Annotated in this window: 38 protein-coding genes; 20 read left to right on the top strand and 18 right to left on the bottom strand. The window is 64.4% G+C overall.

Going from position 1 to position 44,073, the window contains the following annotated elements; all coding sequences use genetic code 11:
- A partial coding sequence (locus tag QLQ85_RS02810) for an electron transfer flavoprotein subunit beta/FixA family protein (protein WP_282737599.1) occupies nucleotides 1-713 on the bottom strand: 713 nt, incomplete at its 3' end.
- Nucleotides 714-777: 64 nt separating this feature from the next.
- Complete coding sequence (locus QLQ85_RS02805) at nucleotides 778-1,572, bottom strand: pyrroline-5-carboxylate reductase family protein (RefSeq protein WP_282737598.1); 795 nt, start codon at nucleotides 1,570-1,572, stop codon at nucleotides 778-780.
- 164 nt (nucleotides 1,573-1,736) lie between these two features.
- On the opposite strand from QLQ85_RS02805, the gene QLQ85_RS02800 reads away from it, so the two are divergent.
- Nucleotides 1,737-3,788 carry an NADH:flavin oxidoreductase gene (locus tag QLQ85_RS02800; RefSeq protein ID WP_282737597.1) on the top strand — a complete coding sequence of 684 codons (2,052 nt, stop codon included), beginning with the start codon at nucleotides 1,737-1,739 and terminating at the stop codon, nucleotides 3,786-3,788.
- Nucleotides 3,788-4,861 (top strand): proline racemase family protein, encoded by a 1,074-nt coding sequence (locus QLQ85_RS02795; protein ID WP_282737596.1) that lies wholly within the window; start codon nucleotides 3,788-3,790, stop codon nucleotides 4,859-4,861. Before QLQ85_RS02800 ends, QLQ85_RS02795 begins: the two co-directional genes overlap by 1 nt.
- Nucleotides 4,862-4,902: 41 nt before the next feature.
- Here QLQ85_RS02795 and QLQ85_RS02790 read toward each other — a convergent pair whose 3' ends face one another.
- The 8 genes from QLQ85_RS02790 to QLQ85_RS02755 all read right to left on the bottom strand — a co-directional run bounded on the left by QLQ85_RS02790 (nucleotide 4,903) and on the right by QLQ85_RS02755 (nucleotide 14,167).
- Complete coding sequence (locus QLQ85_RS02790; protein WP_282737595.1) at nucleotides 4,903-5,898, bottom strand: Ldh family oxidoreductase; 996 nt, start codon at nucleotides 5,896-5,898, stop codon at nucleotides 4,903-4,905.
- 30 nt (nucleotides 5,899-5,928) lie between these two features.
- Complete coding sequence (locus tag QLQ85_RS02785) at nucleotides 5,929-7,227, bottom strand: TRAP transporter large permease (protein ID WP_282720670.1); 1,299 nt, start codon at nucleotides 7,225-7,227, stop codon at nucleotides 5,929-5,931.
- Between the two features lie 44 nt (nucleotides 7,228-7,271).
- Complete coding sequence (locus tag QLQ85_RS02780; RefSeq protein ID WP_282720671.1) at nucleotides 7,272-7,775, bottom strand: TRAP transporter small permease; 504 nt, start codon at nucleotides 7,773-7,775, stop codon at nucleotides 7,272-7,274.
- Between the two features lie 86 nt (nucleotides 7,776-7,861).
- Nucleotides 7,862-8,890, bottom strand: a complete 1,029-nt coding sequence (gene dctP, locus QLQ85_RS02775) for a TRAP transporter substrate-binding protein DctP (RefSeq protein WP_282737594.1) — start codon at nucleotides 8,888-8,890, stop codon at nucleotides 7,862-7,864.
- Between the two features lie 268 nt (nucleotides 8,891-9,158).
- Nucleotides 9,159-10,664: an aldehyde dehydrogenase gene (locus QLQ85_RS02770; RefSeq protein ID WP_282737593.1), complete on the bottom strand. Its 1,506-nt coding sequence runs from the start codon at nucleotides 10,662-10,664 to the stop codon at nucleotides 9,159-9,161.
- A gap of 25 nt (nucleotides 10,665-10,689) precedes the next feature.
- Nucleotides 10,690-12,018 (bottom strand): NAD(P)/FAD-dependent oxidoreductase, encoded by a 1,329-nt coding sequence (locus tag QLQ85_RS02765; protein WP_282737592.1) that lies wholly within the window; start codon nucleotides 12,016-12,018, stop codon nucleotides 10,690-10,692.
- A 24-nt stretch (nucleotides 12,019-12,042) separates the two neighbouring features.
- Nucleotides 12,043-12,933 carry a 4-hydroxy-tetrahydrodipicolinate synthase gene (dapA, locus tag QLQ85_RS02760; protein ID WP_282737591.1) on the bottom strand — a complete coding sequence of 297 codons (891 nt, stop codon included), beginning with the start codon at nucleotides 12,931-12,933 and terminating at the stop codon, nucleotides 12,043-12,045.
- 199 nt (nucleotides 12,934-13,132) lie between these two features.
- Nucleotides 13,133-14,167 carry a GlxA family transcriptional regulator gene (locus QLQ85_RS02755; protein WP_282737590.1) on the bottom strand — a complete coding sequence of 345 codons (1,035 nt, stop codon included), beginning with the start codon at nucleotides 14,165-14,167 and terminating at the stop codon, nucleotides 13,133-13,135.
- Nucleotides 14,168-14,403: 236 nt separating this feature from the next.
- Between QLQ85_RS02755 and QLQ85_RS02750 the strand changes: the two genes are divergently transcribed.
- Nucleotides 14,404-15,339: a LysR substrate-binding domain-containing protein gene (locus QLQ85_RS02750; RefSeq protein WP_282737589.1), complete on the top strand. Its 936-nt coding sequence runs from the start codon at nucleotides 14,404-14,406 to the stop codon at nucleotides 15,337-15,339.
- A 109-nt stretch (nucleotides 15,340-15,448) separates the two neighbouring features.
- Here the strand turns inward: QLQ85_RS02750 and QLQ85_RS02745 are convergent, their stop codons facing one another.
- From QLQ85_RS02745 to QLQ85_RS02735, 3 genes are all read right to left on the bottom strand, one after another.
- On the bottom strand, nucleotides 15,449-16,378 hold the full coding sequence (locus tag QLQ85_RS02745) for a lysophospholipid acyltransferase family protein (RefSeq protein WP_282737588.1): 930 nt from the start codon (nucleotides 16,376-16,378) through the stop codon (nucleotides 15,449-15,451).
- Nucleotides 16,379-16,380: 2 nt separating this feature from the next.
- Nucleotides 16,381-16,764 (bottom strand): DUF4870 family protein, encoded by a 384-nt coding sequence (locus QLQ85_RS02740; protein ID WP_282720679.1) that lies wholly within the window; start codon nucleotides 16,762-16,764, stop codon nucleotides 16,381-16,383.
- Between the two features lie 87 nt (nucleotides 16,765-16,851).
- Nucleotides 16,852-17,244 carry a VOC family protein gene (locus QLQ85_RS02735; protein WP_102629903.1) on the bottom strand — a complete coding sequence of 131 codons (393 nt, stop codon included), beginning with the start codon at nucleotides 17,242-17,244 and terminating at the stop codon, nucleotides 16,852-16,854.
- Nucleotides 17,245-17,284: 40 nt separating this feature from the next.
- Here QLQ85_RS02735 and QLQ85_RS02730 point away from each other — a divergent pair, with 40 nt between their 5' ends.
- From QLQ85_RS02730 to QLQ85_RS02705, 6 genes are all read left to right on the top strand, one after another.
- Nucleotides 17,285-17,923 (top strand): class I SAM-dependent methyltransferase, encoded by a 639-nt coding sequence (locus QLQ85_RS02730; protein WP_282737587.1) that lies wholly within the window; start codon nucleotides 17,285-17,287, stop codon nucleotides 17,921-17,923.
- A gap of 217 nt (nucleotides 17,924-18,140) precedes the next feature.
- On the top strand, nucleotides 18,141-19,568 hold the full coding sequence (locus QLQ85_RS02725; RefSeq protein ID WP_282737586.1) for an MFS transporter: 1,428 nt from the start codon (nucleotides 18,141-18,143) through the stop codon (nucleotides 19,566-19,568).
- Nucleotides 19,569-19,706: 138 nt separating this feature from the next.
- Nucleotides 19,707-21,494, top strand: a complete 1,788-nt coding sequence (locus QLQ85_RS02720; protein ID WP_282737585.1) for an acyl-CoA dehydrogenase — start codon at nucleotides 19,707-19,709, stop codon at nucleotides 21,492-21,494.
- Nucleotides 21,495-21,582: 88 nt separating this feature from the next.
- Nucleotides 21,583-23,214 (top strand): acyl-CoA synthetase, encoded by a 1,632-nt coding sequence (locus tag QLQ85_RS02715; protein ID WP_282737584.1) that lies wholly within the window; start codon nucleotides 21,583-21,585, stop codon nucleotides 23,212-23,214.
- A gap of 161 nt (nucleotides 23,215-23,375) precedes the next feature.
- Entirely contained in the window at nucleotides 23,376-24,224 is an 849-nt protein-coding gene (locus QLQ85_RS02710) for a 3-hydroxyacyl-CoA dehydrogenase NAD-binding domain-containing protein (protein WP_282737583.1), read from the top strand.
- A gap of 103 nt (nucleotides 24,225-24,327) precedes the next feature.
- Complete coding sequence (locus tag QLQ85_RS02705) at nucleotides 24,328-25,101, top strand: enoyl-CoA hydratase-related protein (protein ID WP_282737582.1); 774 nt, start codon at nucleotides 24,328-24,330, stop codon at nucleotides 25,099-25,101.
- A gap of 48 nt (nucleotides 25,102-25,149) precedes the next feature.
- On the opposite strand, the gene QLQ85_RS02700 is transcribed toward QLQ85_RS02705, so the two are convergent.
- The 5 genes from QLQ85_RS02700 to QLQ85_RS02680 form a co-directional block, all read right to left on the bottom strand.
- Nucleotides 25,150-25,752: an NTP transferase domain-containing protein gene (locus QLQ85_RS02700; RefSeq protein ID WP_282737581.1), complete on the bottom strand. Its 603-nt coding sequence runs from the start codon at nucleotides 25,750-25,752 to the stop codon at nucleotides 25,150-25,152.
- A 22-nt stretch (nucleotides 25,753-25,774) separates the two neighbouring features.
- Nucleotides 25,775-26,767 carry an XdhC family protein gene (locus QLQ85_RS02695; RefSeq protein ID WP_282737580.1) on the bottom strand — a complete coding sequence of 331 codons (993 nt, stop codon included), beginning with the start codon at nucleotides 26,765-26,767 and terminating at the stop codon, nucleotides 25,775-25,777.
- Between the two features lie 2 nt (nucleotides 26,768-26,769).
- On the bottom strand, nucleotides 26,770-29,094 hold the full coding sequence (locus tag QLQ85_RS02690) for a xanthine dehydrogenase family protein molybdopterin-binding subunit (RefSeq protein WP_282737579.1): 2,325 nt from the start codon (nucleotides 29,092-29,094) through the stop codon (nucleotides 26,770-26,772).
- Entirely contained in the window at nucleotides 29,091-29,558 is a 468-nt protein-coding gene (locus QLQ85_RS02685) for a (2Fe-2S)-binding protein (protein ID WP_282737578.1), read from the bottom strand. The genes QLQ85_RS02690 and QLQ85_RS02685 overlap by 4 nt, the downstream gene beginning before the upstream one ends.
- Before the next feature lie 224 nt (nucleotides 29,559-29,782).
- A complete protein-coding gene (locus tag QLQ85_RS02680) occupies nucleotides 29,783-31,285 on the bottom strand; it encodes an autotransporter outer membrane beta-barrel domain-containing protein (protein WP_282737577.1) in 1,503 nt (500 codons plus the stop codon).
- A gap of 421 nt (nucleotides 31,286-31,706) precedes the next feature.
- Between QLQ85_RS02680 and QLQ85_RS02675 the strand changes: the two genes are divergently transcribed.
- From QLQ85_RS02675 to QLQ85_RS02625, 11 genes are all read left to right on the top strand, one after another.
- Nucleotides 31,707-33,869 carry a type VI secretion system Vgr family protein gene (locus QLQ85_RS02675; RefSeq protein ID WP_282737576.1) on the top strand — a complete coding sequence of 721 codons (2,163 nt, stop codon included), beginning with the start codon at nucleotides 31,707-31,709 and terminating at the stop codon, nucleotides 33,867-33,869.
- 28 nt (nucleotides 33,870-33,897) lie between these two features.
- Nucleotides 33,898-34,383 carry a DUF6484 domain-containing protein gene (locus QLQ85_RS02670; protein ID WP_282737575.1) on the top strand — a complete coding sequence of 162 codons (486 nt, stop codon included), beginning with the start codon at nucleotides 33,898-33,900 and terminating at the stop codon, nucleotides 34,381-34,383.
- Between the two features lie 13 nt (nucleotides 34,384-34,396).
- Entirely contained in the window at nucleotides 34,397-35,509 is a 1,113-nt protein-coding gene (locus tag QLQ85_RS02665) for a DUF2169 family type VI secretion system accessory protein (RefSeq protein WP_282737574.1), read from the top strand.
- A complete protein-coding gene (locus QLQ85_RS02660) occupies nucleotides 35,509-36,552 on the top strand; it encodes a hypothetical protein (RefSeq protein ID WP_282737573.1) in 1,044 nt (347 codons plus the stop codon). The genes QLQ85_RS02665 and QLQ85_RS02660 overlap by 1 nt, the downstream gene beginning before the upstream one ends.
- Nucleotides 36,552-37,673, top strand: coding sequence for a PAAR-like domain-containing protein (locus QLQ85_RS02655; RefSeq protein ID WP_282737572.1), 1,122 nt, complete (start codon nucleotides 36,552-36,554; stop codon nucleotides 37,671-37,673). Before QLQ85_RS02660 ends, QLQ85_RS02655 begins: the two co-directional genes overlap by 1 nt.
- 18 nt (nucleotides 37,674-37,691) lie before the next feature.
- Nucleotides 37,692-38,576: a hypothetical protein gene (locus QLQ85_RS02650; RefSeq protein ID WP_282737571.1), complete on the top strand. Its 885-nt coding sequence runs from the start codon at nucleotides 37,692-37,694 to the stop codon at nucleotides 38,574-38,576.
- 95 nt (nucleotides 38,577-38,671) lie between these two features.
- Nucleotides 38,672-39,949: a TIGR02270 family protein gene (locus QLQ85_RS02645; protein WP_282737570.1), complete on the top strand. Its 1,278-nt coding sequence runs from the start codon at nucleotides 38,672-38,674 to the stop codon at nucleotides 39,947-39,949.
- Between the two features lie 233 nt (nucleotides 39,950-40,182).
- A complete protein-coding gene (tssA, locus tag QLQ85_RS02640; protein WP_282737569.1) occupies nucleotides 40,183-41,214 on the top strand; it encodes a type VI secretion system protein TssA in 1,032 nt (343 codons plus the stop codon).
- 72 nt (nucleotides 41,215-41,286) lie between these two features.
- Nucleotides 41,287-41,805 (top strand): type VI secretion system contractile sheath small subunit, encoded by a 519-nt coding sequence (gene tssB / locus QLQ85_RS02635; protein WP_102629930.1) that lies wholly within the window; start codon nucleotides 41,287-41,289, stop codon nucleotides 41,803-41,805.
- Nucleotides 41,806-41,808: 3 nt separating this feature from the next.
- Nucleotides 41,809-43,308, top strand: coding sequence for a type VI secretion system contractile sheath large subunit (gene tssC, locus QLQ85_RS02630; RefSeq protein ID WP_282737568.1), 1,500 nt, complete (start codon nucleotides 41,809-41,811; stop codon nucleotides 43,306-43,308).
- Nucleotides 43,309-43,437: 129 nt separating this feature from the next.
- Nucleotides 43,438-43,911: an Hcp family type VI secretion system effector gene (locus QLQ85_RS02625; RefSeq protein WP_240618427.1), complete on the top strand. Its 474-nt coding sequence runs from the start codon at nucleotides 43,438-43,440 to the stop codon at nucleotides 43,909-43,911.
- Nucleotides 43,912-44,073: the final 162 nt, after the last annotated feature.

The raw sequence follows: 44,073 nt of genomic DNA, 5'->3' as shown, positions 1-44,073 counted from the left end.
ATGCCGCCCTGGCGCTCGGGAGGCGGCTCGACCTTGAGCAGCGTGACCTTCGAGGCGACCTCGACACCCAGCTCGGCCGGCGTCTTGACGTCGAGGGGCTTCTTCTTGGCCTTCATGATGTCGGGCAGCTTGGCGTAGCGCGGCTCGTTGAGGCGCAGGTCGGTGGTGACGATGGCCGGCAGGCTCAGTTCGACGGTCTGCAGGCCGCCGTCGATCTCGCGGGTCACCTGGAGCTTTCCATCCCCCCCGTCGCCGCTGATCACGACCTCGGACGCGAAGGTGCCCTGGGGCAGGCCGGTCAGCGCGGCGAGCATCTGGCCGGTCTGGTTGTTGTCGGTGTCGATGGCCTGCTTGCCGAGGATCGTGAGGCCCGGCTGCTCCTCCTCGACCACCTTGGCCAGCAACTTGGCCACCGCCAGCGACTCGATGCGCGCGTCGGTCTCGGCTGAGGTATCGACATGGATGGCGCGATCGGCGCCCAGTGCCAGGGCGGTGCGCAGCTGCTCCTGGGCGGCCCTGGGGCCGATGGTGACGGCGACGACCTCGGTCGCCACCCCGCGCTCCTTGAGGCGCACCGCCTCTTCCACGGCGATCTCGCAGAAGGGGTTCATGGCCATCTTGACGTTGGTGAGGTCGACATCGCTGTTGTCCGGCTTGACCCGGATCTTGACGTTGTAGTCGATGACGCGCTTGACCGCGGCGAGAATTTTCATTCCATGCTCTCCCGGACTTTTGGATGTTTGCTTTCAGTAGGTTTTAGAGCTTATGGCCGGTGTTTTATCGTGAGCCACTTGCCGCCCGGTGAGCCGCATCGAGGCCACGATGAATCGCCTGGCCGATGCCCTCATCCAACATCGTTCGCAGCCCCTTGGCGGTGGTGCCGTCATAGGCAATCAGCCGCTCCACCATGTCGCCGGGGTCGGTTCCCAGCCTTTCCAGCAGTAGGCTGCCGCCCACCAGGGTCTGCATGACGGCCTCGAGGGCGATATCGTCGGCGATGCCCATCTGCCTGGCGTGCTCCAGCATCGATTGGGCCAGCAGGGCGGGGTAGGCCGGCCCGGCCCCGCTCAGGGCCGTCAGGTAGTCGAGGTCGCGCTCCGTGGGAAGCTCCCGTGCCGTGCCACAGCTCGCCAGCAGCGCCTGGACGAGCCGCTTGTCGGCATCGGTGACCTGCTGAGAGGCAAACCATGGGAAGTAGGCCCGATGGATCTCCGCCGCGGCATTCGGCATGGCACGCACCACCCGGCAACTTCCCACCTGGCTGGAGATCTCCTGCGAGGAGGCCATCGCCAGCAGGGAAATGACCAGTTTGTCGTGTGCCGCGATATCGACGCTGGCGAGATCCTCCGGGCGCATGGACAGCACGATGACATCAGCCAGCTCGACCAGCTCACGGTTATCCGTGGCGCAACGAACGTCAGGCCAGTCGCGGTAAGCCTCGTGGCTCCCGGAACGCGAGGAGACAACCAATCGGCCGGCGGGCACGACGTTCCGCTCCAGCAAGGCAATGCCCAGCGAGCGCCCCATCCACCCATGGCCACCGATGATGCCGATCACTGCGTCTTGCGACATGCGTCCCACCTCTCTTGCCATCCTGCCGGTAACGGATCTCACCGCTTCATGGCGGCCTGGCACATCCGGTTTATTTCTTTATGTACACACATGTACATCTAGTTGACAAGTGTGTACATGTGCCGCTAGCTTTGTCAAGCACACAACAAGATGGAGGCATGACCATGGCTAACGACCCGCTGCTGCAGCCCTTCCAGCTCAAGCATCTGTCCTTGAAGAACAGGCTCATGATGACGGCCCACGAGCCCGCCTACCCCGAGGACGGCATGCCCAAGGCGCTCTACCGGGCCTACCACGTCGAGCGGGCCAGGGCCGGCATCGGCCTGACCATGACCGCCGGTTCGGCGGCGGTGGCCAAGGACAGCCCGCCGGTGTTCAACAACATCCTGGCCTACAGGGATGAGGTGGTGCCGTGGATGAAGGAGCTCACGGACGCCTGTCATGAGCACGGCACCGCGGTGATGATCCAGTTGACCCACCTGGGCCGGCGCACCCGCTGGGACAAGGGCGACTGGTTGCCGGCGGTGTCGCCCTCGCATCGTCGCGAAGCCTCCCACCGCGCCTTTCCCAAGCAGATCGAGGACTGGGATATCGAGCGCCTGATCCGTGACTACGCCGACGCCGCCGAACGCATGCACGCTGCCGGCCTCGACGGCATCGAGCTGATGGCCTATGGCCACCTGATGGATCAGTTCTGGTCTCCGTTGACCAACACCCTCGAGGCCCCTTACGGGGGCGATCTCGACAACCGGCTGCGTTTCACCTTCGACGTGCTGCGTGCCATTCGGCAGCGAGTCGGCGAGGAGTTCATCGTCGGCGTGCGCTATACCGGCGACGAGATGCTGCCGGGCGGGCTGACGGCGGGCGATGGAATGGAAATCTCACGGCGCCTGAAGGACAGCGGTCTGGTCGATTTCCTCAACGTGGTCCGCGGCCACATCGACACTGACCCGGGACTCACCGACGTCATCCCCATCCAGGGGATGCCCAGCGCCCCGCACCTGGACTTCGCCGGAGAGATCCGTCGCGAGGTCGACTTCCCCACCTTCCATGGTGCCAAGATCCAGGACGTCGCCACCGCCCGCTACGCCATCGCCTCGGGCAAGGTCGACATGGTCGGCATGACCCGCGCCCACATGGCCGACCCGCACATCGTGCGCAAGATCATCGAAGGCCGCGAGGAGGAGATCCGCCCCTGCGTCGGCGCCAACTACTGCCTCGATCGCATCTACCAGGGCGGTGCCGCCTACTGCATTCACAACGCCGCCACCGGGCGGGAAACCACCATGCCCCACACCATCCCCAAGGCAGCGCAGCAGCGCCGAGTGGTGGTCATCGGCGCCGGACCCGCGGGGCTGGAGGCCGCCCGGGTCGCCGGCGAACGGGGCCATGAGGTAGTGGTGCTGGAAGCCGCCAGCGATGCCGGCGGGCAAGTGCGCCTCACCGCGCAGAGCGAGCGCCGCCGCGAGATGATGGGCATCATCGACTGGCGCCTGGCGCGCTGCGAGGCCCTCGGCGTCGAGATCCGCTACAACGTCTGGGCCGAGGTCGAGGATGTGCTCGCCGAGAAGCCGGATGTGGTCATCGTGGCGACTGGCGGCTACCCCCTGGAAGACCAGCCCGCGGTTGGGCACGATCTGGTGGTCAACACCTGGGATATCCTGTCCGGGCACGTGGCCCCGGGCAATCGGGTGCTGCTATTCGACGATGCCGGCGATCATGCCGCCATGCAGGCATCGGAGATCATTGCCGCCACCGGGGCACAGCTCGAGATCATGACGCCGGACCGTACCTTCTCGCCGGAAATCATGGCCATGAATCTCGTACCGTACATGCGTTCCCTGCAGCGACCCAACGTCACCTTCACGCCCACCTATCGGCTGAAGTCCGTGCAGCGGGACGGCGATGAGCTGCTGGCCAGGATCACAAGCGACTATGTACTTCAAGGTCAGCTGGACCTGGATCATGAGCGGCGCATCGACCAGGTGGTGGTCAACTACGGCATCACGCCGATGGCCGACATCTATTTCGAGCTGAAGCCGCATTCCAGTAATGGTGGCGAGGTGAACTACGAGGACCTGATCATTGGCAAGCCCCAGGCCGTCATTCGCAATTCGGGTGATGGATTCCAGCTGTTCCGGATCGGTGATGCCGTCGCGTCGCGGAACACCCATGCAGCGATCTACGATGCCCTGCGGCTGGTCAAGGATTTGTGATGGATTCAAAGGGGGAAGAAATGTCATTCAAGAGAACCATACATGCCATAGATACGCATGCAGGCGAGCCGATGCGCGTTGTCACTGGCGGTGTTCCCAACATACCCGGCAAGACGGTGCATGAGAAAATGGTGTGGCTGAGGGAAAATGACGACCAGCTGCGTAAGTTAATGCTGCGTGAGCCTCGCGGTTACCCGCCTCTCTGCTGTAATGTTATTGTTCCGCCATGTCATCCCGATGCCGATGCCGGCTATGTCATCATGGAGCAGATCGAGTATCCGGTCATGTCTGGCGGCAATACCATTTCCGTGGCAACGGTGCTGCTTGAAATGGGAATGCTGCCGATGCAAGAGCCCGTTACGGAACTTGTTCTTGAGGCGCCGGCCGGACTCATTAACATCAGGGCCGAATGCAAGGATGGCAAGGTAAAGAGCGTCACCTTCAAGAATATACCTGCGTTTGCAGCCTACCTTGATAGAGAAATAGACGTTCCCCACCTTGGCAAGGTAAAAGTAGACGTTGGATGGGGTGGAATGTTCTATGTAATTGCGGATGTCCGACAGTTTCCCTGGATAGAACTCACACCCGAGCATGGCGCAGAGATAACGCGGATCTCGGCCATGATCAGGCAGGCTGCTATCGAGCAGTTGCCCGTTGAGCACCCCGATTATCCAGGGGTCGGGATCACGATATCACAGCTTTCCGGGCCGGCAAGTAGCCCAGATGCAGATTGGAAGAATGTCGTGACAGTGGCGTCTGGTGACTTTGATTGGGACAAGCCCAGCACCTGGACAGGTGCCATCGACCGGTGTCCATGCGGGACGGGAACATGCGCAAAGATGGCGGTCCTGCATGCCAAGGACGAGCTGCCGTTGAATCAAGATTTTCGCCACCAGGGGATCCTGGGCAATGTGTTTACGGGAAGACTGGTCGAGGAAACGACAATTGGCGAAAGAAAGGCGGTAATTCCTACCATTTCGGGAACGAGCTGGATCTATGGGATCAATACCTACGTGTTGGACAATGATGATCCATTCACGGAAGGATTCTGTGTGCAGGACATCTGGGCCTGAAGACCAGTGCGGCCCTAGCTAGTACGCACCCCATCCGCCGCTCACAAGGAGCGGCGGATTGTCTCAATCACTACCGTGTCGATGGTAATGCGTTCCTCTTCGGAACGATTGCTTCGTACCGGGCGGCGGTTGGGCACGTAGCTACCACCACGTTCGGCGATTCGGTCAAGATGCTGGGTCAGGCGGGTGGAAAAATGGTCGTCAATAACGGTGGGTTGAATCGCAATGATCGTCATCCCGGCGTCGATCACCTGATCTCCGCCCTGGAAATCCGGCATGTCGAGCGACCATGATGCACCGGACAATCCGGCCGCGAGGCACTCGACCATCAGCGCCACATTCGCGCCTTTCATACCGCCGAATGCCAAAAGTGCACCGCGCAGGCCGGCCGCTGCATCGGTGGTCGCGTTACCCTGCTCGTCGATGGCCCAACCTTCGGGAATCTTACGCCCTTCTTCCGCCGCCTTTACCAGGTTGACGAAGGCCGTCGCACTGGATGCCTGGTCAATGACCAGTGGCGCGTTGACATCGGCCAAGGGTGCGGCAAACGCCATCGGGTTGGTGCCGAAAACGATCTTGCCAGTGGGCGAGCCCGCCACCACGGCCGGACTGTTGGACACGGCAAAGGCGATCACGCCTTCCAGGGCAAGACGGCGAACATAGTAGCCCAATTCACCGGTGGTATAGCTGTTGCCTTGGGTGAAGATCGTAACGCCCAGTTTCTGTGTGTTTTCGACAAGCGTCGGCATTGCCAAGTCGAAGCCGAGTTGCGCAATGCCTCCATCCGCATCCGAGTAGATGATAGCGGGCAAGGGCGAAGTGATTTTCGGCTCTGCTTCTCTGTTGATGCGTCCCTCACGGAAACTGGAAAGATAATCCAGAAGATGCGGGAACCCGACACCGGGGTGTCCGAAAAGCGCCGCCGAAACCGTCGCCCTTGCCAGGGAGCGTGCGGTAGCATGGTTGGCGCCCGCGGCGAGACAGGCCTGTTCAGCCAATGTCTCTGCATCGTGGGCGAAAAGTGTCTGCTGACTCAAGGAAAGATACCTCTCATGTTCTGATGTTGATTAATTCACGTATCCGAGCAGCCTTGGCAGGAAGAGTGACAGCGCCGGCCAGTAGGTCGTGATCAGCATCACAGGCAGAGCGGCAAGCAGCATGAAGCTGAAGGCGGGCCGAATGACCTGTGACATCCCGACCCCGCCGATCCGACAGCTCATGAACAGGATGGGCGCCATGGGTGGGCTATTGCAACCGATGACGACGCTGGTGCCCACGATGGCGGCAAAATGCACCGGATGGATGCCGATGCTCTCCATGACCGGCAGCAGCAGCGGACTGAGGATGGCCACGACACTCACGTCATCCATGATCATTCCCATCAAGATCAAGAAGATATTGACCATGAGGAGAATCAGCAGCTTGTTCTGGAACAGCTCGAGCAACAGCTCGGTCAGCTGCTGTGGCACTCTCTCGAAGGTGAAGATACGACTGGCCACGAAGGAAAAGAGCAGAATGATCATGATGACGCCAGTGGTCGTGGCGGCTTGGATGAAACACCGTGCCAGGGCCTTCAGGTTGAGGTCGCGATAAACGAACAGGCCGACGGGAATGGCATAGACGACGGCAATGGCGGCCGCCTCGGTGGGGGTGAAGATGCCCCCGTAGATGCCGCCCAGGATGATGACCGGGAGCATCAAGGCGGGGAAGGCCTTCCAGCCGGTACTGCCGATATTCCGGAAGCGGTCACTCAGTGCGATCACTCCTGGGCTGTAGTCGGGATTCTTGCGCATCTTGATGGCGTTGATCACGCACAGGAAGATCATCAGCAGAATACCCGGCCCGATGGTCGCCAGGAATACGGCCGCGACGGATTGCCGGGTTACCACGGCGTACAGGATCATGGTGATGCTGGGCGGAATCAGCAGGCCGAGCAACGAAGAGATCCCGACCAGAGCAGTGGAATACGGGCGGCTGTAGCCGTGTTTTTCCATCGGGCCGATCATGATGGTGCCAATCGCGGCTACCGCGGCCGAGGCTGTCCCAGAAATGGCCCCGAAGACGCCACAGCCCATTACCATCGAGGTTCCCATCCCACTGCGGGACGAGCCGACGATGGCCTCGACAAAGCGTATGAGCCTGGCCGCAATCCCTCCTGACTGCATCAAGTATCCTGTCATGATAAATAATGGCAGGGCGAGCAGGATAATGGAGTTGATGGACCAAAAGCCCGTCGTCATCAGCGACGATATATCGACATCATAAGCGAACGAGAGTACGAGGGTCATGGCGGCGAAAGAGAACACGACCGGCACGCCTATGATCATCAATATTATGACTGCGCCTATCGCTAATAAGGCACCCATGTGTTTCTCCTATTATTGTCAGGAAGTCTCTTGAGGAGAGACGTTTATTGGGTTGCAGCTTTTCTGGATAGCTTTCTGACATCATGAATGAGGTCCCGGAGCGCGTAGAGCAACAGCAGGATGCTCGCAACGAGAAGGCTTCCCTGTGCAATGTATTGCGGAATACTGAACACCGGTGTGACTTGTCCCTTTTCGACTCCCCAGGAAAAAAGGCTGTAGCTCCAGGTGACGAAAAAAACCGCCATAACTACCGATAGTGTTGTGGCAATCAGCCTCATTATGTCGTGCAGGACCTCGTTGTCGGTAAAGGCCTGAAAGAAATCGGCACTGAGATGGGACCTCTCGCGCGAGGCCAGGGCCGCTCCGAGCATGTACAACCACATGGCGGCCATCAACACCAGTTCCTCAAGGCCAAATACCTGAACGCCAAGCAGTGCCCTGAAGATTATGCCACCCACCATGGCAAAAGAAATGAAAAGGCCTAGCACTGTAACGGCAGCCTTCAGAATAGATGCGACCACATTATCGATGCGGGCGAAATAATCCATAATGACTTCCCTAATGTTACCCTAAAAGGAATCGAACACGGAGTGGCCCTATCAACAGGCGCCACTCCATGTCATCCGGCAAGCCGTTACTGTGGTTCCGATGCATGCTCGCGGACGGCGCTCATGACATCCTCCCCCAGGGACTCCTCCGCCTCGACCCATACTGTCTCGCGGACTCGTTCGATCCAGGCAGCCATCTCTTCATCGGACGGCACGATATATTCCATACCTTCTTCCTGGGCCGTCTGGATCCACTTTTCATCCTCGGCCTTGGCATTCTCGAACTGCTCATTGGACACGACTTCCACGGCATCCGCGATGATCCCGCGATCTTCTTCGTCGAGAGCGTTCCAGGAATCCTGGTTCATCAGGAAAGTATAGAAGGAGAAGTTGTGCTTGGAGTGAACGAAATAGTCAAGCAGGTCGTTGAAATAGGTATAGTCCCAGTAGATCACATTACTCGAATCGCCATCGACGACCCCGGTCTGGATGGAGGTGTAGACCTCGGACCAGTCGATGGGAACGGCCTGGAACCCCATGGCCTGTATCGTTTGGGGCAGCGGGAAGATGGGTTGTGACCGGAGCTTGATCCCCTGTGCATCTTCATGGTTAGTAGCATATGTATCCGCTGTAGCTATGCCGCCAAAGCCTTCCGGAAAGGGCCCCAGGTATTCCAGGCCAATATCCGATAGGATGGGTCCGATGACCTCCGAGACCCAACCATCTTTGCCATAGGCATCTAGTGCTTCATCCCAACCCAGGGTCAGATAGGGCAGCTGTAGTACGCCAAGCCGCTCATCGTAGGAGGTTTGAGGCCAGCCCAGGAAGAGGTCGATATTACCTCTGACCAACTGGTCAAAAAGCTCCTGAGGCCCGCCGATCTCATCCTGATAGAAGACATTGATGGTAATTCTGCCATCGGATTGTTCTTCGACTATATCAGAGATTCTCTTTACTGCCAGACCGTGGGGCGATTCTCGGTCACCTGACTCCGTTGCGATCGTAAGCTTTAATTCCTCATCGCTTGCCCAGGCGGACGCTGAGAAACCAAGTGCGGTGATAACCGATACTGCGGCTATGCTTGAGCTAACTTTTATTGAGTTTTTTAATGTCATAACACCTTCTCCAGGTGGGCTATTGTCGTTGGGTTCACCTCTTGCCTGGCCGTGGCCAGGCATGTATTAAAGCTATTACTGTGGCGGAAGTAATGGAAACGACTTTTCTTCAGTACAAAGCAAAACCTGAGGTTATCGTTGCCTCGATCGATGGAAGTAGACATTTATCGATACATGCTGATATTCGCTGGTGGCAAGCAAGCCGCCATCCACGGGGCCGCGAATGGCGGGGAAAGAATGCAATCTGTGTTGTGAACGGGTCGCTGGATCAGGCCAGCTGGATCCAGGTGGTCTTCAACTCGCAATACTGATCATGGGCATACACCGACTTGTCCCGCCCACCGAAGCCGGACTGCTTGTAGCCGCCGAAGGGGGTGGTGATATCGCCTTCCGAGAAGCAGTTGACGGAGACGGTGCCGGCGCGGATGGCGGCAGCCATGCGGTGAACGGTATTGAGATCCTCGCTCCACAGCGAGGCCGCCAGGCCATAGCAGGTGTCGTTGGCGATGGCGATGGCTTCCTCCTCGGTGTCGAACGGGATCACCGCCAGCACCGGGCCGAAGATCTCCTCCCGTGCCACGGCGGCATCCTTGGGCACCTCGTCGAAGATGGTCGGGGCGACGAAATAGCCCCCCACCTCTTGCAGGATGCGCTTCCCGCCGGTCACCAGCGCCAGCCCATCGGCCTTGGCCCGCTCGATATGCGCCAGCACCTTGTCCATGTGGTCCTGCTCGATCAGGGCGCCGAGCTGAACATTGGGGTCCAGCGGATCGCCAGTGACCCACTCCTCCTCGAGCTGGCGCTGCATCTCGTCGACCAACGCATCCTTCACCGACCGATGCACGATCAGGCGAGAGCCCGCCGAGCAGTTCTCGCCCATGTTCCAGAAGGCCGCGGCCAGGACATTGCTCGCCACGGTCTTGAGGTCGCCGACGTCGGGCATCACCACCTGCGGATTCTTGCCGCCGCACTCCAGTACCACGCGTTTGAGGTTGCTCGCCGCCGAGTACTCGAGGAAGCGACGACCCACGTCGGTGGAACCGGTGAAGGCGGCCAGGTCGATGTCGGGATGCAGGCCGATGGCCTTGCCGGCCACATGACCGAGCCCCGGCACCACGTTCAACACGCCGGCCGGGATGCCGGCCTCATGGGCCAGCTCGGCGAGCCGCAGCGTGCTGAGCGAGGTCAGCTCGGCGGGCTTGAGCACCACGCTGTTGCCGGTGATCAGCGCCGGTCCCAGCTTCCAGCCGGCCATCATGGCGGGGAAGTTCCACGGCAGCACGGCGCCGACGACCCCGATCGGCTCACGGCTGATCGTCGCCACCACGTCCTTGGCGGTCGGCGACACGGCATCGTAGAGCTTGTCGGCGGCCTCGGCGTGCCAGCGGATGGTGTTGGCGGTGTCGGGGATATCGACATTGAAGCACTCACCGATCGGCTTGCCCGCCTCCAGGGCCTCCAGCACGGCCAGCTCGAGGCAGTGTTCCTCGATCAGGTCGGCGAAGCGCTGCATGATGGCCTTGCGCTCGGCGGGCGCGAGCCCCGACCAGACACCGGCCCCGAAGGCCCGGCGGGCGGCCTGGACGGCGAGGTCCACATCGGTGCCGTCACAGGCGGCTACCCGGGTCAGGAGCTCCCCGGTGGCCGGGTTCAGGGTATCGAACGTTTCGCCTGAACTCGCGGGCACGAAGCGACCGTCGATGAAGGCCAGGTTGCGATACTCGAGTTGCTCGATCTGACGCGCAATGGCGTCCGGAGTCAGATTATCGGACATTGTTGTTCTCCTCGTGTCGGATGGTTCAGAGTTCCTTGCCGGCCTGCCACTCTTTCCAGGCAAGCGTCGAGCGCACGCCCAGGCCGAGGAACGGTTCGGGTGGATTGGCGGCGGGTTTGGGTTGCTTCAGCATGATGTCGAGCAGTTCGCTCTCCACGCCGAGTGCATACTCGGCGATCAACTTCCCGGAGATCGTGCCGCGGGTCAGGCCCAGCCCGTTCTGGCAGACGGCGCTGAAGACCCCGGGGACAAGCTCACCGAAGGGCGTGCCCCCATTGCGCGATACGCACAGCGCGCCTCCCCAGGTGTATTCGAGCTCCACGTCCGGCAGCATGGGGAAACGCCGCTCGAAGGAGCACCGATGAGCGCCCCGCACACGCGCCAGCCGGCTTGCACTGGTGCTGACATGCGGGTTGTAGGTGAAGGAGTTACGGATGGCGATGCGCCCGTCTCCCATGCGCCGCACGGTCGTGCCCATCGGGTTCGCCGGGATCAGCCCCCAACTTTCCTCGCCGCCCAGTGCCGCGAGCTCCTTGGGGCTCAACTGACGGCTCAGACTGCCGTAGGTATAGACGGGCAGAATCCGGCCCTTGAGCCCCAACTGGCCGAACTGCGCGGCATAGGCGTTGTTGGCGAGCACCAGCCGCGGCGCCTCGAGACGCCCCTGGTCGGTCACCAGCGTATGGGGCTGGCCGACGTTGATCTCGCGGACGGGGCTGTCCTCGTAGAGGCGGACATTCTCCGGCAGAGTGGCCCCGAGGCCACGTACCAGCGAGGCCGGCTGGACCTGTACACACCCGGGAGTGTGCAGGCCGGCGTGATAGAAGTCGGAGCCGGTGATGGCCTTCATCTGCCGGGCGTCGAGTTCGCTGTAGGGCTCGCCAAGGGCCGACAGCCCCTTGGCGAAGGCCTCCAGGGCGCGCAGCCCATGCGCCTCCACCGCCCCGTGCAGCTTGCCCTGCTCCCGCCAGTCACAGTCGATACCATGGCGCTGCACGATCTCGCGCATGTAGTCGATCGCCCCACGATTGAGGCGGATCTGGTCAAGATCGCGGCTCCGGTCGCCGGTGTAATCGTGTGAGTTCAGGTCGTGTGGCAGGTCGATCATGAACCCGGAGTTACGCCCGGCGGCCCCGAAGCCGACACGCCGTGCATCCACCAGGGCGATGGCGGCGTTCGGCTGCAGTTCGGCCAGGCGCCGAGCGGCGGCCAGGCCGGCCAGTCCCGCTCCCAACACCGCCCAGTCGGCCTTCACTTCACCTTGAAGCGGTGCCGAAGCGGGCGGTGGGGGCAGTGTCTCGTACCAGCCACAGCGCCCGTCGTTCTGGGGCAAGAAATGGCATGTCAACTGCATGGGGCGAATCTCCAGCGCAGGATGTCAGCCGCGGTGTTGAAGCAGGGCGTCATAGGTACGCTGGAAGCTGGCTTTTTCCGTCTCGTTCAGCGGCAGCAGCGGACGATGCGCCGGTCCGACCGGCAGGCCGGCCAGTTCGCAGCCGTACTTGATGTACTGGCAGAACTTCCCGCCCTGCTCCAGCAGGTTGAGCATCGGCAGCAGGCGGGCGGCCAGTTCACGGCCGGCGACCAAGTCCTGCTCGACGACGCAGGCCTGGTACAGCGCCACGTGCTCCGGCGCCAGGAAGTTGGAAGCCCCCGCCACCCAACTGCGTGCTCCCCAGGCGAAGAACTCCAGGACCTGGTCGTCCATGCCGCAGCTCAGCTGAAGCTGGTCGGCGTGATCGTTGGCCAGGGCATGCATCCGCTCGATCGAGCCGGTGCTCTCCTTGATCGCCTGGACATTCGGGCGATCACGCAACGCCTCGATCAACTCGAGTGTCATCGGCACACCAGTGCGGTCGGGGAAGTTGTAGAGCATGATCGGCATGTCGAGGGCATCATCGACGCACCGGACATGGGTCAGCAGCTCGTCCTGGGCCGGCTGGCAGTAGTAGGGCGCCGCTACCAGGATGGCGTCGAAGCCGGCCTCCTTGGCATGCTGGCCAAGCTCCAGGCTGTCCTCGGTCGTGGTGGCATTGATACCCGCCATGATCGGGATACGGCCCTTGGCATGGCCGGCCACAGAGTCGAAGACCTGCTTGCGTTCTTCCTTGCTGAGGGCATAGTACTCGCCGGTCGTGCCGCCGATGATCAGGCCGTGCACCCCCTGGTCGATCAGCGTGTCGACCACCTTCCTCAGGGTGTCGAGCTGGATGGAGCCGTCCTGGGCGAAAGGGGTTACGACGGGTGTCCAGATACCATCGAAGTTCATATCGTCACCTTGTGATTGTTTGCTGGAGGATGGGTCGGTATAGCGATGGTAAGCGGGAAACTTCGCCCCGAAAAAGCAACATTTAATCCCGGCAAGTCATGACCAGATGTTATGGTCATACCTTCGTAGCAAAGCGGCGTGGGGTGCCGACAGGTCGGCCTGGAATGCTTGCTCCCTACGAAAAGTCAGGCTCAAGACGTCAGGGCTGACGCTGCCTGCGAAACTTCGCCGGGGCGACGTGAAAGAACTGGCGGAAGCAGTGGCGAAAGTGATCGATGCTGGTAAAGCCACTGGCCACCGCGATATCGGCAATCGACTTGTTGGTCTGTTGCAGCAATTGCCGGGCGTAAGTCACGCGGAGCTCCATATAGTAGCGGGACGGAGAGGCATCGACATAACGAATGAAGAGCCGTTCGAGTTGACGACGGGAGATGTTGACCCAACGGGCTATTTCGTCTACCGAAAGAGGTTCGTCGATATTGTTATGCATCAACTCCAGTGCCAGTTTCAGGGCTTGCGGCAGGGTAGGATCACGATCGAGGCTCAGGACGGAAACATCCATCACCTCTTGAGCCTTGTCACAGTTGAGTATTTCCTCGATCGCATCGACAAAGCTCTGGTCATGATCACGTCTCAGCCAGTCCAGCATCATGGAGAGCGCGCTATTGGCGCCGGCGCAGCTGATCCGTTTCCTGTCCAGCACATAGGAGTGCCTGGACAGGCATACCCCGGGAAATGACTCGAGCAGCATGGCCCGGGAATCGGGATGTATTGCACAGTCATGGCCATCCAGCACTCCCGCCTCGGCAAGAAAGAAGGCACCGTTCCACAGCCCTCCCAGTGTCGTGCCTGCGGCATCGAAGCAGCGTAGCGTGGAGCGGATCGATGGCGAGCTCTGCAAGTGCACACGGAAACCACCACACATGATAAGCAGGTCCAGCCGTTGCTCCTGCAGCGCCGTTAGCGGGCAATCCGTCGAGATGGCGGTGCCCAGATCGCTGACGACCAGATCGCTCGTTGCACCGACCACCAGTACCTCGACCAGCGGCTCCCGAGTCACCAGGTTGGCGGTTACCAAGGCATCCACCGCGCCGGCGAAGGCCATCAAGGAGAAGTTATCCAGGAGCACGAACGCCACTCGTCGCAGCGGAGGCTGCGACCTTGAATCCTCCCCCGCGTTGAGGTGTGCCATGTTCTTGCGTTTCAACAAGCTCTTGAAGGAGGCGTGCATCATGTCACTCCAGGGGGCCCGGCAACCTTGCATGCCAAGCATGCATCATGGCTTGAGGGAGAATTGCGGCTGTTGTCCGGCGTCGCTTTTGGATAACCTGAAGGATGCGGGGGCGGCGTCTTTTCCATGACCGTAGTCTAGGTTCCGGCCGATTATCGCCGACATCGACTTTTTTTTCAGGATGTTGATAACTTTTTGTTATGACAACACACACCGATCCCGATCAGAGGCTGCTCAAGATGCCATCGCTGCGTGCGGTGAGATCCTTCGTGGCGGCGGCCAAGTATCAGAACTTCACCCGAGCCGCCGAGGCACTGTGCGTCACCCAGGCGGCCATCAGCCGGCAGATCCGTGAACTCGAGAGCTACCTTGGCACGGCCCTGTTCAAGCGTGTCGGGCGTTCGGTCGAGCTGACCACCGCCGGCTCCATCTTCTTCGATGCGGCTCAGCTCTCCTTCATCAACATCGCCCAGGCGGCGGATCGCATCCGCAAGGACCACGGCACCAGCGCCAGGCGCCCCCTGACACTGTGCTGTTCCCCGGCCTTCTCGGCGCTGTGGATGGCGCAACGCCTGCCGAGCTTCTTCAGCGCCAACCCCGATATCGACCTCAATCTGGTCACGACCCAGAACTTCCTCACCATGGAACCGGGGGTCTATCCGGATATCTTCATCACCAAGATGTCGCGGGTGCGGGACGGCTACGTCAGCATGCCGCTGTTCCATGATGTGATCTATCCGGTGTGCACGCCGGGCTATCTCGAGGCACACCCCGAGATCCGGACCCTCGAGGGACTGCGAGACGGGGTACTGCTGAACCTGAGCCCCTACGGTCGCTCCCAGGTCGCCGAGCATGTGGATTGGGGGGTGTGGCTGGCCATCCATGATATCGACATCGAGAGCCGTTCCCGGGACAGCCTTCATTACTTCAATGCCAACGACTACAACATGTTGGTGCAGATGGTACTCAATGACCAGGGCGCGGCCCTCGGCTGGGATCACCTTATCGGACCGCTTGTCGACCAAGGCCGACTGGTCAGGCCGGTCGAGCAGGAGGTCGTACTGGAGGACACCCGCCATTACCTGGCCTACCGCGAGGACAAGGAGGACGACGAGGCACTGGGCCGCTTCCGAGACTGGTTCATGGACCAAAGCGGCGTGCCGACAGCCACCTGAGGTTTTAGCCACCGGCCGGCAGGTGACGCACCGGGCGCCGGACCCTCACGTCATCCTGGTTGCATGGCATGCCCTGATCGAACCACTCGATTGATCGCTGGCCAGGGGGTCAATAGAGCCGGAACGACTGATGCTCCGGGTGCCCCTGCTGCTGCTGGATCACCTTGCGGTAGCGCTTGTACTCCCACTGGTACTGGGCCGGGTCGAGGGCGATGGCGGCCTCCACGCAGGCGTTGACGCCGGTGGCGGAGGCGGTCTCGTCGGTGGCGTAGACGCGCTCGTCGGCGGCCAGGAAGTGCAGGGCGAAGCCGCGGCCGGGCAGGCGTTTTGCCACCCCGGTGACCACCCGCGCCTCGGTACGGGCGACCAGCTTGGGCAGCAGGGTGGCAGTATAGGCCGGGCGGTCGAAGAAGGGGGCGAAGACGCCGCTGCCCCAGGAGGGCTCCTGGTCGGGCAGGATGCCGATGGCCTCGCAGCGCTTGAGAGCCTTGAGCAGCGCCGCCACCCCGCGGGGGTTGGTCGGCACCAGGCGCGCCCCCATGCGCTCGCGGCCCTGGCGGATCAGCGGATCCAGGGCGTCGATCTTGGGCGGCTCGTACATGGCGGTGAAGGGGAAGTGGCCCGATAGCCAGAAGTTGAGCACCTCCCAGTTGCCGAAGTGCGGCGCCAGCACGATCACCCCGCGCCCCTCGGCCCGGGCGCCGTCGAGCAGCTCGCGGCCGTGGACCTCGAGGATCGAGGCCTCGACCCGCGCGGGGTCGGCCATCCAGGCGAAGCCCAGCTCGAGCATGGTGGCGGTGGAATGCACCAGGCTCTCCCGGGCGAGCTCGCGTCTGGCGGCCTCGCTGCGGTCGGGGTAGACCTGGGCGAGATTGATCTCGGTGACCTCGCGCTCGCGCCGGCTGAACCGGTGCACCAGCGGGCCGGCGAGGCGCGACAACCGCCACAGCGTCGACAGGCGACGGCCGGCCAGCGTGCGCCACAACAGGGCGATAGCGCGGGACCGGGCGTTGTTGGAAGGGGACTCCGGTACGGCCATGGTCAGACCAGCCAGGTGTCCACGTTGTCGGGGGCGCGCTGCTCCTGCAGCCCCTTGATGCCCTTGACGCAGCGGATGACGAGCCAGACCACGGCGGCGAGCCAGGTGACGAAGCCGATCAGCACCAGGGTCAGCACGGCGGACACGGCGAAGTACAGCACGGCCAGCCAGAAGGTGCGGATCTGGTAGCGGTAGTGCTCGTCGAGCCACGCCGGGCCCCTGCCGCGGTAGACATAGGCGATCACCACCCCGACCAGCGCGGTCACGCCACCGGTCACGATGCCGGCCAGGTGCAGGGCGTAGACCACGATCGCCATGGTGGTGTCGGGTGGGTCGCCCTGTTCGGCGACGACTCGATCATCGTCATACTGCACATTATCGCTCATGGGTCGTCCCTGGGATTCGAGTGACTGGTGCCAATGATACCGGCCGCCGGCGACATTGCCACCGGCAGCGTCCAACGGGAAGGGGGGTCAGTCGGCGCCTGGCCGGCGTGGGCGGCTGATCTCCAGCAGGTTGCCGTCGGGGTCGCGCAGGTAGAGCGATTCGATCTCGCCGGTGGCGCCCTGACGCGCCACCGGACCCAGCTCCACCTCGACGTCGAGCGCCTCCAGGTGCCGCTTGACCTCGTCCAGCGGCAGCAGGCTGCGCAGGCAGAGGTCGAGGCTGCCGGGGGTGGGGGTGGCCGCCTTGGGGCTCACATCGGTGTCGGTCCAGTGCAGGCGTAGCGCCAGGTCGCCGAGCATCAGGTCGACGCGCTCGCGGTCGCGGTAGCGCACGTCGAGCCCCAGCACCCGGGAGTAGAAATCCACGGCGCGGGAAATGTCGGTCACGGTGATGACCAGATGGTCCAGACCTGACAGCATTCACATCTCCTTGGAAGAGTGTACTGGCACAGAGGATACGATGATGCAGACCTGCCCGCTATGCGCATCTCGCGATACGCACCACTACCACCGCGATGCCCGGCGCGACTACCGCCAGTGCGCACGGTGCGAACTGGTCTTCGTGCCGCCGGCAAGCCGGCTCGATCCGGCGGCGGAGCGGGCGGTCTACGATCAGCACGAGAACTCTCCCGACGACCTCGGCTACCGCCGCTTCCTGTCGCGGCTGTTCGAGCCACTGCGCGGGCGGCTCGCCCCCGGGGCCCGGGGGCTCGATTTCGGTGCCGGCCCCGGGCCGACCCTGTCGGTGATGTTCGAGGAGGCCGGCCACCCCATGGCGATCTACGACCCCTTCTATGCCCCCGACAGGGCAGTGTTCGAGCGACGCTACGAGTTCATCACCGCCACCGAGGTGGTCGAGCACCTCTTCGAGCCTGGCCGCGAGCTCGCGCGGCTGGCCGCCATGCTCCCCCAGGGCGGCTGGCTGGGGCTGATGACCAAGCGGGTCGCCTCGCGGCAGGCGTTCGCCGGCTGGCACTACATCCTCGACCCCACCCATGTCTGCTTCTTCAGCGAGACGAGCTTCGCGTGGCTGGCCGGCCACTTGGGCATGAGCGTCGAGTTTCCCGCCGCCGACGTGGCCCTGCTGCAGAAGCGATAAATCATCCCGAATTCTCGGTCGTTCGCCGAGCAAAATTCCGGGGCTGGCGGGCGTCGTCCACAAAGCGATTGACTTGGCGCTTGGCAGGCGTATGCTTCGCGCGCTCCGACGCTGCGTCAGCATCCTCGGGAGCCGCCAAACCCTGTCCCCCGACAAGGCGCCGTCCGGCATTTTCTGCCACGCTTCTGTTTTTCATCTGCTACTGTGAGGCCCGTTCATGTCGCGGCAACTGCTGGCCATGGCCCTGGCGCCCCTGCTGGGGCTCTTCATCCTCGGGATCGGCAACGGTTTCCTGGCAACCCTGATCACCCTGCGCCTGGACGCCGCCGGCGAGTCGCCGGTGGTGATCGGCTGGGTATCGTCGGCCTACTTCATCGGCCTGGCACTGGGCGCCATGTTCAACGACCGGTTGCTGCTGCGCATCGGCCATATCCGCGCCTACGGCAGCTTCGCCTCGCTGGTGGCGGTCACGGTGCTGCTGCAGGGGCTGTGGCTCGAGCCCGTTTCCTGGTTCGTGCTGCGCCTGATCGGCGGCTGGGCCACCGTGGGGGTCTACCTGGTGATCGAGAGCTGGCTGCTCACCGCCGGCGATCAGAAGGTCCGCGGCCGCCTGCTGGCGCTCTACATGATCTCGCTCTATGCCGCCGGGGTGGTCGGTCAGCTGTTGCTGGGCGTGACCGATGCCATGGGGGTGACCGCGCCCTTCATGGTGATCGGCATGCTGGCCTCGCTGTCGGTGCTGCCGATGGCGATGATCCCGCGGGTCTCGCCGCTGATCGAACACGCCGAGCCGCTCTCGCCGATGCGGTTGATCACCCTGACGCCCACCGGGGTGATGGGCAGCTTCGGCTCGGGGCTCGCCGTGGCCGCGGTCTACTCCCTGCTGCCGCTCTATTTGCAGCGCGTCGGCCTGTCGGTGAACCAGATCGGCCAGATGATGGCGGTGGTGGTGCTCGGCGCCATGCTGCTGCAGTATCCCATCGGCCGCTGGTCCGATCGCCACGACCGCCAGATGGTGCTGATCCTGATCGGTGCCTTCTGTACCCTGATCTCCGCCGGCATGCTGTGGCTGCCGCTCAACACCTGGGTGCTCGCCGGCCTGCTGTTCCTGCTCGGCGGCGGCGTCTTCGCCCTCTACCCGGTGGCGGTGAGCCACGCCGCCGACCGTGCTCCGGCCGGTGCCCTGGTGCGCATGAGCCAGGGGCTGCTGTTGATCAACGCGGTGGGTTCCACCGTGAGCCCGCCGGTGATCTCGCCGGTGATGGCCGCGCTGGGCGATGCCGGCCTGTTCTGGGCCTTCGGTGCCCTGGGGCTCTTCCTGGTGGGGTTCTTCGCCTGGCGGCGCCGCGTGCGTCCGGCGCCGGTGCCGGTGGCGCCCTTCGCGCCCACCACACCGATGTCGTCGATGGGTGCCGAACTCGCCGTGACCGGGGAGCTGATGCAGGGCGCCATCGACCACGAGCACAGGGAGGATCTCTCCGACGCCGTGCCCGAGGTAGAGGTGGCCGAGCCGCTGGTAGGCCCGCCGCCCCCCGATGAGCCGCATATCGCCTACTACGACGATGACGACAACGGCAGGCATCCGCCGCTCGACGACGATACGGCGGAGCTGCAGGGCAACGAACCCGGCCCCGCCCGCGCCTGAGCCTTGCCGTCCATCCTGCCCATCACGCGCCCGATGCCTCGCATCGGGCGCATTCTTTTGGTCTCGACTTAGGGATAATGGTTAACGAAAAATAGTGAATCTACTATCCCTGATATCATTTCTCCCAGAGGTGCCTGCATGATCCCTTTCGCCGCCCCCGTCCGTGACCTCCGCTTCGTGCTGCAGGAGTTGCTCGAACACGGCTCGCTCGCCCTGCCCGGCTTCGAGGAGGCCAGCCCCGACCTGGTCGAGGCGGTGCTGGAAGAAGCCGCCAGGCTGGCGAACGAGGTGTGGGCGCCGCTCAATGCCAGCGGCGACGCCCAGGGCTGCCGGCTGGAAGAGGGGCGTGTCCAGGTGCCCGACGGCTTTATCGCGGCCTACCGTGGCTACGCCGAGGGGGGCTGGAACGGCATCGGCGTGTCCGAGGCGTTGGGCGGCCAGGGCCTGCCCGAGGTGGTGGCCAGCGCGGTACAGGAGATGCTCCACGGCGCCAACATGGCACTGGGCCTGTGTCCGATGCTCACCGCCGGCGCCATCGAGGCGCTGGCCCATCACGGCAGCGACGCTCTCAAGGAGACCTACCTGCCCAAGCTCATCGAGGGCAGCTGGACCGGCACCATGAACCTCACCGAGCCCCAGGCCGGCTCCGATCTCTCCCGCGTGCGCACCCGTGCCGTCCCATGCCCTGATGAAGAGGGCGGCCATTACCGCCTGTTCGGCCAGAAGATCTTTATCACCTGGGGCGAACACGACGCCGCCGAGAACATCCTCCACCTGGTGCTGGCGCGTACCCCGGACGCCCCCGAGGGTAACAAGGGCATCTCGCTGTTCCTGGTGCCGAAGTACCTGGTGGGCGCCGATGGCTCACTCGGTGAGCGCAACGACGTGGTCTGCGCCTCCATCGAGCACAAGCTCGGCATCCATGGCTCGCCCACCTGCACCCTGAGCTTCGGCGAGCACGACGGCGCCATCGGCTATCTGGTCGGCGAGGAGGGGCGCGGGCTCAACCACATGTTCACCATGATGAACGAGGCGCGCCACAAGGTCGGCGTGCAGGGCATCGGGGTGGCAGAGCGCGCCTGCCAGCACGCCTTCGCCTATGCCCTGGACCGCGTGCAGGGCAAGTCGCACGGCAGTGAGGCCACCATCAGCGAGCACCTGGACGTGCGCCGCATGCTGCTCTCGATGCGCGCCCGCACCGATGCCCTGCGGGCGCTGGCGCTCTACTGCGCCGCCCAGCTCGACGTGGCCCGCCACGCCGCTGCCGCCGAGCGCGCCGCCGCCCAGGCGCGGGTCGAGGTGCTGATCCCGGTGGTCAAGGCGTTCTCCACCGATCAGGCCGTGGAGATCGCCTCGCTGGGCGTGCAGGTACACGGCGGCATGGGCTATATCGAGGAGACCGGCGCCGCCCAGCTGCTGCGCGATGCCCGCATCGCGCCCATCTACGAGGGTACCAACGGCATCCAGGCCCTCGACCTGGCCGGGCGCAAGCTGCAGCGCGACGGCGGCGCGGCGCTCAAGAGCCTGATCGACGACGTCGAGGCCACCACCCAGGCGCTGGCGGCCAACCCCGCACTGGCAGCCCTCGGCGAGTGCCTGGCCGCCGGCGTCGCCGACCTGCGTGCCGCCCTGGTCCTGGTGCTGGAGCAGGGCACCGACCCCGAGAGCGGCCCCGATGCCGTCCAGGCCTATGCCACCCCCTTCCTGGCCCTCGTCGGCCATGTGCTCTGCGCCTGGCAGATGGGCCGGGCGGCACTCAAGGCCCGCGCCGCCGTCGAGGCCGGCAGTGACGATCCCTTCTATGCTGCCAAGCTGCAGAGCGCCGACTTCGCCATTCGTCAGTGGCTGCCAGTGGGCCGTGCCCAGCGGGCGGTGATCGAGGCGGGCATGGCGAGCCTCGCCGCCTTCGATGCCGCGGCACGCTGACTCGGGCCAGCGACCCCCACATCCGGGACCGCCCGCAGCAGACGGGCGGCCTGCACCTTCACCACCGACCCGCCAAGAGAGAGCCCGCATGACCACCTCGATCTTCGAACAGGGCCTGCCGCAGACGCCGGCCAACCACGTGCCACTATCGCCATTGACCTTCATCGAACGCAGCGCCTCGGTCTATCCCGACTACCCGGCGGTGGTGCATGGTGACATCCGCCGCACCTGGGCCGAGACCTGGGCGCGCTGCCGGCGGCTCGCCTCGGCGCTGGAGCGGCGCGGCATCGCACCCGGCCAGACCGTGGCCGCCATGCTGCCCAACGTGCCGGCCATGTTCGAGGCCCACTTCGGCGTGCCGCTGGCGGGCTGCGTGCTCAACACCCTGAACATCCGCCTGGACGCCGAGGCGATCGCCTACATGCTCGGGCACGGCGAAGCGAAGGCGATCCTGGTCGACCCGGAGTTCGCCGGCGTGATCGAGCAGGCCGTGTCCGGGCTCGAGCACAAGCCGCTGCTGATCGACGTGGCGGATGCGCTCTTCGAGGGCGAGGCCCGCCCCATCGGCGAGATCGAATACGAGGCGCTGCTCGCCGAGGGTGATCCGGCCTATCCTTACCGGCTGCCCGAGGACGAGTGGCATGCGATCTCGCTCAACTACACCTCCGGCACCACAGGCAAGCCCAAGGGCGTGGTCTACCATCACCGCGGCGCCTACCTCAACGCGGTGAGCAACATCCTCGAGTGGGCCATGCCGCACCACCCGGTCTATCTCTGGACCCTGCCGATGTTCCACTGCAACGGCTGGTGCTTCCCCTGGAGCATCGCCGCCCGCGCCGGCGTGAGCGTCTGTCTGCGCCGCGTCGACCCGAAGACGATCATGAACCTGATCGCCGACGAGCGGGTGACCCACTTCAGCGGCGCCCCCATCGTGCTCAACGGCCTGGTCAACCTGCCCGACGAGCACAAGCGCGACTTCGACCACCCGGTGAAGGCCACCACCGCCGGCGCCGCGCCGCCCGCCTCGGTGATCGCCGGGGTCGAGACCATGGGCATCGAGGTGACCCACGTCTACGGCCTCACCGAGGTCTACGGCCCGGTGACCGTGTGCGCCTGGCGCCAAGCCTGGGACGAACTGCCCCTGGAGCAGCGGGCCAGGATCAAGGCCCGCCAGGGCGTGCGCTACCACATGCTCGAGGCGCTCTGCGTGGCCGATCCCGATACCCTGGCGCCGGTGCCCAAGGATGGCGAGACCATCGGCGAAATCCTGATGCGCGGCAACAACGTGATGAAGGGCTATCTCAAGAACCCCGAGGCCACCGAGCAGGCCCTGCAGGGTGGCTGGTACCATACCGGCGACCTCGCCGTGTGGCATGCCGACGGCTACCTCGAGATCAAGGACCGCTCCAAGGACATCATCATCTCCGGCGGCGAGAATATCTCCACCATCGAGGTGGAGGACGCCATCTACTCGCACCCGGCGGTGGAGGAGGCCGCGGTGGTCGCCAAGCCCGACGAGAAGTGGGGCGAGACCCCCTGCGCCTTCGTCAAACTCAAGGCCGGCTACGGGGAGGTCACCGAGGCCGACATCATCGCGCACTGCCGACAGCACCTGGCCCGCTTCAAGGTGCCGAGGACGGTGGTCTTCAGCGAACTGCCCAAGACCTCCACCGGCAAGATCCAGAAGTTCGTGCTGCGCGAACAAGCACGCAAGCAGTAACTATCCGCCGCCCGGGAGGCCCTGTGGGGTCAGACCCCGGCGGCGGGCAACCCCGTTTGAGAAGCGCACGGTGATAGGCTTGGTGGCTTGGCTGGGGTCTGACCCCAAAGGGGCGGGCCACTGCGGCATCACCCCACAAGAAGAGATCGAGGAGAGTACAGATGAGCCAACAACCAATCGGCGTGGTCGGCGCCGGCACCATGGGACAGGGCATCGCCCAGGTGCTGGTGACCAGCGGCTTCGCGGTGCAGCTCTACGACGTGGCCGACGAGCAGCTCGCCCGTGCCCGCGGCGCCATCGACAAGGGGCTGGGCAAGCTGGTGGCCAAGGAAAAACTCAGCGAGGCCGACAGGGGCGAGGCCATGGTGCGCCTCTCGACGAGCACCGCGTTGGACGCGCTGCGCGACTGTGCGGTGATCATCGAGGCCGCTCCCGAACAGCCGGCGCTCAAGGAGAAGCTGTTCCGCGACCTCAGCCGCCTGACCTTCGATGCGATACTCGCCTCCAACACCTCGTCGCTGTCGCTGACCCGGCTCGCCGCGGTGTGCGAGCGCCCCGAGCGGGTGGTGGGCATGCACTTCTTCAACCCGGTGCCGGTGTTGAAGCTGGTCGAGGTGATCCGCGCCGAGCAGACCAGTGACGCCACCGTGGAGCGCATCGAGGCGCTCACCCAAGCGCTGGGCAAGACCGCCGTGGCCATCGCCGATTCCCCTGGCTTCGCCGTCAACCGCCTGTTGGTGCCGATGATCAACGAGGCCGCCTTCCTGCTGCAGGAGGGAGCCGCCACCGCCGAGGACATCGATCAGTCGATGAAGCTCGGCGCCGCCCATCCCATGGGGCCGCTGGTGCTCGCCGACCTGATCGGGCTCGACGTCTGCCTGGCGATCATGGAGGTGCTGCAGCAGGGCTTCGGCGACCCCAAGTATCGCCCCTGCCCGCTGCTCAAGCGCATGGTCGATGCCGGCTACCTGGGTCGGAAGAGCGGCCGTGGCTTCCACGTCTATGAATGACGGTCGAGCCCATCGACAAAAGAGGGGATTGCCGACCTACCAAGCGTTCGCTAGGGTGAGTCGGTATCCCTTTCGACAAGAACGCAGTTAGCCAGGAGCCACCATGAGCGACAAACTGATCGAGGTCGTCGACAACGCCGGCGTCGTGCGCCTGACCATCACTCGTCCCAAGGCGCTGAATGCCCTCAACAGCGCCGTGCTCGGCGAGCTGGAGCACGTGCTGGTCGAGCTGGAGGGCCGCGACGACCTGCGCGCCGTGCTGATCACCGGTGCCGGCGAGAAATCCTTCGTCGCCGGCGCCGACATCGCCGAGATGCGCGACAAGACCCCGGAGCAGGCCCGTGACTTCGCCCGTGCCGCGCTTGCCACCTTCAAGCGCCTGGAGACCCTGCCGGTGCCCACCGTGGCCCTGGTCAACGGCTTCTGCCTGGGCGGCGGCTGCGAGCTGGCGCTGGCCTGCGACTGGGCGGTGGCCAGCGACAACGCGGTCTTCGGCCAGCCCGAGGTGCTGCTCGGCGTCATCCCCGGCTTCGGCGGCACCCAGCGCCTGCCGCGCCGGGTCGGCCCGGCCATGGCGCTCGACCTGTGCACCACCGGCCGCAAGATCGATGCCGCCGAGGCGCTGCGCATCGGCCTGATCAATCGGGTGATGGCGCAGAGCGAGCTCGAGGCCTACGCCCAGGAGCTCAGCCAGCAGATCGGCGGTAACGGCCCGCAGTCGGTGCGCGCCGCCAAGCAGGCCATCCACGACGGCATGGACCAGGACCTCGACAGCGCCCTGGCGCTGGAGAACGCCCTGTTCGCCTTCTGCTTCGCCGGCGAGGAGCAGACCGAGGGCATGAGCGCCTTCGTCGAGAAGCGCAAGCCCAACTTCTGAACATCGATAGTAGCGCTGTGTTAGCTGGCCGGGGCCTTGGTGCCCCGGCTATTGCGTGTCAGGGGGCGGACTTGCCGCCGAGGGTGTGGAGCTGCGCCGGGGTATCGATATCCCGGCAGACGCCGGGATCCTCGACGGCGTGCTCCTGATAGCGGTTACGATGCCGGCGAATGACCTCCCTGGCCCCGTCGTCGCCGTCCAGGGTCTCGAGCTCGGGCCAGAAGTCACGGCCGAAGAGCACCGGATGGCCGGGGGGAGGATATAGCAGGGGCGGACGATGCCCGATCGCGTGGCTTGCCGCTGCAGGGCGTGCAGCGTCTCGAGCCGGATATCGGGCATGTCGCCGAGCAGGATGGCGGCGGCCCCGACGTTTGCCAGGGAGCCGTCGCGGCCGAGGGCGGCGATCGCCTCGCCGAGGCTTGCCCCCAGGCCGCGTCCGGCTCGGGTGGCACGGAGGATCGGCGTGCTCACGGGCAGCCCCAGGGCGACCGGGTCGTCTTCCTCGCGCAGCACCACGCGCAGCCGGGGAAAGGCCTCGGTGGCCCGGGCCACCGCGGCGGCCAGCAGTCGGCGGCCATCCGGCAGGCGGGCGATGCGCTTGTCGGCGGCGCCGAAACGCCGGGAATAGCCGGCGGCCAGTACGACCGCCACGATCGGAACAGAGGGAGGCGTTTCAGAGGGCATCGCGTGGTCTGCCGCGCTGCACGCGGACGATATCGGCCATCACCGCGAGCGCGATCTCGGCGGGAGTCTTGCTGCCCAGGTCCAGGCCGATCGGCATATGCAGGCGGGCGATATCGGCCTCGCTCAGGCCACCGGAGCGGCGCAACCGCTCGGCCCGCGCTCGGGAAGTGCGCCGCGAGCCCATCACCCCGATATAGAAGGCCGGCGTGCGCACCGCCTCGATCATCGCCAGGTCGTCGATGCGCGGGTCATGGGTCAGGGCCACCACGGCGGTGGCCCCATGACAGCCGCCCGCGGCGATAAAGACCGAAGGCAGTACTGGCTCGATCTCGACCCCCGGGACGTCGAAGCCGGCCAGTGCCTCCTCGCGGGGATCGCAGACGATCACCTCGAAGCCCAGGCCCAGGGCGAACCGGGCACAGGCCTCCGCGACCGGCGAGAGCCCGGCCAGGATCAGTCGTGCCGCCGGCGTCAGGCGGATCTGTACGGCGCCACGCTCGGTGTCCCGGATCACCCGCGGGCCGATGCCGTCGTCCTCGACGAAGTGTCGGGCGCCGCTGTCGAGCTCGACCCGGCGCGCCAGGGCGCGCCGGCCCTGCAGGGTGGCGAGCAGTACCTCCAGGTGCACCAGGGTCTCGGCGTCCGGCACCAGGCGCTCGACCAGCACGTCGAGGATGCCGCCACAGGGCAGGGCGATGCCGGTGCCGTCGACGCCATCACTCTCATTGCCACCCCCGCCGTAGCGCAAAGTGGTGATGGGGGTATCGAACTCACCCTCGGCCAGCCGGGCCAGGAAGTCCTCCTCGACGCAGCCCCCTGACAGCGAGCCGACATGGCGGCCGTCGCCGCGTACCGCCAGCAGCGAGCCCGGGGCGCGGGGCGAGGAGCCGTAGGTGGCCAACACCGTGCACAGCCACACCGTTTCGCCGTCGCGCGCCCAGGCCAGTGCCCGCTCGATGACCTGCAGGTCGAGGTGCTGCATGCTCAGCTCGCCAGCTGGTCGCCGATCGGCAGGCGCCGGATGCGCTTGCCGGTGGCGGCGAAGATCGCGTTGCACAGCGCCGGCGTCACCGGTGGTACGCCGGGCTCGCCGACGCCGCCCATGGGTGCCTCGGAGCTGTCGTTGATCAGATGCACGCGTGTCACGCGGGGCGCCTGGGGCATGCGCGGAATCAGGTACTGATGGAAGTTGTCCTGCTCGACGCGCCCCTCGCTGACCGTGATCTCGCTGTGCAGGGCATTGCCGATGCCCATGACGCAGGACCCTTCCATCTGGGCGCGGATACGCTCGGGATTCACCTGGGGGCCGCAGTCGAAGGCGATGTCGGCGCTGTGGATGGTGAGCTCGCCGTCATCGTCGACCTCCACGTCGAACACCACCGCGGTGTAGGAGACGAAGCTGTGATGCACGGCCAGCCCCAGGCCGCGGCCCTCGGGCAGCTCGCGTCCCCAGCCGGCTTCCTCGGTGGCCTTCTCGACCACGGCGCGCAGGCGGCCGATATCGACGGGGTAGCGCTCCGGATCCTCGCCGTAGTTCCAGGTGTCATCGAGATCCCGGGTATCGATCCGGCGCGCCGGGCCCAGCAGGTCGAGCAGGTAATCACGATGATCGCGTCCCGCCGCCTCGGCCATCTCGGCGGCGAAGCTCTGGATGGCGAAGGCGTGCGGCAGGTTGTAGACGGCGCGGAACCAGCCGATGCGCACGTGGGCCGGGGCCTCGGGGTTCTCCAGGCGCATGGCGGGGATATCGAAGGGCGTCGTGTTGAAGCCCATGCCGAGCTCGAAGGGCTGCTTCTGTTCGGGGTCGGGGGCGAACAGCGAGCCGATGCTCGGCGAGAGGGTGCGGTGGCGCCAGGCCAGCGCCTTGCCGTCCCCGTCCAGTCCCGCCTCCAGGCGATCCACCGACACCGCGTGGAAATAGTCATGCTGGATATCGTCTTCGCGCGTCCACTGGACCCGCACCGGACGCCCCTCGAACTCCTGGGCCAGGCTGGCGGCCTCCAGCACGAAATCCGGCTTGGACTTGCGCCCGAAGCCGCCGCCCAGCAGGGTCACGTTGACGGTGACGTCCTCGGGCTCGAGGCCCAGGCGCCCGGCCACGCCATCCCGGGCGGCCTGGGGCGACTGCACCGGCGCCCATATCTCCATCTTGCCGTTCGCCAGGCGGGCGAGGGCGGCGGGTGGCTCCATCGTCGCATGGGCGAGATGCGGCATGTAGTAGGTGGCCTCGATGTGCGTCTCGGCGTCGGCCAGGGCCGCCTCGATATCGCCCTGCTCGCGGATCACCCGGCCGGGCGACCGGGCGGTTTCCTCCAGTGCCTCGCGATAGGCCGTCGAGTCGTAGCCGGCGTTGTCGCCGGCGCTCTCGGTGTCCCACTCGATCTCCAGGGCATCGCGCCCCTGGATGGCCGCCCAGGTGTTCTCGGCGACCACCGCCACGCCGCCCAGCGGCGCGAAGCCGGCCGGCTGCACGGCGCCGTCGATCTCCACCACCCGGACCACCCCCGGGACCTCCAGGGCCGCGCTGTCGTCGACGCTGGCCAGGGTGGCGCCGTAGACCGGTGGCCTGGCGATCACCGCGTAGAGCATGTCGTCGAGCATCACGTCGGCGCCATAGACCGCGCGGCCCGTGACGATATCCTCCCCGTCGATGGCCAGGGGGCGGTCGGTTTTTACATTCTCGCGACCGATGTAGCGCCACTCGTCCCGCGACTTGAGGGTCAGGGTGTCACGCTCGGGCACCGGCAACTGACTGGCTGCCGCGGCCAGCGCGCCGAAGCCCAGTTCACGGCCGCTGGGTTCATGGATCACCACATGCACCCCGGCACGGCACTCCTCGACCGGGGCCTCCCACTGCTCGGCGGCGGCCTGCTCCAGCATGGTCCGTGCCGCCGCGGCGGCGCGCCGCATGGGATCGAACCAGTGGCGCATGCTGCGCGAGCCGTCGGTATCCTGGTTGCCGTAGCGTTCCTCGTGGCCGATAGCCTGCTCGACCCGGACGCGATCCCAGTCGGCGCCGAGCTCGTCGGCGGCCACCATCACCAGGCTGGTGCGAATGCCCTGACCCATTTCGGCACGGTGATTGACGACGGTGACCGTGCCGTCCTCGTCGATGCGGATGAAGACGTTGGGATCGTCGACCCAGCCGTGGGGCATGCCATCCGCCCCGTAGCTGGCTTCTTCCTCGTCCTCGGCCAGGGAAAGATCCCAGCGGGCAGCGATCACCAGGGCGCCGCTCGCGGCGAGCCCCTTGAGGAAGTGGCGACGGCTGACATTGGCCAGTAGCAGCGTATCGCGATAAGTGCTCATGCCTGCTCCTCCTCATGGCCGGCGGCCCGATGAATGGCCTGACGAATGCGGTGGTAGGTGCCGCAGCGGCACAGATTGCCGGCCATGGCGTCCAGGATCTGCTCGTCGTCGGGATCTGCATGTTCCTTGAGCAGCGCCGTGGCGCTCATGATCTGCCCGCCCTGGCAGTAACCGCACTGCGCCACGCCGAGATCCAGCCAGGCCTGCTGGACCCGGCTTCCGATCTCGTCTTCGCCGATGGCCTCGAGGGTGGTGATCTCCCGCCCCTGTGCCTGGGCGACGGGGGTGACGCAGGAGCGTACCGCCTCGCCATCCAGGTGGACCGTGCAGGCGCCGCACTGCGCCATGCCGCAGCCGAACTTGGTACCGGTAAGCCCGGCGACGTCGCGCAGGGCCCAGAGCAGCGGCATCTGCTCCGGCACATCCAGGTCGTGATCCTCACCGTTGATTGTCAGGGTAACCATTCTCCCTCTCCTGTCTTGTTGTCATGGCGCCCCGCTTCAGAGAGGGGCAGGGATAGAGTCCTTGGCGAGAGGATTATTGACCGGCACGCTCCTCGAAGACGTCTCTCGCTATTGGGAGCGTAGAGAAATGGTTAGGCCAACCGGCATGGAACGCCAGGCGTATCGGGACGCTTGAGGCATCCTTTCGAGTCTGGCCATGGCCTCGGCTTACTTGGCGAAGCTGTTCAGAACTCCATCCGCAGCCCCACGTCGATCTGGTAGTGGCGATAGCCACTCTGGCCTTCCACGGTCTCGAGAAAGACATAGGCGGCGCGGCCCTGTGCCATCTGGGCCGTCAGCCCGGCCCCCAGGTTCAGGTAGGTGCGCTCCGGGGAGTCGGTGCGAAGCGAGAAGGTCGTGTTGGTGGGATCCTCCTGGAAGCGGGCATTGATCAGGCGGCTGCGGTCGCTGAATTCATGCGCGAGGCCTACACGGGTGGTGTAGTGCATGACGCCCCACGACTGGCTGGCGGCATAGGAGAGCTGGACGGCCGCCTCCGCCGTCTGCGACTCGATGGTCTGGCCGTCGATGTGCAGCAGGGCGCCCGCTCCCAGGTTGTCGGGATGTCGGGGGCGCTCGGTGTAGCCGTCGATTTCCCCACGGAGATAGTCGAAGCTGGCCTGGAGGCTGGTGGTCCAGGGGCCGTTGGAAATGTCGTAACCGGCGTTCAGCCCCAGGGCATATTCGTCGCCCTTGGGGCGTGCCAGGGCGCTCTGGTTGCCGATCGATTCACTGAAGACGGTGCGCACCGTGTCGTAGCGGTTGCGTCCCACGGTGGCGATGCCCTCGAGGTAGAACGCATCGGACAGCAAGTGGGTGCCATACAGGGAAAGGTTGTAGCCGTCCACGTCGACGCCACCGGCATTGTCGCGCAGGTCCGTGTCGGTGCGCGTGATGCCCAGGGCAGTACCGACCACGGTGTCTGGCGTGAGGCGATAGTCCACGCCGGTAGTGAGGCCGAAGCTCCGGCTGCGGAATCCCGGCTCCGCATCGCTGCTGTCGCGGCGGCTTAGCGCCGCCGAGCCGTTGACGAAGACTCCCCATTGGCTGAACGCCAGAATGTCGCTGTCACTGCTGGCGCCACCGCCGAGGATATCGCCGTACAGGCTGGAGGGTGCCCGGCCGTCGTGCATGGCGAAGCTGAGGCCGCGGGTGCTCACGCCCGTGGCTCCCGCACGCAATTCGCTCATGCGATCGGCAACGTTATCCAACTGCTGTCGCATGGTCTGCATGCTGACACGGCCCTGCGAGGCCACTTCATCGGGAGCCAGGCCATCGTAGTAGTTGGGGCCGGGATCCTCGTCTGCCGCCGCCGCCTCACACACGGCAAGCAGGTCGCGCTGTCGGGACGTCAGCCCTCCTTCCGAGGTCTGACGCACATTGTCACAGGCGTTGTGCAAGGCGCGGGCGACCTCCCGCTGACGTTCCGTCAGGCCTTCCCGCTCCGCGGGGTCTTCCGGTTGGGCCTCCGGTTCTGGTTCCGGCTCTGGCTCCGGTTCTACTACCTCGGAGTCAGGGTCGGTGACTTCTCCCGCTTCCTGCCCCTGTGCCTCGAGGGGCAGGGCCAGGCCGAAGAGGAGAATGGCCAGCGCACCGGTGCCGGCGACAAGGTGACGAGACAGATGGCGTTCGGAATGATGGCCGACGGGAAGGGTGCCCCCGTCCTGCGGGTTGCTTGGCTGGACCACGGTGCTCCCCTCCCTTTCCCTTGCTGGAGACACTCTGTTTCGAGTCCGCTTGTCCACAGACCGCCCCTTGCAGGCGAAGCCGCCCGGCAAGCGATTCTTTTGACTTATCCGATTTGAGACTAGTCACAGCGTCTGGGCGCTGCAACCGTTCGCCTGGAGGGCGTCATGCACGTTTCTCTGGGCTCGACTAGACTGGCAAACATTCAGCGCTGCCTGGGAGCCTGTCGGACTTAACGCTGATCTGCTACGAACCCCGGCCTTTCGGCCAACTTCATCGATCTGATTTGTTAAATAGCTGGCTATTCGCCTCAACAGATCGATGAACTTGTCTCGAAATCCGTGATCCTCGCGACGATCGGTCAAGCCCGACAGGCTCCTGGCGGATTCGGCGCCTCGGCACGTACGAGAAAGGCAGGGAACGATGAGTGAGCAGCAGCATCTCCGGCTCACCGGCCACTTCTCCAATGACTTCCGCATCCTGCGTTTCTCGGGCGCGGAAGAGCTTGGCCGGCTGTTCGACTTCACGGTGGAACTCCTGGCAACCTCCGAGGATATCGCCTTTCCTGACGTGCTGGGCGGCAAGCTTACCCTGAGCCTCGAGTTGGAAGAGGGCGAGCGCTATTTCGACGGTTGTGTGGTGGCCTTTTCCCAGGTCGGGCGGCTTGGCCGGTATGCGCTCTACCACGCGCGGCTGCGCCCCTGGCTCTGGTATCTCGGCCTGACACGGGATTGTCGCATCTTTCAGAACCAGAGCGCTCCGGAGATCATCCAGACGCTGTTTGCGGAACACGGACAGTCGGATTTCGAAGATACCCTGTCCCAGGACTACGAGCCCCGGGAATACTGTGTTCAGTACCGAGAGAGTGACTTCGATTTCCTGAGTCGCCTGATGGAAGAAGAGGGCATTTATTACTTCTTCCGCCATTCCGACGGCCAGCACGTCCTGGTATTGGCGGACGCCCCCGTTTGCCATGAGCGCATTCCGGGATGTGACGAGGCGAACTTCCTGCCGCCGGAGTCGGAAAGGGGACGGGCCCGGGATCATGTCTGGGACTGGTGGCTGGAGCAGCAGATCCAGACCGAGCTCTTCGCCCTGCGCGACTTCGACTTCGAGAACCCGCGTAATCCACCGGAGGCGAAGGAGTCCCGTCCCCGGGATCACCAGGCGGGCAGTTACGAGGCCTACGACTACCCGGGCGGGTTCATCCAGGCGTCCCCCCATGGCAGGCGCCTGGCGGCTGCCCGCAGTGACGAGAGCCAGACGCAGTTCGAGAGTGTCAGGGCCGTTGGCAACCTGCGGGCGATCATGTGCGGAGGCCTGTTCGCGCTGAAGGGGCATGCCCGTGAGGACCAGAACCGGGAGTATCTCGTCACCGGCAGCAGTGTCGACGCCCGGGCCGCGGACTACGAGGCCGGCGCCGGGGGCGAGGAGGCCTCCTTTCGCTGCTCCTTCACCGCCATCGACAGCAGCGTCTGTTTCCGGCCGGCCCGGGTGACCCCGCGGCCGGTGGTTCAGGGGCTGCAGACGGCCATCGTGGTCGGCCAGGCGGGCGAGGAGATCTGGACGGACCAGTATGGTCGGGTCAAATGCCAGTTCCACTGGGATCGGCAGGGGGCCAAGGACGAGAACAGCTCCTGCTGGGTGCGTGTCTCCCAGGCCTGGGCCGGGAGTGGTTGGGGGGCCATGTTCGTGCCACGCATCGGCCAGGAGGTCATCGTCGCCTTTCTGGAAGGGGATCCCGACAGGCCGATCATCGTCGGCCGGGTCTACAACGCCGACTGCATGCCGCCGTTCGACCTGCCCGGCGACGCCATGGTCGGCGGAGTGAAGACGAATTCCACACCGGGAGGTGGCGGCTACAACGAGATCTCGATGAACGATACGGCGGGCGAGGAACTGCTGCATGTCCATGCCCAGAAGGATCAGGATACCGTCGTCGAGAACGACGAACAGCATGCCGTGGGCCACGACCGCACCCGGTCCGTGGGCAACGACGAGCAGACCAGCATCGGCAATGACCGCAGCGAGACCGTTGGCAGCAATGAAACGCTACAGGTTGGAGTGAACCGCACCGAGACCGTGGGCGGCAGTGAAGCCGTCACCGTTGGCCAGAATCGTACGCATACGATCAGCGGTAACGATGTGCTCAACGTTGCCATGACCCGCACCCAGTCCGTGGGTATCAATGACATGGTCAACGTGGGAGGGGCTCAGGAGACGAATGTCGGAGGGCTGCGTTCGGTGATCGTCGGCGGGCTCCAGAGTACGGCGGTGGGGGCCAGCCTGACAGAAGCGGTGGCCGGCAACCGCGATGAGAAAGTCGGCGGCAGCCGCTCGAGCTCGGTGAGCAACAACGATTCTCTCAGCGTGGGCCAGGGCATGACCGTCAACGTGGGGAAGAATCTGACCATCGAGGCGGGCGACCAGGTCGTCATCCGCACCGGCAAGTCGAGTATCACCATGAAGAAGGATGGGTCCATCACCATCCAGGGCAAGGATATCACCATCAATGGCTCCGGTGGCATCAACGTCAAGGCCAGCAAGAATGTCGTGATCAAGGGCAAGAAGGTACTGCAGAACTGATCGGGAAAAACCGGCAAGGAGAAACACCATGGCCGATGATCTTGCGGAAGTCGTTCCACGGCAGCGTATCCCGGCAAGCCATGACCGAATCGACGGGGTCGTCATCGGCCGGCTTGTTGGCTTCGATGACGGCGGATATCCGTTGGTGGCGTTTCCCGGTAACGATAACGATGCCGGCACGCGCGCCCGCAGTACCACCGACCTGGGGGCCGAGGATATGGGCCGGGAGTTGGCGCTGATGTTCGAGAACGGTGACCCGGCGCGCCCACTGATCCTGGGCCGGATGCATTGCCCTGTGTATAGCCCCGGTGGGGCACCGGGGCGGTCGGCGGTGATCGCCGAGACCGACGGCGAGCGCCTGGAGCTGCGGGCGAACCAGGAGATCGTGCTGCGTTGCGGGCGCGCCAGCATCACCCTGACCCGGGCCGGCAAGATCCTGCTGCGCGGGGCCTACCTGTTGAGCCGGTCCTCGGGGGTGAATCGTATCAAGGGCGGCTCGGTGCAGATCAACTGACGGGTAGCGTGCCATGGAACTGCTCAACGCCACCAGGATGCAGGCCGGCTACACGCTGGGCATGGAGCCCAGCGGCCGGGAGCATCTGGTGGTGGTCGTCAAGGGGACCTTCGAGTTTCCGCGCCGCGACGAGGTGCCGCGCCTGGCCGAGGATCAGCTCCCCCTGGTGACGGCGGATACCTTCACCGGTGAGCCGGGCCTCTCGGCGCCGGTGTTCGAAACCGACTACGTGCCCTGGAAATCCCGCTGTGATGTGCTGCTGCACGGCAGTGCCCATGCGCCGGGGGGGCGGCCGGCGGTGCGGGTGCCGGTGGGGCTGCAAGTGGCGGGCATGACCAAGCACCTCGCGGTGGTCGGCGAGCGCGCCTGGCAAGCCGGCCTCATCGCCATCAGTCCGGGGCCGCCACAGCCCTTCACCCACATGCCCATCACCTACGATCGAGCCTTCGGTGGCCTGGACGACTTTCACCCGGACGCGAGCAAGCACGCGGCGTACATGGCCAATCCCGTGGGCAAGGGCTACCACCTCACGCTCAAGGGGGGGCTCATCGACGGCACCCCCATGCCCAACACCGAGGAGCCGGATCACCCCGTGAAGATGCCCAATCGGGACTATCGTCCGATGGCTTTCGGCCCATTGGGGCGTGGCTGGCAACCGCGGCTCGGCTATGCCGGCACCTACGACCAGCACTGGCTGGACGAGGTGTTCCCCTTCCTGCCCGCGGACTTCCAGGATGCCTACTACCAGGCCGCCCCGGCCGATCAGCAGATTCCGTACCCGAGTGGTGGCGAACCCGTTCAGTTGCTCAACCTGACGCCCGAGGGGCGTACCGCCTTCCGGTTGCCCGAGGTGGAGGTTCCGGTGGTCTTCTTCCGCAAGGGAGGCGAGCGTCACGAGACCCAGGCCGTGATCGACACCATCGTGCTGCTGCCGGAGGCTGGCCTGTTCACCCTGAGCTGGCGCGTCAGCCTCCCGCTGCGCCGGAGCATCTTTGAGGTCCCCCAGGTGTTGGCGGGACGGATGTCCCGTGGCTGGTGGCGCGCCCGCGAACTGGGCAAGGAGTATCACACCTCGCTGGCGTCGCTGGTGCGTGCCAGGCGTGCCTCTGCAGAGGGGGATGAGTGATGAGCGCGCCGGCGCTGGCGGTCCTTGGCACGGGCATGGTCACCGGCGTGGGGCTGACGGCCCCGGCCGCCTGTGCCGCCATTCGCTGTGCCATCGACAATTTCCAGGAGACCCGGTTCATGGATGCCGGTGGCGAGTGGCTGCTGGGATGCGAAGTGCCCCTGGAGCAGCCGTGGCGGGGCCGGACCAAGCTCGTGAAGATGCTGGCCATGGCCCTGCAGGAGTGCCTGGATGATGTGCCGGACCTGGACCCGGCCTCGACACCGATGATCCTCGGCGTTGCCGAAACCAGCCGGCCCGGTCGCCTCGAAGGGTTGGACGATGCCCTGATCCGCGAGGTGGCAGCGGAGCTCGGCCTGCGTTTCCACCCCGGGTCCCGGGTCATCGCCGGCGGACGCATCGCGGTGGTCGAGGGGCTGTGGCGAGCCCGCGAGCTGCTCGCCAGCCGAGACGTCGACCGGGTAATCGTGGCGGGAGTCGACGGCCTGCTCATCGCGTCGTCTCTCGCCGCCTTCGAGGCCCGCGACCGGCTGCTGACCAGCCAGAATTCCAACGGCTTTATCCCGGGGGAGGCGGCGGCTGCGCTCGTCGTCGAGTTGGCGCGCCCCAGCGAGGCGCCGCAGCTTCTGTGCATGGGCCTGGGCTTCGGCAGCGAGCCGGCACATGTGGAAGCCGAAGACCAGCCCCTGCGGGCGGATGGCCTGGTGGCGGCGATCCGTGGCGCCTTGGCCGAGATCGGGACCACCCTCGCCGCGACGGACTTCCGCATCGTGGATGTCTCCGGCGAGCAGTATGGCTTCAAGGAAGCCGCCCTGGCGCTGAGCCGGCTGCTGCGGGAGCGCAAGGCGGAATACGACATCTGGCACCCGGCGGACTGCATCGGCGAGGTGGGGGCAGCCATCGGCGCCGTGATGCTCGGCGTCACCCGCGCCGCCGTCACCAAGGCCTATGCCCCGGGCAACCACGTGCTCGCCCACTTCGGCAACGACGACGGCCGCCGCGCCGCCGCCATCCTGAGCTACCAGCCGGTGAGGGCTCCCTGATGGCCAACGACGTCTTCGCCAACGGCCGCGAGATCTCCTGCAAGGCGGCGGACGGAAAAGCCATTGCGGCCTTTCCCGATGTGTGCATGACGCCCCCGGAAAACCCGACCACTCCACCCGGCGTGCCGGTGCCCTATCCCAATACCGGCATGGCGAAGGATGCGACCAGCGGCAGCAAGAGCGTCAAGATCTCCCGGAAGGAGGTGATGCTCAAGAACAAGTCCTACTTCAAGAAAAGCACCGGAGACGAAGCGGGGCGTGCGGCCAAGAAAGGCGTCGTGACCAGCGTGAATCGGGGGAAAGTGTATTTCAAGGCATGGTCGATGGATGTGAAGTTCGAGGGCCAAAACGTTGTGCGCCACTTGGATTTGACGACGCATAATCATGCTTCTGATCCTGGCCAAACGCCGCCATGGCCTTTTGTGGATACGATGACAGCAGCCCAAAAAAAGGCATGCGAGGAGGATAAGAAAAAAGAGGAGAAGGCTTGTGAAGACTATAAGCCATATAAAGAGGATGGTAAGGATGTGTGCAAGGAGGCCGGTTTATCGGGAGCCTTTAGTAAGAATAAGGGAGTCGCGACGAAGCGATCGAAATCCGCCAGTAAGGATCCATGTTCGGCGGCTAGACGATGCCGGCTGCTTCCGTTCAATGCCAAACCAGAAGATGGTGTCAGTGGTTGCTGTCCAGCTCAGACCGGCGATCATATCGTACCTAAGAGCTCTTTCTTCGTGAATTCGGTAAGCGACGGGGAGCTTATGCCTGGATGGGATGATTACAGCATCAATGATGCACCTTGCATGTGCTTGGAAGGGGGTAGTAATACCGGTAGTCACGGTCTGCGGCATGCCCATCACAAAGCTTTCAGTACGGTTGAGCATGGTGCTGAGCGGGCCTTCAATGATGAGGTGAAGCATTGTGCGAAGGGGGCCAAGGCCGTTGCGCCACAGTGTGACCAGGCATGCATCGAGGCTCAGTTGAAGGAAGGTCACAAGAATATGGGTGACCGCCGTAGCAAGATCAAACACTCATCGACGGGTGCCAATTATAAGGGGAGCGAGCAGGCGCTTCTCGATAAAATTTCAAGTATGGTAGGCAAGGCCGGCGTTAAAGCTCGTTAAGCAGAGAATGGGTGATCTATGATTAGTGAATTTGCAGCCGCGCGGGAGTTCGTTCGAGGAGCGGCCCGCTACCATGATCTCGTCTATATCATCAGCAAGGGAAAAGTGCTGCTGAATGAGGATATCTCACATACCAGTGTCATTGCTGTTGACCAAGGCCAATGGGCTGACGTTGTGGACACGGCATGGGATTCTACTGCAATCGCTGTGGCCCGGTTACCCTCAGAAAAGCTCATAGTGGTCGGGGAAGACGGTGATGTGGTTACTTATACGGGAGGAGTAGAAACACGAGAGAAAATATCTCCTAAGCCAGTGATGATTCGACATGCACGTCGTATCTCGGACTACGTTTACGCTTGCGGAATGAAGCGCCAAGTTTATAAGCGCGTTGATGAAGGTGTTTGGAGCGACATAGGTGCACCATTTCCAGGTGTTGATGAGGAGGTGGGCTTCGAGTCAATTGATGGATTCAATGATGAAGAAGTCTATGCGGTCGGTTGGAATGGTGAAATATGGGAATTTGACGGGTATAAATGGATCCGGCGTGGAAGTCCTACCAACGTGATATTGACCTCTGTATGCTGTGCGCCTAACGGCGTCGTCTATGCTGCGGGTCAACAGGGGGTTATGATCAAAGGCAGGCATGATGTTTGGGAAAGTATTGAATGGGAAGACGAGGTTGCTGTCGATTTTTGGGATTTGTGCTGGTTTGAGGACGACCTGTACATTGCGACCATGACAGACTTGTATAAGCTGAGGGGCAATGCTCTCATTGAGGTGGATTTTGGAATAGAATTTCCTCCGAGTTGTTATAGCTTGACATCGGAAGAAGGTGTTCTCTGGTCGATAGGTCGGGATCATGTTGCTTCATACGATGGGGCGGATTGGCAAATATACGATTGAAAACTTCTGCTGCCCTATGACACGAGAATGATCGAGTGGGTCAGTCGGTCTTTTTGGCTGAAAACGAAGTGTTTGCGAAGGCAGCGAGGCCTTATATGGATGTACGCGTACCAGCCATCATCTCGCAAGCTGTTGACCAACATGCCGAAGAGGCGCCGTTCCTGTGGCTGCTACGTGATGGGGCTGTTGTGGCGCCTCATTACTCCTTGGTCGATCTGGCCAAGCTCGATAACCGCCTCGAGGCCCACCTCGATGGCCTGCGCATCGCCGGCGATGCCGGCTGGGCGGCGTGCAGTGAGCAACTGGAGTATCGGGAGCCGGGCGAGGTCTTTGCCGCCGCCGTGCTGGCCCTGGAGAGCGGCGAGGCAGAGCGGATCCGCCGCGTCTACGAGGTGGTCGGCTCGGCCCCCGAGACGCAGCGCGGGCTGGTCTCGGCGTTCGGCTGGGTCGATCGCGCCTGGTGGCGCGGCGAGGTCAGGGATCTGCTGGTGGCGGAATCAGCCTTCTGGCGCCGGCTAGGGCTGGCGGCGGCGACCACCCAGCGGCTGGACCCCGGGCGACCGCTCCTGGCTGCCCTGGAGGCCAGTGATCCGTCCCTGCGGGGGACGGCGCTGCGGGTGGCCGCGCGCCTGGGACGGACGGACCTGTTGCCGGCGGTGCAGGCACAGCTGACCAGCGACGACGAGGCGGTGCGCTTCTCAGCGGCCTGGGCGGCGACCCTGCTCGGGGATCGCGGTACGGCGCCTCGCGCGGCCCTGACATTCGTCGACGCGGATCACCCCCGGTTCGCGGCACCGGCCCTCAGGGTGGCCCTGCGTGCGCTACCGCCCAACGAGGGGCAATCGTGGCTGGGGCACTTCGCCGGACGGCCGGAGACGCTGCGCCATGCGGTGGTGGCCGGCGGCATCCTCGGCGATCCGGTCCATGTTCCCTGGCTGCTGGAGCAGATGAGAATAGCGGAGCTCGCCCGCGTGGCCGGCGAAGCCTTCACGATGATCACGGGGGTCGATATGGCCTATGAGGACCTCGAGGGGGAGTGGCCCGAGGGGTTCGAGGCCGGCCCCACGGAGCATCCCGAAGACGACAACGTGGCGCTGGATGCCGACGAGGAGCTGCCCTGGCCGGAGGCGGCGCTCGTCGCCGACTGGTGGGGCCATCACCAGGCGGCGTTTCAGCCGGGACAGCGTTATCTGCTCGGCCATCCCATTACGCCGGAGCATCTGCGGTGGGTGCTGTGCCAGGGGATGCAGCGTCAGCGCGAGGCGGCAGCGCTGGAGCGGAAGCTGCTGAGCCCCGGCGAGCCGCTGTTCGAGACGCGGGCGCGGGGAAACGTGCAGCAGCAGCGGCTCGGACTGCATACCAAGAATGTCTGAGGCGTCCCTTTGGCACATTGTTGAAATAACACCGATTTTTCAGTCGATTGGTTGTATCTCCGCTGTGAAGTTTTTTTTCGTCATGGTTTCGCGCAGTGACGGCACTGATGCTATACCTCATTAAGCAGGATGAGGCATCTAGCACCCTCGAGGTGTCGTTTCGGTGCCTTTTCGCAGCGGGGAAGGTGGTAGCCCCAGAGATGTATCAGGCATATCAAGACGGGGATCCTTTCATGGATCTGCAAGGGTTGCTCGAACCGCATCACGAGGCGCCGCCCACGGGAGCGGACCTGGATGCGGCGGGCGAGATACTCACTCTGGACATGCTGGCCAAGTGGGGGGCTCCCGACGATGAGCCGGAGTGGGAGGAATTGCGGTCAGCCTGTCTCGCGGCGCTGGACAAGAGCCGCGACCTTCGCCCGGCCGTCTATCTGACGGCCGCACTGCTCCACACCCATGGGATACCGGGGTTCGCCGATGGGCTCCGACTGCTCCGCGGCCTGCTGGAGCAGTACTGGGAGCCGCTGTTTCCGCCATTGGACGAAGACGGCGATGCCATGGAGCGTTCCAGCGCGCTGTTCAATCTCACCAACTTCCACAAGGTCCTGAAACCGCTGCGCAATATTCCCCTGGTGGAGGATCGCGCAGTGGGCCGATTCAGCCTGCAGGATATCGAGGTCGCCGAGGGCAAGGCCGAGGCGCGCGAGGGACAGGGGGGCGAGTTGCCCCAGGTGGGGGTGATCCAGGCCGTATTCCAGGCCGTTGGCCAGGAGACGTCACGGGAATTGGCGGCGACGATCGCCAGGGCCGTGGATGACCTGGTCGCCATCGAGAGCCTGTTCCGGGAGCACTGCGGGCCCGACCAGGCGCCGGATCTGTCCCGCTTGAAGGAACAGCTGCAGCGGGTCGGCGTGACGCTGCGAACCTATTCGCCCGAGGGCGCCGGACCGGCGGCCGCTACCGAGGCCAGCGAGGCACCGGACAGCCAGGTCTCTGGCAGTGAGCCGTCGGCCAGCCAGGCGGTCGGCGCCGCCCCGCAGCCGCCGGCCATGGCGGGCGAGATCCGTAGCCGGCAGGATGCCGTGGCCGCCATGGAGGGTATTTCCCGTTACTTCCGTCGCCATGAGCCATCGAGTCCGATTCCCTTGCTGATGGAGCGGGCGAAACGGCTGGTGGACATGGACTTTCTGTCTATCCTTCGGGATGTGGCGCCCGATGCCGTACCCCAGGGGGAGAAGCTGCGGGGCGACGACAAGCCAGAGTGACGATGTCTCCCGGGCAGTGCGCAGATGCCTGAGACGTCGCCCGAACCTCATGACTGAAGGGAGTACGCAATCATGGCCAAGCCCAGTTCCCAGAAATTCATCGCCCGGAACCGGGCTCCGCGGGTGCAGATAGAGTACGACACGGAGTTGTACGGGGCCGAGAAGACGGTGCAGCTGCCGTTCGTGATGGCGGTGCTGGCCGATCTGGTCGGGGACAGCCAGGAGCAACTGCCGCCGGTGGATGGTCGCAAGCTGCTGGAGATCGACGTCGACAACTTCGACCAGCGCATGAAGGCGCTTCGTCCCAGCCTCCAGTTTGCGGCGCCGAACCGTCTCACCGGTGAAGGCAACCTCGCGATCGAACTGGAACTCGAGAGCATGGACGACTTCTCGCCGGCAGCGGTGGCACGCAAGATCGAGCCGCTGCGGCAACTGCTGGAAGCCCGGCAGCAGCTGGCGAACCTGGTGACCTACATGGATGGCAAGTCCGGTGCCGAGGAGCTGATCGCCAAGGTCCTGAACGATCAGGGGTTGCTCGAGACCCTGGGGGCGATGCCCAAGGGCGACGAAGAAACACAGAGCGAGGGCTAAGTCATGGCCGAGACAGACACCGACAAGGCTCCGCAGAGCCAACCCGAGGCGGAAGCGCTCACCGCCGACGACTTCAGCCAGCTGCTGCAGAAGGAGTTCCGACCGAAGTCCGACCGCGCGCGTGAAGAGGTGGAGACGGCGGTCAAGACCCTGGCGGCCCAGGCGCTGCGGGAAACCACGGTGATCTCCGACGATGCCATCAGCACCATCAATGCCATCATCGCGGAGATCGACGAGAAACTCACCGACCAGGTCAACGAGGTACTCCACCACGGGAAGTTCCAGGCGCTGGAGGGCGCGTGGCGGGGCTTGCACCATCTCGTCAACAACACCGAAACCGACGAGATGCTGAAGATCCGCTTCATGCCGATCAGCAAGAAGGAGTTGCACAAGACGCTGCGCAAGTACAAGGGCACCGCCTGGGACCAGAGCCCGATCTTCAAACGGGTCTACGAGGAGGAGTACGGCCAGCTCGGTGGCGAGCCGGTGGGCTGCATCATCGGCGATTACCACTTCGACCACGGGCCCCAGGACGTGGAGCTGCTGTCCGGCATGGCACAGATCGCCGCGGCCGCCCATGCGCCCTTCATTGCGGGCGCCGACCCAGGGTTGCTGCAGATGGACTCCTGGCAGGAGCTGACCAACCCGCGCGACCTGACGAAGATCTTCTCCACGCCCGAATACGCCGGCTGGCGCTCCCTCAGGGAGTCGGAGGACTCCAAGTACCTGGCACTGGCGATGCCGCGCTTCCTGTCCCGGCTGCCCTACGGTGCCGCCACCGAACCGGTGGAGGAGTTCGACTTCGAGGAGGATACCGTCGGTCCCAATGCGAGCAAGTACACCTGGGCAAACTCCGCCTATGCCATGGGGGTGAACATCAACCGCTCGTTCAAGCTGTACGGGTGGTGCACGCGCATCCGCGGCGTCGAGTCCGGCGGTTCCGTGGAAGGGTTGCCGGTGCATACCTTCCCCAGTGACGACGGCGGCGTCGACATGAAATGCCCCTCCGAGATCGCCATCAGCGATCGCCGTGAGGCCGAGCTGGCCAAGAGTGGCCTGATGCCGCTGATCCATCGCAAGAATACCGATGTGGCGGCCTTCATCGGTGCGCAGAGCCTGCACAAGCCGGCGGAATATGACGACCCGGACGCCACGGCCAACGCCCAGTTGGGGGCCAGGCTGCCGTACCTGTTTGCCACGACACGTTTCGCGCACTATCTCAAGTGCATCGTTCGCGACAAGGTGGGCTCCTTCAAGGAGCGCGAGGACATGCAGAAATTTCTGCAGGGCTGGATCATGAAATACGTCACCGGCGATCCGGCCAACGCCACCGAAGAGACGAAGGCACGCAAGCCCTTGGCGGCGGCCGAGGTGCAGGTCATGGAGGACGAGGCCAATCCCGGCTATTACACCTCGACCTTTCATCTCCGGCCGCACTACCAACTGGAAGGGCTGAGTGTCTCGCTGCGGTTGGTCTCGAAATTGCCTTCCGCCAAGGGGTAATGGAAGAAAGGGATAGCGGAAGAGGCAGGGGATCTGGGGCCGGCAGGCTGGATGCGTCCAGGGCCGGCGATCGGGAAGGGCGGCCAGGGCGCCGTCCCAGACAAGGGGTAAGACGTCATGGCTGTAGACATGTTTCTGAAGCTGGAGGGAATCGATGGCGAGTCCACCGACCATGCCCATGAAGACGAGATCGATGTGCTGTCCTGGAGTTGGGGAGTGAGCAACTCCGGCACCATGCATATCGCGCGTGGCGGCGGCGCCGGCAAGGCAAGTTTTCAGGACGTCCAGGTGGTCAAATACGTGGACAAGGCCACGGCTGGGCTTCTACAGGCGGTGGCCACCGGCAAGCATGTCCCGTCCGGCACACTGACCATACGCAAGGCGGGAGGGGATGAACCGGTCGAATACTTGGTGATCGAGCTGAAGAGCGTCCTCATCAGCTCCTATCAGACCGGCGGCTCCCAGGGCGAGGAGCGGTTGACGGAGTCCGTCACCCTCAATTTCGAGGAGTTCAAGGTCAACTATACCCCCCAGGACAACGACGGCAGTGCGCTGGCCGCGGTGGATTTCGGGTACAACATCGCCAAGAGCGAGGCGGCTTGACGGCCGGGGCGCTCGCCGCATTCGCCGACGGCTCGGCCGATGCCGGGCGGGGGTCGGCCAGGGAGGGACATGCCGGAACTGGTGAACAAGGAGGCCTTGCAGCCGTCCCTGCTGGATCGGCTGACGGATCGGGCCCGCTTCGTCGAGCGACTCGGCCTGGCC

The organism is Halomonas kalidii (assembly GCF_030010475.1).
In the GTDB taxonomy this organism is placed as follows: domain Bacteria; phylum Pseudomonadota; class Gammaproteobacteria; order Pseudomonadales; family Halomonadaceae; genus Halomonas; species Halomonas heilongjiangensis.
The sequence above is the reverse complement of the archived record's forward strand: the minus strand, read 5'-3'. Positions and strand labels throughout refer to the sequence as shown.

Bases quoted from the DNA above. Each gene is read 5' to 3' on its own strand.
- QLQ85_RS02705 (WP_282737582.1), top strand. From the start codon at position 24,328: ATGAGCGACAAACTGATCGAGGTCGTCGACAACGCCGGCGTCGTGCGC.
- QLQ85_RS02750 (WP_282737589.1), top strand. From the start codon at position 14,404: ATGCCATCGCTGCGTGCGGTGAGATCCTTCGTGGCGGCGGCCAAGTAT.
- QLQ85_RS02685 (WP_282737578.1), bottom strand. From the start codon at position 29,558: ATGGTTACCCTGACAATCAACGGTGAGGATCACGACCTGGATGTGCCG.
- tssB (WP_102629930.1), top strand. From the start codon at position 41,287: ATGGCCAAGCCCAGTTCCCAGAAATTCATCGCCCGGAACCGGGCTCCG.
- QLQ85_RS02805 (WP_282737598.1), bottom strand. From the start codon at position 1,572: ATGTCGCAAGACGCAGTGATCGGCATCATCGGTGGCCATGGGTGGATG.
- QLQ85_RS02770 (WP_282737593.1), bottom strand. From the start codon at position 10,664: ATGTCCGATAATCTGACTCCGGACGCCATTGCGCGTCAGATCGAGCAA.
- QLQ85_RS02675 (WP_282737576.1), top strand. From the start codon at position 31,707: ATGAGTGAGCAGCAGCATCTCCGGCTCACCGGCCACTTCTCCAATGAC.
- QLQ85_RS02650 (WP_282737571.1), top strand. From the start codon at position 37,692: ATGATTAGTGAATTTGCAGCCGCGCGGGAGTTCGTTCGAGGAGCGGCC.
- QLQ85_RS02660 (WP_282737573.1), top strand. From the start codon at position 35,509: ATGAGCGCGCCGGCGCTGGCGGTCCTTGGCACGGGCATGGTCACCGGC.
- QLQ85_RS02710 (WP_282737583.1), top strand. From the start codon at position 23,376: ATGAGCCAACAACCAATCGGCGTGGTCGGCGCCGGCACCATGGGACAG.
- QLQ85_RS02785 (WP_282720670.1), bottom strand. From the start codon at position 7,227: ATGGGTGCCTTATTAGCGATAGGCGCAGTCATAATATTGATGATCATA.
- QLQ85_RS02725 (WP_282737586.1), top strand. From the start codon at position 18,141: ATGTCGCGGCAACTGCTGGCCATGGCCCTGGCGCCCCTGCTGGGGCTC.
- dapA (WP_282737591.1), bottom strand. From the start codon at position 12,933: ATGAACTTCGATGGTATCTGGACACCCGTCGTAACCCCTTTCGCCCAG.
- QLQ85_RS02755 (WP_282737590.1), bottom strand. From the start codon at position 14,167: ATGATGCACGCCTCCTTCAAGAGCTTGTTGAAACGCAAGAACATGGCA.
- QLQ85_RS02665 (WP_282737574.1), top strand. From the start codon at position 34,397: ATGGAACTGCTCAACGCCACCAGGATGCAGGCCGGCTACACGCTGGGC.
- QLQ85_RS02695 (WP_282737580.1), bottom strand. From the start codon at position 26,767: ATGCAGCACCTCGACCTGCAGGTCATCGAGCGGGCACTGGCCTGGGCG.
- QLQ85_RS02735 (WP_102629903.1), bottom strand. From the start codon at position 17,244: ATGCTGTCAGGTCTGGACCATCTGGTCATCACCGTGACCGACATTTCC.
- QLQ85_RS02625 (WP_240618427.1), top strand. From the start codon at position 43,438: ATGTTTCTGAAGCTGGAGGGAATCGATGGCGAGTCCACCGACCATGCC.
- QLQ85_RS02795 (WP_282737596.1), top strand. From the start codon at position 3,788: ATGGATTCAAAGGGGGAAGAAATGTCATTCAAGAGAACCATACATGCC.
- QLQ85_RS02670 (WP_282737575.1), top strand. From the start codon at position 33,898: ATGGCCGATGATCTTGCGGAAGTCGTTCCACGGCAGCGTATCCCGGCA.
- QLQ85_RS02715 (WP_282737584.1), top strand. From the start codon at position 21,583: ATGACCACCTCGATCTTCGAACAGGGCCTGCCGCAGACGCCGGCCAAC.
- QLQ85_RS02800 (WP_282737597.1), top strand. From the start codon at position 1,737: ATGGCTAACGACCCGCTGCTGCAGCCCTTCCAGCTCAAGCATCTGTCC.
- QLQ85_RS02690 (WP_282737579.1), bottom strand. From the start codon at position 29,094: ATGAGCACTTATCGCGATACGCTGCTACTGGCCAATGTCAGCCGTCGC.
- QLQ85_RS02745 (WP_282737588.1), bottom strand. From the start codon at position 16,378: ATGGCCGTACCGGAGTCCCCTTCCAACAACGCCCGGTCCCGCGCTATC.
- dctP (WP_282737594.1), bottom strand. From the start codon at position 8,890: ATGACATTAAAAAACTCAATAAAAGTTAGCTCAAGCATAGCCGCAGTA.
- QLQ85_RS02645 (WP_282737570.1), top strand. From the start codon at position 38,672: ATGGATGTACGCGTACCAGCCATCATCTCGCAAGCTGTTGACCAACAT.
- QLQ85_RS02655 (WP_282737572.1), top strand. From the start codon at position 36,552: ATGGCCAACGACGTCTTCGCCAACGGCCGCGAGATCTCCTGCAAGGCG.
- tssA (WP_282737569.1), top strand. From the start codon at position 40,183: ATGGATCTGCAAGGGTTGCTCGAACCGCATCACGAGGCGCCGCCCACG.
- tssC (WP_282737568.1), top strand. From the start codon at position 41,809: ATGGCCGAGACAGACACCGACAAGGCTCCGCAGAGCCAACCCGAGGCG.
- QLQ85_RS02740 (WP_282720679.1), bottom strand. From the start codon at position 16,764: ATGAGCGATAATGTGCAGTATGACGATGATCGAGTCGTCGCCGAACAG.
- QLQ85_RS02780 (WP_282720671.1), bottom strand. From the start codon at position 7,775: ATGGATTATTTCGCCCGCATCGATAATGTGGTCGCATCTATTCTGAAG.
- QLQ85_RS02720 (WP_282737585.1), top strand. From the start codon at position 19,707: ATGATCCCTTTCGCCGCCCCCGTCCGTGACCTCCGCTTCGTGCTGCAG.
- QLQ85_RS02765 (WP_282737592.1), bottom strand. From the start codon at position 12,018: ATGCAGTTGACATGCCATTTCTTGCCCCAGAACGACGGGCGCTGTGGC.
- QLQ85_RS02730 (WP_282737587.1), top strand. From the start codon at position 17,285: ATGATGCAGACCTGCCCGCTATGCGCATCTCGCGATACGCACCACTAC.